A 55186-nucleotide genomic window follows, 5' to 3' on the forward strand; every position below is an offset into this window, starting at 1 on the left:
CTAGTGGTTCATCACAGTGATTTTGACGTTTTGATACCGAGCCATCCGAGGATAGGCAACTTTTCGGGTGGCAAGAGGATCTCGATGCTTCGAGCGACGCCGGGCTGGCGACGAATGAACCCGTTGCGTTCGAGGGTGAGGATCATCTGGTGGACTGACGGCGGGCTGACGCGGAAATGCCGCTGGATGTCGGCCTCGGCGGGCGGCTGTCCGAACATGTACGAGTAGGTATGGATGAAAGCGAGATAGTGTCCCTGCTTCTCGGTGAAGTGCGCGCCTGATTTTTGACTCATAGCTGGATTCGTCCCGGCCTCCGACAAGGAGGCGAAGCATGAATGTACGTTATCGGGTCGAATTGAGCCAAGCCGAGCGGGACGAACTGACGGCAATGCTCGGCGGCGGCACGCATTCCGCCCGCAAACTCAAACGGGCTCAGATTGTGCTGGCGGCCGATTCAGGCAGCTGCGACGCGGAGATTGCCCGAACCGTCCGGGTCAGCCTTTCCACCGTCGGCCGGACCAAACGCCGTTTCGTAGAAGGCAATCTGGAGCGGGCCTTGAGTGAGGAGCCGCGTCCGGGCGCGGAACGCAAGCTGACAGGCAAGGAAGAGGCCCTGCTGGTGGCGACGGCATGCGCCAAGCCGCCCGCCGGCCGCAAACGCTGGACGCTGACATTGCTGGCCGACGCGATGGTCAAGCTCACCGATCACGCCAGCCTGTCGGGCGAGACCGTGCGCCGCCGGCTGGCCGACAACGACCTCAAGCCGTGGCGCCGGGATATGTGGTGCATTCCTCATGTCGACGGCGAATACGTCGCCCGGATGGAGGATGTGCTCGATCTCTACGCCGAGGCGCCGGATCCCGAGCGGCCCCTGGTTTGCTTCGACGAGACCCCAGTCCAGCTGATCGGCGAGGTACGCCAGCCGATCCCTGCCCAACCGGGACAGCGCGAGCGCTACGATTACGAATATCGCCGCAACGGTACCGTCAATCTCTTCGTCACCTTCGATCCGCATCGCGGCTGGCGCAATGTCAAGGTTACAGACCACCGCGCCGCGGTCGACTACGCGCACTGCATGCGCGAACTCGTCGACGTCCACTATCCCAATGCCGCCTGCATCCGTGTGGTGCAGGACAATCTGTCGATTCATACGGCCGGCGCGCTATATCAGGCATTTGCGCCTGCCGAGGCCCGTCGCATCCTGCGCCGCCTCGAGTTCCACTACACCCCGAAACACGCCAGCTGGCTCAATATGGTCGAGTGCGAGATCAGCGTGCTGCAGCGCCAGTGTCTCGGCCGTCGCATCGACGATCCCAAAAGGCTTCGAAAAGAAATCGCAGCATGGCAACGGCAGCGAAACAAGGCGCGAGACCGCATCAAATGGATGTTCACAACCGACAAAGCCCGCGCCAAACTCGGTCGCGCCTATCCAGTTGCCGCCAAAGAGTCAAAACCACTGTGATGAACCACTAGTCGGCTTTGCGCTGGCCGGCGGCGGGACCAATTTCAGCGTGAACGGTCTCGGCTCCGGCCGCTCCGACCTGTTCCAGGCGGGCGCCTATCTGCGCCACAGCAATGGCCCGGCCTACATCTCTGCTGCACTCGCCTATGGCTGGCAGGACATCACCACCGATCGCACCGTGACCATCGCCGGCGCCGATCATCTGCGCGCCGAGTTCAACGCCAATGCATATTCCGGCCGCCTCGAAGGTGGCTATCGTTTCATTGCGCCGTGGATCGGCGGGATCGGCCTCACGCCCTATAGCGCGGCGCAGTTCACGACATTCGAGCTGCCGGCCTATGCCGAGCGGGCCGTCTCCGGTTCGGCTGCGTTCGCCTTGAGCTACGCCGCCAAGAGCGTGACGGACACGCGCAGCGAGCTCGGTCTGCGCACCGACAAGTCCTTCGCGATGCCGAATGGCGTGTTGACGCTGCGCGGGCGCTTCGCCTGGGCACATGATTTCAATCCGGATCGTGCGATCGCCGCGACCTTCCTGGCGCTGCCGGGCGCGAGCTTCGTCGTGAACGGTGCGGCGCAGGCCGCGGACTCCGCGCTCACCAGCGCGGCGGTCGAAATGAATTGGCTGAACGGCTGGTCGGCGGCGGCAACGATCGAAGGCGAGTTCTCGAACGTCACACGCTCCTACTCAGGCAAGGGTGTCGTTCGCTATGCATGGTGAACCGTGACTTTTCCCAGCACTTCGGCCTGACCCAGGGCAGGTGAGGCGGCTGGCCAATTGTGTCCCGCGTTGCCGGATCTCCTCTGGCGGCGGGACGCGCGGGACGCGTAGCCATCCTCGAAATGCATCAATGCAGGTTGAGACTCTCGGCACAACGTCCCGCTCACCGGCATGGTAGACGTCGGCGTGGGCCAGAGGTCCGAATGCGACACGGATCATGTGCGCCGCTCTACGATATCAATTGTGGAATTTTGCCGATGACACAGGCGTCGCTTCCAACGGCGGGGCTCGCTGCGGCTCAAGAAGATTCCGATCGTCGCCCGCGGCGGAAAAGCCTTTCGACATGGTTGCTCGAAGCCTTGCACTGCTCGCGGCGGCTACAGGCCAATCGCGTCCTTCGACAATACGCCCATCTCATCGCGAAGCCCGATCAGCGTGCAATTTCCGATACGCCCAGCCTTAAGGGACCTGACAATGTCGATCAGTGAGAAATCAGAGCGGAAGGGCTTCATTCAGGCTCCGGCACTGAGCGAGAATATGCTGTTGGCGATCATCGCGGTCGGCTTTTGCATTCTCCACATCCTGACCCTCGTGTTCCTGGTGCCTCCCTCGGCAATTAGGACCGCTGCCCCATCGCTGGAGCAGACGCTTGCCCTTTACGACTAGCTTAACGATCGTTTGATCAGGCTGGTTGATCGGAGAGCCGCATCGAAGCTGTTGTCGCGCAAAGACGCCGCTCATCGGCCGTAGCGCAGCGGCAAGGGTGTCGTTCGCTACGCCCGGTGAGCTGTCGACCCGTCATGCGGTTTTCGCCGGCCAGGGCACGACCTGGCCCGACATCACCAGCCGGTCGCGGCCGCCATCCTTGGCGGCGTAAAGCGCGCGGTCGGCGGCGGCCACCAGTGCGCTGCAATCCGCCGTCGTCTGGGACGGAACACTCGTCGCGCCGCCCACGCTCGCGGTAACGAGGCGTGACGGCAGGTTCTGCGCATGCAGCATCGCGAGGTCGCGCAGCGCGTTGCGGATCTCTTCTCCGACCTCGACACAGCCATCCGCGCCGGTGCTCGGCAACAGCACGGCGAATTCCTCGCCGCCATAGCGCGCCGCGAGGTCGGCCGGGCGCCTGGCATGGGTGGACAGGATCCGGCCCAGTGCGCGCAAGCACCCGTCGCCGGCCAGATGTCCGTAATGGTCGTTGAACGTCTTGAAATGATCGACGTCGATCAGCAGCAGCGAGAGTTGCGTGCCATCGCGCCGGGCGCGTGCCCATTCCTCCGCGAGGCGCTCGTCGAACGCGCGACGGTTGGCGAGCCCGGTGAGACCATCGGTCGCTGCGAGCGAGGCGAGCTTGTCCTGCAGATCCTTCTGCTCCGTCATGTCGCGCACGACCGCGACGACGCCGTCGATCTCGCCGCTGTCGGACGCCCGCGTCACGTGCAGGGCCGACTCGGCCCAGATCTCGCCCTTGTCGCGATGGCGCTGGCGGTACACGAACCTCGCTTCCTCGGCCTCGCCATTCTTCAGCGCAACGATGGCTTGCTCGACCCGCTCCATGTCCTCCGGATGAACGCCGGCCACGGCCGATGTGCCCAGGAGTTCGTCGGGAGACCAGCCGATGATGCGCGCGCATGACGGAGAGACGTAGATCAGCCGGTTATCGAGCCCGATCCGGGTCACCATGTCGCTGGATTGCTCGGCCAGCAGGCGGAAATGGGCTTCCTTGGCGACCAGGGCTTGTGCCATGCGTTGCCGCTGCGCGAGCTGGCGGACCAGGTAGAAGCCGATCACCGCGATCAGCAGGACGAGGCCGATGACGACGGTCATACGCACGACCGCCGCGCGGCGCCAGGGCGCGAGCACGTCATCCTGCGACTTGGTCGCCAGCACCATCAGGGGATAGCGGCTGCTGCGCTGGTAGTAGCTCAATCGCTGCACGTCATCGAGTGGCGACTTGAAATAGTAGACCGCCGCGGCCGGCCGGCTCTCCCATTCCCTGAACAGCGGCGCTTTTGACAGGTCGCGTCCGACGAAGGCGCCGCTCTCGTCGCGGCTGCGCGCCAGCATGATACCGTCATTGTTGAGCAGAGACGTCGAGCCGTTCGGCCCGAAGTCGAAGCGCTCGTAGAATTTGACGAAATAGGCGACGTCGATCGTCAGCAAGGCAACGCCGGCGAAGCTGCCGTCCGGATGATTGACCCGGCGTGACGCGGTGATGATCCACTGGCCGCCGGCGCGGCTCCGGACCGGCCGTCCGATCAGCGTGCCCCGATCTGGCGAGCTGCGATGATGCTGGAAATATTCACGGTCGCTGTTGTTGAATTTGGAGAAGTCGACATGCTCGGTCGTAGCAAGCCATCGTCCGGTCTCGTCATAGACGAAGATACCGCGGATGCGGTCCGATGATTTGCGGGTGGGCAGATAGGTCTGGAGCTTTCCGATCGTGTCCGAGCCCATTCCATCGAGCTCGAGCCGGTGGACCAGCCCGACCAGGATCGTATCGGCGAGTTCGAACGTGTCATCCGCATGCTGGACCAGCGATTGCGCGAGATTGGCGACGTCGATCTCAGCGTTCCGGAGCTCGCTGTTGCGCGCTTCCCATTCGCGCCAGCCGCTCAGAACCAGGATGGCGACGCAAATCAGCACGACGAAACCTGCCGCCCAGAGCGGAAGATGCGTCTTGCCGAGTTCGCGGCTCGTGACCATGGAGGTCTGCTCCAATTCGGCGCAAACCTCTCACTTTGGTCTTAACGGCCTCTTGCAACATCCGCGCTGATTGTGCGGAGCCCGTATTCGGCCGGAGGAAGTCCTTGTCAATTCGACGGGTTATCCTCGCACGACATTAACCACGCGCGGCCCGTGTGCAGGTCGCGCGCAGTGCTGCCGGCCTCTAGCCCTCCAGCGTGAAGCCGACGCGGAGCGTCACCTGGTAGTGGCGGACGGCGCCATTCTCGATGTGGCCACGCGTCTGCACGACCTCGAACCATTTCATATCGCGAATGGTCTTGGCGGCGCGGCTGACCGCGTTCTTGATCGCATCATCGATCGACGTCTCCGATGATCCGACGAGTTCCAGGATCTTGTAGACGTGGTCCTTCTCGGCTGTGGGCATGGGCGAACCTCCGCTTGTGTGAGCTCTGGCAGGCCGGGACGTGTCGCCGGCCGATTCTATCAGTGAGCCGTACGCACGCCAATCTGAACGGGCGGGGCGGTACTGGGTTCCGTTATTGGCCCGCATGCGCCGGCCGAGGTGGAGCGGGTCGCGTTCGCCTGCTAAGCGCTGTCTCCATGGATTCGCAGCGCGACGGGACCATCGGCTTTCTCTGCCTCGGCGTGACGGCGTTCGGCTGGGCCCTGAACTGGCCGCTGATGAAGCTCCTGCTGCAGCAATGGCCGCCCCTTTTCGCGCGCGGACTTGCCGGCATCTGTGCGGCATTCATTCTCGCCACACTGGCCCTGAGCCGGAAGCAGACCCTTGTCGTTCCCCGCGAGGTGATCCCGCGGCTATTGTTTGCGACCTTCACCAATGTCTTTGCCTGGATGGGCCTCGGCACGGTCGCGATGAAATACGTGACGGTAGGCGAGGGAGCACTGCTCGCCTACACCATGCCGATCTGGGCGATGCTGTTCGCCTGGCCGGTTCTGCGGACCCGGCCGAGCATCCGCGACGTTGCTGGCCTGGTCCTTGGCGTTGCCGGCGTCGCGCTGCTCCTCAGCGGTAATGGCCTTGCGTTTGGCGCCGACAAGCTGCTCGGCATCGCCCTGGCGCTGTCCTGCGCCATCCTTTTTGCGCTCGGCAACGTGCTCAACCGCAAGCCGCTGCCGATGCCGCCGCTGGTCGTGGTCGTCTGGCAGGTCGGGCTCGGCTGCGCCGCGATGCTGATCCTTGGTGTTCTCTTCGAGCGTCCGGACGTCACCGCGATCACCCCTCTCGGGCTCGGCTGTTTCGTCTACATGACGCTGGTGCCGATGGGCGTCTGCTATGTCACCTGGTTCGAGACCTTGCGTCGCCTGCCGCCGACCTCGGCCTCGACCGGCATGCTGATGGTTCCCGTGATCGGCGTGGTGTCCGCCGCAATCATTCTCGGCGAGCCGCTCGGCCTGCGCGAGGTCGCGGCGATGGCGCTCACGCTCGGCGGCGTGACGCTGGCGTTGCGGCGCGCGTAGGCAGGTTATTCCGCGAGGTGTGCAGCCTGGGGCAGCGCGGGCGCAGGCTGCGCGGTGCGCCATAGCACCTTCAGGAGCAGCGCAAGCAGTGCCATCATGGCAAGCCCGGCAATGGCAGGTGCGAAATGCTGGTCGCGATCGGCGGTCTGTCCGAACTGTGCCAGCAGCCGCGCCGACTGCAACAGCCCATAGGCGCCGGCAAACAGGATCAGTCCGTACATCACACTGCGCTCGCGCGGACTCGCCAATTTGCCAAGGTCGGGCAGCAGCAGAGCGAGGCCGATGCCGAGCATCGGCAGGTCGTAATCATAGGCGTAGGGGCTGATCATCACCGACACCATCGCGGCGATGCCGAGCGCGAACGCCGTCGAGATGCCGCGCGCCATGCCGAGGAAGACGCCGAGCAGCACGGCGAGTAGCGCGAGCCCCGCAACGGCCGCCTGTCCCCAGAAGGCGATGCTTGCCGGGAGGCCAGCCTTGTAGAGCGCCGCATAGGCCGAGATCATGCGGAACAGCGGATAGAAGCCTTGCTCGAGATAGCTCGCCGACTCCCTGATCGCGCCAAGCCAGGCGGTCCAGATCTGCCATCCGAAGAGGAGCGTGCAGAGCAGCGAGCTCGCCAGCACCACGGCGGCGGCGGTCGCGAGCGCGACCCAGCGACGCGTTGCCAGCAAATAGACGCCGGCGGCAATCGCAAGGTGCGGCTTGATCACCATGGCGCCGAGCGCGAGACCTGCGAGCACCTGCCGACGCTCCAGGTTGACGCAGACGAGGCCGATCAGCGCCCCCGTGAGAAAGCCGTTCTGTCCGCAGCCGATGGTGATCGCAAGCGCCGGAAACAGGATCACCAGCACCTGCGCGAAATTGTTGCGGGCGATCGTGCGCAACGTCACGAGATAGAATGCCATCGTTGCGGCGGTGAACAGGAGATAGCCGACGCCGACCGGCAGGAACGCGAACGGCGCCACCAGCAGGTCGTATTGCGGCGGATAGGTCCAGGGCATGAAGCTGAGCTTGCCGCCGGAAGCGGCGACCTGCATCTTCAGCAGCGCCTCGAAATGGTAGACCTGATCGAGATCGCCGAGCCAGACGCGCTGTGCGACGATGTAGAAGGCGTCGAAATCGGCGAGCTCGCGATCCGCCCAGCCGCCCCAGCGGGCGAACCAGAACGTCTTGAAGACGACGATCACCGCCAGCGCCGCCAGCGCGAAACGCACATAGGTCGCCCGCTTCGACGGCGAGAACTGAACCTGTTCCAGAGTTTCGGCGAGCATAGGAGGCGACCTCGAACCTGACCGATGGGCGGACGGCAGGCCGGACCGCCCATCCCGGCCGAGATTGCCGTCAGAGGCTTAAAGGACGGTAACGAAAGGATAAGGATTTTTGCGGACGGCGCCTCCTGTTCACGGCTTCGCCGGCTTGAAATCGGGTCCCTCGAAACGCAGGCCGGTTGCGCCGCGGACCACGCTGTGATGCGCAGCGTGGATCAGGCGCGCCTCGCCGTGCTGCGCCAGCCGTGTCCGTGCATCGAGCAGCGCGTGGAGGCGCGCGAGGGCGAGCGCCTTGTTTCGGTGCTGCGAGCGTCCGTCGCGTGCGGTGGCGGCAAGGCCGGTCGGCACGTGCACGGCGCGCACGGCACTTTCGGTCTTGTTTTGATGCTGGCCGCCGGGCCCTCCGGCGCGGAAGCTATCGAAGCGGATATCGGTGGCCGCGTGTGTCGCGGCGACCTCGCCCGCCGGAAGCTCGAATACGCCGATGAACCAGTTCTTCCTCGTGTGGCGTGGCCGCAAGGGACTCTTGCTGACCCACTGCACCGATCCCGATGTCCACCGCCGCGCGAGATCGCGCGCCGCATCGCCGTCGAGGACCGCGATGGCCGATCCCGGGCCGTGGCCGTCGCTGTCGTGCTCCTGCGCGATCGCACAGGAGCACGCGGCAGCATCCGCCTCGGCAGTCAGTCGTCGCAGCGCGTTGGCAAGCGCGATGCGGCATTCCGCCGGCCCCTGTCCAGATGTGAAGAGCAAACGGATCATCGACGCTCCTCCCGCCGCCCGCGCTCGTCGGCGACCCTCTTGACCGTCACGAGCGGGCGGAACGAGGCGACGACGCGCGCGAGGCCAAACGCTTCGAGGTCGGCGATCACGCCTGCGATCGGCTTGTAGGCCTCCGGCGCTTCCTCGACGAGCAGCGCACGATCCTCGCAGATCACCCTGCCGCCGAATGGATTGCGCATCAGCCTCTCGCGGTCGGACTTCGTCGCACCGACGCGCCCGGCCATCGAGGCGCGGTCGTATTTGCGCCCTGCACCGTGCGCGATGGATGCCAAGGCCTCCAGCGGCGCGTCCGACAGCGGCTCGACGAGATAGGACAGCGCACCGCGCGATCCGGGAACGACGACGAGCCCCTGGTCGGATGGCGCGGCGCCCTTCCGGTGCAGCACGCCGTCCGCGCGATGCTCGACGCAATTGTGCGAGCACTGACAGACGAAGTCGGCGTCGCAGCGCAGCGCCTGCGCGGCCCGCGCGGCGATCAGCAGCCGGTTGGCGGTGGCCCAGCGAACCGCGTGATCGTGGGCGTGCAAATAGGCGCGCCCAGGCTCGCTGTCGGGATCGATCGGGTGCAGGCCTTCTGTGATCTGGCTTTCGAGCAGGGCGTGGCCGAGGCCACGCGATCCCGAATGCGCCAGCACATGAGCGCGCGAGCGGTCGATACCGAATGAGGTATCGACGACGTCCTCGACCGCAAGCAATTCGCAGAAATGATTGCCGCCGCCGATCGTGCCGAGCGCAGAATCGAAGGCGGACGGTTCAAGTCCCGCCGCTTCGATCTCGCCCCTGATGTCGCCGTCAAAGGGACGCTCGATGTCACGCAGACGTTCGGCGGCCTTGTCGATGCGCAGCTTGCGCACGGGGACGTCGAGCGCAAACAGCGCCATGCCGCAGCCCGCGTCGGAGCCGACAAAGGCCGGATGGATCCGGTCGGCGAGGATGGCGCAGCCGACCGGGCCGTACTTGCCGGGATGAAGATCCGGCATGCCGGCCACAGTGCGGATGCCGGGCATCGCTGCGACCTGCTCGAGCTGGTGCACGGCGGCGCCCTCGATCCAGGTCTTGGATGAGTAGAAAGTGTGGACCGGCGCGCGGCCGTCCACGATGGGAGGATTGCCCATGTCAAAAATCCAGGAGAAAGGCAGGGAGAAATACGCGCTCAGGCGCGCGTAGGCTGTGGCCCGGTTCCTCGCCTCACGCGAGGTCTCTAGGCCTGGCGGCTCCAGGTGGAGCAGCGAGCGATGCTCGTCATCGTCTGTCTCCTGTTCAAGCGGAGCGGAATGCTCGACGCGGAGCGGCTATAGATCACATCCGGCGTGGATTGGCAATCCTGGGCTGTAGCCTTGATGCTGCTCGTGAAAGTCTCCGGGATGCACCATCGCTCTTGCCCGGCGGAATGCCGAGGAGCTAACCTCGCGTGCGTTTCCTGGCATGTTCGATGTGCGGTGATGATCGGCCGTTGGACGAAGGGCAGTTGGGTCGCGATCGGCCTGTTCGCTGTGCCCGCACCGGGCGTCGCGCGGGACGACCTCGACGTCGCGCCCGACAGCATTTCGCTGCAAGTGACGACCGATCCCTCCACGATCGAGTGCCGCAGGCTCGAGACGGTCAATCCGAGTTCGCTCGTCTTCCGGCCGCTGCGCCGGACCTTCAATGAGGACTTTGACGAGCATCCATTGTCCAGCGGACGCTGGGTGCCGCATTACGCTGGTGGCGCGGCCTGGCCGGAAGCGCGCTACTGGGGCGGCGACGGCTCCGATTTCAAGCGCAAGACCAGCGCCAATGGCGAGCAGCAGATCTATGTCGATCCACGTTACGCCGGCCGCGCGACCACGCCGCTCGGGCTCGATCCCTTCAAGGTGAAGGACGGCGTGCTCTCGATCGTCGCAAGCCGCACTCCGCCGGAGCTGAAATCCGTGCTGTTCAACAACGACTACATCTCGGGGATCCTGACCACACAGGGCACGTTCTCGCAGAAGCACGGCTATTTCGAGATCCGCGCCAAACTCCCGATCGGTCACGCGGTATGGCCGGCGTTCTGGATGCTGGCGGATGACGGCGGCTGGCCGCCCGAGGTCGATGTGCTCGAAGGCCGCGGCGAGCGGTCGGGCGACATGGTGATGACGACGCACTGGCGAATTCCGGCAACCGGCAAGATCCAGTCCTGCGGCTTCGACTTCGGCGTCGCGGATGCTTCCAACACATTCCACAATTACGGTGTGCTGTGGGAGGAGGATCGCCTGGTCTATTTCATCGACCGCAGGCCGGTCTCCGACATCAAGGTGCCGATCGGCTTCGACGATCCCATGTACATGATCGTCAATCTCGCGATCGGATCGAAGTTCTTTCTCGGTGTCGGTCCGGTCGATGCGGAATCGCCCTCGACCGTCGCATTCGAGATCGACCGGATTTCCGCCTATCAGATCGACATGGAGCAGGCGCGGAGATGACGATGTTCGCGAACCTCTCGCGCCGGTCTTTTGCAGGGCTTGCCGGCCTCGCCGCGCTCGGCATGACGACGCGCGCAAGCGCCGCCGAAAGCGATACCCACGCGCCGGCGCGCTTCCCGAAGGATTTCGTGTGGGGCACGGCCACCTCGTCCTACCAGATCGAAGGCGCGGTCAATGAGGACGGCCGTGGCAAGTCGATCTGGGATGTCTTCAGCCACACGCCAGGCAAGATCGAGGACGGCACCACCGGCGATCGCGCCAACGAGCATTATCATCGCTACAAGGAGGACGTCGGGCTGATCAAGGCGCTCGGCGTCAAGGCCTATCGTTTCTCGATCGCATGGCCGCGGGTGTTTCCGGACGGCACGGGGCAGCCCAACCCCCAGGGACTCGATTTCTACAATCGCCTCGTCGACGAGCTGCTTGCCAACGGCATCGAGCCCTACGCCACGCTCTATCACTGGGACCTGCCTCAGACGCTCCAGGATCGTGTCGGCGGCTGGCAGTCGAGCGACACTTCGAAGGCTTTTGCCGACTACGCCGCTTACGTCGCCGCACGCCTGACCGATCGCGTGAAGACCATCTTCACCGTGAACGAGGTCGGGCGCTTCGTGAATTTCGGCTATGGCTGGGCCATCGATGCGCCCGGCCTCAAGCTGCCGACGGCGCAGCTCAATCAGGCCCGCCATCACGTCGCGCTGGCGCACGGGCTCGCCGTGCAGGCGATCCGCGCCTCGGGGCGCGCCGGCACCAAGGTGGGCGCGGCGGAAAACATTGCGGCCTGCGTGCCGGCAATCGCGACGGCGGAGAACATCCGCGCCGCCGAGATCGCGACGCGCGAGCTCAACGCCGGCTTTCTCGGCGTGGTGCTGGAGGGCAAGTACACCGACGGTTTCCTCGCCTATGCCGGCGCCGACGCGCCGAAATTCACCACTGATGAGCTGAAGATCATCGGCACGCCGAACGATTTCGTCGGCCTCAACATCTATGCTCCGCAGTTCTACGTCACCGCCTCCGACCGCGCGCCGGGCTTTCACGTGCTGCCTTTTCCGACCTCGTTCCCGCGCATGAATTCGGAATGGCTGCGGATCGGCCCCGAGGTGATCTACTGGGCGCCGCGCATCGCTGCAAAAATCTGGAACATCGACACCATCTATATCAGCGAGAACGGCGCCTCATCCGAGGACAAGCTCGCCGCTGACGGCCAGGTCTACGACCTCGACCGCATCATGTTCCTGCGCAACTACCTGACCCAGATGCAGCGTGCGGTCGCCGAAGGCGTCCCGATCCGCGGCTATTTCCTGTGGAGCCTGATGGACAATTTCGAGTGGATTTTTGGCTACGGGAAGCGCTTCGGCCTCTACCGCGTCGACTTTGAGACCCAGGCGAGGGTACCGAAACTGAGCGCAGCGTTCTACCGCGACGTGGTGGCGCGCAATGCGATTGGGGTGTGAGGGCCAACGCCAGCCCTACGGATCCAGCTCCGTATCCCAGTAGAGATAGTCGAGCCAGCTGTCGTGCAGATAGTTCGGCGGGAAGAGGCGGCCGTTGCGGTGGAGCTGGTGCACGGTCGGCGCGAACGCGGTCTGGCGCGGAAACATCTTTGCCTGCGCCGGTGTCAGATTGCCTTTGCGCAGGTTACAGGGCGAGCAGGCCGCGACCACGTTCTCCCAGGTGGTCTGTCCGCCTTTGCTGCGCGGGATGATGTGATCGAAGGTGAGGTCTTCGGGCGAGCCGCAATATTGGCAGGCGAAACGATCGCGCAGGAAGACGTTGAATCGGGTGAAGGCGGGGTGGGTGGTCGGCTTGACGAAGGATTTGAGCGAGACGACGCTCGGCAGTTGCATTTCCAGCGTGGGACTTCTAACCGCCTGATCGTAGTGCGCGACGATGTTGACGCGGTCGAGGAACACCGCCTTGATCGCGTCCTGCCAGGACCAGAGCGACAGCGGGTAATAACTCAGCGGCCGGAAGTCCGCATTCAGCACCAACACCGGCCAACTGCCCTGCGAGACATGTGCGTTCAAGTAACGCTCCCGGCCTCCATATACGCTGCGAAGCAGCATGTATTGACATACTACATGCAGCGTGACGGGATTGTGAAGCCCGCTGAGAGACTTATTCAGGCGCAAGCAATGCGGCCGCGGGGTGGCAAACGCTCAAAAACGCCGCGATTTGGGAAGGGTTCATGCGTGGCTGGCTCGCCGTGCTGCTCGCGGCCGTGCTCGGTGTTGCGTCGATTCGGTGCGCAATAGCCGAGGATTATCCTGCGCGCCCCGTCACCATGATCGTGCCGTTCCCGGCGGGCGGTGCCACCGACACACTGGCGCGGTTCCTCGGTGAACGACTGCATGCCGTGCTGAAGCAGCCCATCGTCGTCGAGAATGTCGGCGGTGCGGCCGGCTCGCTTGGCGTCAGCCGTGCCGTCCGCGCCGCGGCCGACGGCTACACGCTGTCGATTGGAACCTCGACCACGCACATGCTGACTGGCGGGCTCTATGCGCTGCCGTTCGATCTGTTGCGCGCTCTCGAACCGGTCATCCTGATCGGCGGCGAGCCGCTGCTGATCGTCGGCCGCAAGGATCTGCCCGCTGACGATCTCAAACAATTGATCGCGTGGCTGAAGGCCAATCCGGACAAGGCCTCTGTCGGCATCGCCGGTGTCGGCGCCACCGGTCATCTCGCCGGCATCTCGTTCCAGAAGGAAACCGGCACGAAATTCCAGTTCGTGCCCTATCGCGGCAACGGGCCGGCGATGCAGGGCCTCGTCGCCGGCCAGATCGATGCGATGATCGAGCCGGCCTCGAACTTCAAATCGCTCGTCGGCGCCGGCAGCATCCAGTCGTTCCCGGTCACGAGCAAGTCGCGCTCGCCGTCCTGGCCGACCGTTCCGACCGCGGATGAGGCCGGCTTGCCTGGCTTCTCGGCGTCGCTGTGGTACGGCCTGTGGGTACCGAAGGGAACTTCGAAAGACGTCGTCGCGAAGCTCAACGCGGCCATGGTGCAGATCCTGGCGAGCTCGCCGGTGAAGCAGCGCTTTGCCGAGCTCGGCATCCAGGTCTCGCCCCTGATGCAGCAATCTCCCGAAGCGCTGCGTGCCTACCAGAAGGAAGAGGCGGAGCGCTGGTGGCCGATCATCAAGGCGTCGGGGATCAAGGTGGAGTGATTCCTGGCTGTCATTCCGGGGCGCGACGAAGTCGCGAACCCGGAATCCATCGCGCCGCGGATTTCGGGGGTGAATGGATTCCGGGTTCACGCTTCGCGTGCCCTGGAATGACGACTGGCTTACGTTGTGACCACCTCCCGCCCCAGCAGCCCTTCCTCGATCGCCTTGATCTGGAGCGCGAGGTATTTCGAGTTGATGCGGCACTGCGCGAGGCTGCCGGCGATGAACCAGAGCCCGGGCTGTTTCGTGCGCGCATACATGTTGCGCAGCTCGAAGCCGTCGCCAAAGCCCCAGACTGGGCCGACGCGGTCGGCCATGGCATCGCCGAACAGCTTTCGCACCAGATATTCCTGCGGCTTGTAGCCGGTCGAGAGCACGATGAGGTCGGCCGGAACGCTCGATCCATCCTTCATCCGCGCGCCTTCTGCCGTGAAGCCCTCGATGTCGGCGAACTGCGTCAGCTTGATCGCGCCCTCGACGATGAGGTTGGAGCAGCCGACGTTGAAATAATAGCCGCCGCCGCGGGTGAGGTATTTGAACTGCCAGCCGGTGCCGGCCTCGCCGAAATCGAGCTTGAAGCCGACGCGCCGCAGACCGTCCAGCAGCTCCTTGTCGAGCTCCTTGGACTGCTCCGTCAGCATCACATGGGTCTTCCTGGCGAGCGGCGTCGGCATCGAGGTCGCGATCAGATCGTTGTCCTCGAGCGTGCCCTCGTTATAGGTCGCATACGCAAGCTGCGCCGACGGCTCGATATTGGTCACCAGCGTCGGCGAGCGCTGCACCAGCGTGACCTCGGCGCCACTCGAGCAGAGGTCCTGCGCGATATCGTGGCCGCTGTTGCCGGTGCCGATGACGATGGCGCGCTTGCCTTTCCAGTTCTCGCCGTCGTCATAGCGGCTCGAATGCAGCAATGTGCCCTTGAAATTCTCAAGGCTCGGAATGTCCGGCATGTTCGCGATGCCGCTGACGCCGGTCGCCATCACCACGTGGCGAGGATGCATGGTGCGCGTCGTGCCGTCGCGGCGGAGCGTGACGGTCCAGTGGCCCTTTGCGTCGTCGTAGGCGCCGCCCGCGAACTCGGTGCCGTTCCAGTAGTTCAGCTCCATGGCGTCGACGTAAGCCTCGAACCAGTTGGCGAGCTTGTCCTTGGGGATATAGACCGGCCAGTTCGGCGGGAACGGCAGGTAGGGCAGGTGATTGACCTGCACCTGGTTGTGCAAGGTGAGCGCGTGATAGCGCTTGCGCCAGTTGTCGCCGATGCGTGGCCAGCGATCGACGATCAGCGTGTCGACCTTCAACTGCTTTAGCCGCGCCGCGATCGCGAGCCCGGCCTGGCCGCCGCCGACCACCAGCACGACCGGGTCGCGATCGGTGTAGTCGTTCGATGCCTTGCGCAAATCGAGCCAGTTCGGCCCGCGGAAATCGCGCGAATAGGCCTGGCCGCGCGGGCGCGTTGTGCCGAGCTGCTCTTCAAAGCCCTTCAGCTCGTCGAGGGCGGTGAGCAGCGTCCAGGCTTTCAGCCGGTCGCCATCAGCGGAATCAGGAACAAGCCGGACGATGCCGTTGCCGCGGCCGATCGCAGTTTCGAAATTGAAGATCGCTTCGATATTGTTGGTGCCGGCGCGCGTCACCCAGCGTGGCACCGCGCGATTGGGCGCGATCTTGAAATTGCCTGGCGCCACCTTGGGCACGAGCGCAGTCAGCTCGTGCGCGATCGCCTCGCGGCCGGCGATGGTCTGCAGGTTCCAGCTCAGCGCCAGCGCATCGCGCCAAAAACTGTCGACGAGGAAGAGGCGGTCCAGTGCGGCGCGATCGGGCTGGCCCAGCGCGCGCTCGAACTCGTCGAGCCAGGCCTGCGCGGAAATATCCTTCGTCCTGTCCAGCATGCGCGACCTCGTGGCCGTCTTCGCGGCGTTTCCTCGATGATCCGGACCCGGAGGGCCGCGCAGCGCCAAGTGTGCAGCGGTTTTCCGAAAGATCATGCTCCAATAAGAGATGCCGAGGCTATCTGGTTTCGGTGGCGTCCAAAAGCCGGTTACCCGAGCAGCGAGAGCATGTGGCCCTGCTCAGGCGGAATACGACCCTTCAGCGTGTCGAGATAAACCTGCCGCACCGCCTCCGGTCCGCGGCTCTCGACCACGGCGAGACACCTCTCCAGCAGCGGCGCAAAGCCCGACCATGCCGCGCCAAAACGCTGCTCGATGCCGCCCGGGCCCCATTCCTTGGCGCGCTTGCGGATCTGGTCGGGCGCGAAGAACCAGCGCGGCTTGGCGCCGGGCAGCACGCCCTCGTCGGCCTCGGTGGCGCGATGCGTCAATCCGACGCGCACCGAGCATTTCATCTCATCGCAGAAGTGATGGTGCAGCCCGGCGCGCAGCGCGCTGTTGCCGGCCATGTCGACGAAGGCGACCGGCGTACCCGACGGCAGTGACGTCACGCTGTCATAGGTGACGACTTCGTCATAACAGCCGAGCGAGCTGACGAATCCGATATTGCCGGCCGAGGTCAGCCCGATCGCCTTGCGGCCGCGCGTGTGGAGGAGATGCGCAAGCCCGAATGCGGTCTTGCTCGAGGCACTCGAGAGCAGCACGGTCCGCGCGCCAAAATCGTCGTTCTCGGCAAGGAAGTCGTCGACCAGGAATGACAGCATGAAGAGCGGCCGCAGCAGCGCCTGGTAGTCGCCCTGCCGCCCGGCGTAAGCGGGATCGCCGGTCACGCGCGCATAGGCGTTGTAGACCGGCGCCACGCCTTGCCGGTGCGCGGCGCCATCGCGTAAGCCCCGCTTGCTGACGTCGGTCGCCTCGATCACGAGATGCGTCGCCATCGGGAAATACCCGAACAGCCGCTCGCCCACGGCGACGTTCGGATGGTTTGAGGCGATCACCTCGCCAAAGCCCCACACCGGGACGTTGCCGAAGCCGTTCGGCGCGGGAAACAGCTGCCAGTATTTCATCTCGTCGCCGAGCACTGCATAGGTGATGTTGTTGGCGGTGAAGGCGAAGCGGTCGACCTTCACGAGCAGTGCGTCCTGCGGGAGCGACTCGCCTGCAGGAAGCTCGGTTGCGATCGTCTTGCACGTTTCGAGATCGTCCCGCGCAACGATGAAGTCGGTGGCTGTCATGGTGTTTATCCCGGCTTTGGTTCGCGCCGGATCTCATCGGTCACTCGCGCTAGGTTTGCAACAGCAACATAGTTTTAAACGTTGTTCGGCCGCTTCAGGCCGTCAGCACGCCCTCGCGCTTCTTCACCGCGCGATAATAGCTCCACCACAGATGCGCGGCGGCACCGCGCATGGGCCGCCAGGGTTCGGCGAGCGGAGCCATCTGCTTTTCCGTCGGCCGCGCCTTCAGCCCCAGCCCGATGCGAATGCCCTCCTGCACGGCGAGGTCGCCGGCCGGCCAGGCATCGCCATGGCCGAGGCAGAACAAGAGATAGACGTCCGCCGTCCACGGCCCGATGCCCGGCAGCGAGATCAGCGTGTGATGCGCGGCGTCGGCATCTTCTTCGGCGAGCACCTCGAGGTTCAGCCGCTGCGCGGTGATCTCGCGCGCCAGATGTTTCAACGTCTTGATCTTCGCAGCGGAGAGGCCAAGCCGCCCCAGCCGATCGGTGCGGGCGCGGCGCACGGCGTCATGGTCGAACGGATCGAAGGCGGCCGACAGCCGCCCCCAGATCGCCGAGGCGCTCGCGGTCGAGAGCTGTTGCCCGCAGACGATATGCGCAAGCCCCACAAAGCCCGGTTCGCGCCGCCGCAAGGCGGGCATGCCGGCGACCTCGAATACGGGTTTTAGGCGCGGGTCGCGTTTCACCAGCGTGCGTACGGCCTCTTCGAGGTCGGACTGGGTTTCGAGGTGGATGGTCATCGTGGTTCGGCAAACTCTCTGCGACGTCATGGCCGGGCTTGTCCCGGCCATCCACGTCTTTCCAACCGCACGTCATTGTTAGCATGAGTGACGGTCGTCGTATTCCTCCGCCACCTTGACATGGTCGCCATGTGGCACCGAAGAACGTGGATGGCCGGGAAGTAGGCGAGCGGAAGCGACGCCGTCCTTCGGACGGCTATGCCCGGCCATGACGAGATCTGTCGTATGTCGCCACCCGTTTTCCGATTCGCTCCGAGCCCGAACGGCTTCCTGCATCTTGGCCACGCCTATTCCGCGCTGCTCAACTTCGATCGAGCGCGCGAGACCGGCGGGCGGCTGTTGCTGCGGATCGAGGACATCGACGCGACGCGTTGCCGGCCCGAATACGAGACGGCGATCTACGACGACCTCGCCTGGCTTGGCATCGCCTGGGAGACGCCGGTACGGCGGCAGTCGGAGCATCTTGCCGATTACCGCGCCGCGCTGGAGAAGCTTGCCGCGCTCGGCCTGGTCTATCCCTCCTTCGAAAGCCGCGCCGAGATCGCAAGGCTCACAGCCGCGCGCGAGGCGGCCGGGTCCTGGCCGCGCGATCCCGACGGGGCGCCGCTTTATCCCGGCGCCGCGAAATCGCTACCTGCCGACGAGCGTGCTCGCCTCATCGCGGCCGGGGCGCCCTATGCCCTGCGGCTCGACATGGCTGCCTGCCGCCGCGTTGCCGGCCTGACCGGCGGCGAACTGACTTGGCGCGAACTGGGCGAGGGGCCGGACGGCGAGCGCAACCTCGTCGCGGCGCGGCCGGAAGCCTGGGGCGACGTGATCCTCGCCCGCAAGGAGACGCCAACGAGCTATCATCTGTCGGTGGTGGTCGATGATTCGCTCCAGGGCGCGAGCGAGGTGGTTCGGGGCCAGGACCTGTTTCACGCCACCTCGGTGCACCGGCTGCTGCAAACGCTACTCGACCTGCCGGAGCCCGCCTACCGCCACCACCGGCTGATTCGGGATGCTGAGGGGCGGAAGCTCTCGAAATCGACCGGCTCGACCGGTTTGCGGGAGTTGCGCTCCGCTGGTGCCTCGCCCGCGGACGTCCGCCGGCTGGTGGGATTAGGTTAAGTTTCTCTGGGGTTTAGCAAAAGGTCGCCGTGACTCGGAGTGTTCCTCCGTGCGATGCTCGCCTGACGGCCCGGGGGTTCGAAGGAATACTTCGAAGGGGATCTATGGCGGCGAAAACGCGCGCATCGCGCACTACGCGGACGTCCAGGCGGCCGCCTCGGAAGCGGTCCGGGGCGGTTGGCGCGACGCGTAAACGCGCTGCTGCCGCAACGCCGGACGTGGTCCAGGCGGCGCTGGCCGCCTTCGCCCACGAGGTCCGCACACCCCTGACCGGAATTCTGGCGATCAGCGACCTGCTTGCGACCTCCGATCTCGGCGAGCGGGAGCGGCGCTGGGCCGATACCATCAAGGCCGGCGCCGAGCACCTGGCGAGCCTCGCCACCCTGTTCGTGGACGCGGCCAAGACCGGGAAGGGGGCAAACGCGCTGCGCCAGGACCTGTTCGACCTGCGGGCGCTGGCCCGCAGCATGGGTGATTCGCTCGCCGGGCGTGCCGCGGCCAAAGGACTTCAGGCCCAGGTCGAGATCTCCGGCAAGCTTTCCGGGCCGGTGGTCGGCGATCCCGTCCGCCTGCGCGCCGCCCTTGAGAACCTGATCGACAACGCCGTGAAGTTCACCGACGAGGGCGGCGTCGCGCTCGCGGTCGTGCCCTGGCGTCCGCAGAAGGGCAGGGGCAAAACGAAGGACAAAGGCAGGGTCGGCGTCGCCTTTGCGGTGTCCGACAGCGGCATCGGCCTGACCATGGCCGAGATCAAGCGGCTGTTCCGCCCGTTCACCCAGGCCAATGTCACCATCGCCGCGCGTTTCGGCGGCGCCGGGCTCGGGCTGTCCTCGGTGAAGCAATTGGCGCGTGCGATGGGCGGTGACATCACGGTTGCGCCGCGGCGCAGCGGCGGCGCCACCTTCACGCTGACGGTGTCGCTGGATGCGTCGGGATCAGGCCCGTCCGGCGGGTGCGAAGATCCTGAGGCGGATGCGATGGCGGCTTTGCGCGTGCTCAGCGTCGAGGACAATCCGTTCGGCCGCGTCGTGCTCAACACCATCCTGACCGAGCTCGGCCATCATGCGGAGTTCATCGGGCGCGGCGAGGATGCGGTCGACCGGATTGCGCAGGGCGCCTTCGACGCGGTGCTGATGGACATGGTGCTGCCGGGCATCGATGGCATCGAGGCGATCAAGCGGATCCGCACCATGTCGCCGCCGCTCGCTCAAATCCCCATCATCGGAGTGTCGGGCCGCGGCGAGGACGAGGCGGCCTCGCGCGAGGCCGGCGCCGACGCCTTCCTGATCAAGCCTGTGTCCCCGCGGGCTTTAGCGACTGCGCTGCTTGAAGCGAGACGCCGTGAGGAAGCCGCGACTTGATGATCGCGGCGTTGAGCTCGCCGCCGTAGACGAAGATCGCGGCTATGAAATACAAAAACACCAGCGCGATGATCACCGAAGCGAGCCCCGCATACATGGTCACGTAGTTGTTGGCGAAGCGCGCCAGATATTGCCCGAACACGATGCCGGAGATCAGCGACGCCACCACGGTGAAGACGATGCCGGGCAGGATCTGCAGGAAGCCGCGCCGGCCTGCCGGCAGCCAGGCGTGCAGGATGAACAGCGCCACCACCAGCGCGCCGATGGTGATGCCATAGCGCAGCCAGGTGAGGATGCTCTCGTTGGACTCGACGAACAGCGGGATGTGTCGCCGCGCCGCCGCGATGAGGAGCGGGCCGAGCACGATCAGGAACGCCATGGCGAGCGCAGTGAAGGCCGCGACCAGCGTGTAGCCGATCGATTCCAGCCGCAGCCAGTACCAGCGCCGCATCTCCACCACCGCGTAGGCGCGGTTGAGCGCGACCCGCAGCGCCTCCACGCCGTTCGAGGCGAAATAGACCGACAGCACCGCGCCGATGGTCAGTACGTCGGTGCGGGTGGTGGTCAGGACATCGTGGACGTCGCTGGAGATGGAATCTGCGACCTGCTTGGGCCAGACCTGCAGCATCAGCCCGGCGGCCTGGTCGGCGAGTTCCTTGGAGCCGAAGAAGCCGGCGAGCGAGGTCAGCACGATCAGGAACGGGAACAGCGCCATCAGCGTCGACAGCGCGATATGGCTCGCAATCGCCCAGCCGTCATCGGCTAGGAACGTATAGAACGCATCCATCACGACGATATAGAGGTAGCGAACCGCCTTCACGCGCCACCTACTTGGCTGATGCTGCTCCCTCTCCCCGCGCGGGGGGAGAGGCGAAGAAGGCTGGCAGTTGGCGTAGATCGGAAATCATCCTGCTACCATCTGATATTATGGACCTAAAAGCCAGATCGCGAAGCGCCCGTCGTCATTCCGGGGCGCGCTTCGCGGCCCCTGCGCCGCGCCCCGGAATGACAGGGTGGGGGAGATAGCGAAGCAGCCGGCACGGTGTTATCTACTCTCAATGGCATCCCTTTTGAGTTCTTTCATTCTGCCGGTGGCAGCCGGCGCCGTGGCGGTGGTGCTGCTGCTCGGTCTCGTCAATATGATGCGCGGCGGCTCGCCCGACACCTCGCAGAAGCTGATGCGCTGGCGCGTGCTGCTTCAGTTCGTGGCGATCGTCGTCGCCATGCTCGCGGTCTGGGCGATGGGCCGCTAGCGTAGACAGCAACGAGGCAAACATGGTCGTGCTCAACCGCATCTACACCCGCACCGGTGACGACGGCACGACGGCGCTCGGCACTGGCGAGCGCCGGGCCAAATATGATCTGCGCATCGAGGCCTATGGCACGGTCGACGAGACCAATGCCGCGATCGGCGTGGTGCGGCTCCACACCAAGGACGCGACCGATCTCGATGCGATGCTCGGCCGCATCCAGAACGATCTGTTCGATCTCGGCGCCGACCTCGCGGTGCCCGAGCGCGAAGGCAAGGCGGAAAGGTTGCGGGTAGTGGCAAGCCAGGTGGAGCGGCTCGAGCACGACATCGACGCGCTCAACGAAAACCTCGCGCCGCTGACCTCCTTCGTGCTGCCGGGCGGCACGCCGGCGGCTGCGCATCTCCATGTTGCGCGCACGATATGCCGCAGGGCGGAACGGGTGATGGTGGAACTTGCGGCCAGACCAGGCGAGCCGGTCGGCGCGGCTGGCATCCAGTATATGAACCGCCTGTCGGATTTCCTGTTTGTGGCGAGCCGCTTCGCAAATCATAATGGCGCAGGCGACGTGCTGTGGGTTCCGGGCCAGAACCGCTGACCCATTGGGAGGGCAGTGTTCGGGCCGGCCAAAATTTGGCCCCTTCGCGCGTTGACCGGGCCGGATCAGGCCTTTAGGTTCCGCGCCAGTTGATAACCCCCCTCCCAAAATAAGTGAAAGAGGATCGATGAAGGTCTTAGTGCCGGTAAAGCGGGTGGTCGATTACAACGTCAAGGTCCGCGTCAAGGGCGATGGATCGGGCGTTGAACTCGCCAACGTCAAGATGTCGATGAACCCGTTCGACGAAATCGCGGTCGAGGAAGCGCTGCGCCTTAAGGAAGGCGGCAAGGCCACCGAGGTCGTGGTGGTCTCCATCGGACCGGCGCAGGCGTCGGAGACGATCCGCACCGGTCTCGCCATGGGCGCCGACCGCGGCATCCTGGTGAAGGCCGAGGGCGCCGTCGAGCCGCTCGCGGTCGCGAAGATCCTGAAGAAGGTTGCGGACGAAGAGCAGCCGGGCCTGATCATCCTGGGCAAGCAGGCGATCGATGACGACTCCAACCAGACCGGTCAGATGCTGGCCGCGCTGCTGGGCTGGTCGCAGGCGACGTTCGCGTCCAAGCTCGAGGTCGAAGGTTCGGACTTCAAGGTCACCCGCGAAGTCGACGGCGGCCTGCAGACCGTGAAGCTGAAGGGGCCGGCGATCGTCACCACCGACCTGCGCCTCAACGAGCCGCGCTATGCCTCGCTGCCCAACATCATGAAGGCGAAGAAGAAGCCGATCGCGGAGAAGACCGTCGCCGATTACGGCGTGGACGTCACCGCGCGTCTCGAAGTTCTCAAGACGACGGAGCCCGCGGGCCGCAAGGCAGGCGTCAAGGTCAAGGACGTCGCCGAGCTGGTGTCGAAACTCAAGAACGAAGCCGGGGTGCTCTGATGACGACGCTTCTGATTGCCGAACACGACAATGCGTCGCTCAAGGACGCGACCAACAAGGCCCTGACCGCGGCTGCCGCGCTCGGCGCGGACGTCGAGGTGCTGGTCGCCGGCCAGAACGCCAAGGCCGCGGCGGACGCCGCCGCTAAGCTCGCCGGCGTGAAGAAGGTGCTGCTCGCCGATGGCGAGCTCTACGCGCACGATCTCGCCGAGCCGCTGGCCGCGCTGATCGTCTCGCTGGCGCCGTCCTATGACGCGATCGTCGCGCCCGCGACCTCGCGCTTCAAGAACGTGATGCCGCGCGTCGCCGCCCTGCTCGACGTCATGCAGGTCTCGGAGATCACCAAGGTGGTCGCCCCCGACACATTCGAGCGCCCGATCTACGCCGGCAACGCCATCCAGACGGTGAAGTCGAAGGACGCCAAGAAGGTCATCACGGTCCGCACCTCCACCTTCTCCGCGGCGGGTGAAGGCGGCAGCGCGGCGGTCGAGAGCGTGGCTGCGTCGGCTGATCCGGGCCTGTCGTCCTTCCTCAGTGAGGAAGTCGCCAAGAGCGACCGTCCCGAGCTGACCTCGGCGAAGATCATCGTCTCCGGTGGCCGCGCCATGCAGAGCCGGGAAAACTTTGCAAAATACATCGAGCCGCTCGCCGACAAGCTCGGCGCCGGTGTCGGTGCCTCGCGCGCGGCGGTCGACGCCGGCTATGCGCCGAACGACTGGCAGGTCGGTCAGACCGGCAAGGTCGTGGCCCCCGAGCTCTATGTCGCGGTGGGTATTTCCGGCGCGATCCAGCATCTGGCCGGCATGAAGGACTCCAAGGTGATCGTCGCGATCAACAAGGACGAGGACGCGCCGATCTTCCAGGTCGCCGATTACGGCCTGGTGGCCGACCTCTACCAGGCGGTTCCGGAGCTCACGGCCGAACTCGCCAAGCTCGGAAAGTAAAAAACGCGATAAAACACCGGCCGGAGAGGTACACTCCGGCCGGTGTTTCATTTTTGAGGCGTTTTCTTTCGCGCGGGGCGCGCGGAGGGGCGCATCCAATCTAGGTTTCGAGCCCGGGTTCTGGTTAAATCGGACCTCCCGGCTCAGGGGATAGGCAGGCGCGCCTTAGCGCGCCGTTCCGGTGGATGACATTATGGCGGCAGTGATCAAGAAGGTCGGCGTGATCGGCGCGGGGCAGATGGGCAGTGGCATCGCGCATGTCGCGGCGCTGGCCGGTTTCGACGTGGTGCTCAACGACGTCTCGGCCGATCGGCTCAAGTCGGGCATGGCCACCATCAACGGCAATCTGGCGCGCCAGGTCTCCAAGAAGGTCGTCACCGAGGACGCCAAGACCAAGGCCATTGCGCGGATCGCGCTCGCCGAGAAGCTGGACGACCTCGCCGACTGCGATCTCGTGATCGAGACCGCGGTCGAGAAGGAAGAGGTCAAGCGCAAGATCTTTCACGAGCTCTGCGCGATCCTGAAACCGGAGGCGATCGTCGCCTCCGATACGTCCTCGATCTCGATTACGCGCCTTGCCGCCGCCACCGACCGGCCCGAGCGCTTCATCGGCATCCACTTCATGAATCCGGTGCCGCTGATGGAGCTGGTGGAGCTGATCCGCGGCATTGCAACCGACGATTCGACTTTCGAGGCGGCCAAGGAGTTCGTCGCCAAGCTCGGCAAGCAAGTGGCGGTTTCCGAGGATTTTCCGGCCTTCATCGTCAACCGCATTCTGCTGCCGATGATCAACGAGGCGATCTACACGCTCTACGAAGGCGTCGGCAACGTCGAGGCGATCGACGCGGCGATGAAGCTTGGCGCCCACCATCCGATGGGCCCGCTGGAGCTTGCCGACTTCATCGGCCTGGACACCTGCCTCTCCATCATGCAGGTGCTGCATGAGGGGCTGGCGGACTCCAAATACCGCCCGTGCCCGCTGCTGGTGAAATACGTCGAGGCCGGCTGGCTCGGCCGCAAGACCCAGCGCGGTTTCTACGACTACCGCGGCGCCAAGCCGGTTCCGACGCGCTGATCGATCTTTTGGCGCCGTAGGGTGGGCAAAAGCGTAGAGCGCTTTGCCCCAATATCTCCAATCATGTGATGGAATTGATGGGCACGCTCCGCGTTGCCCACCCTACTGCGGCTCTTCGTGTCGCATCCTGTCCAGGACACGAAACCGTCCGAAGTCTCCACCTCTCGTTAACTCCTCGCGCCTAGGCTGCAGCCGGTACGAGGGTTCGCGTAATGGACATGATGGCAATGGTCAGCACCATGCTGGCCGCTCAGCAGGGCGCTCTCCAGTCGCAGGTATCGGCGACTGTGATGAAGCAGAACATGGATGCGGAGAAGTCCGCGGTCCTGACGCTGCTCGGCGCCGGTCAGCCCTCGCTTGCCAATGTCGGCGCGGGCGTCGGCGGCAACCTCAACGTCACGGCTTAAGCGACGCGGCTGCAGGGGTCACTGCGGCCCGGATCAGCTTCAGTGCGTCGTCGCTCGCCCATTCGGCGGGCCCGGCGATCGTCGCGATCTCGCAACCTTGCGGGTCGACCAGCACCGAGGTCGGCATGCCCAGGGCTCGGCCTATCGTCTTAAGCTCCTGAAAAACTTTGGCTTTTGGATCGCTGAAATAGCCGAGCCGGGTCAAATTAGCCTCTTTCAGGAAATTCTTAGGCTTTTCGGGATCGCGGGTGTCGATATTGATCGCCACCACCTCGAAATTCGGACCTGCCAGCTTGCCCTGGAGCTCGTCGAGTGCCGGCATCTCCTTGCGGCAGGGCACGCACCAGGTGGCCCAGAGGTTGACCAGCAGTGTCTTGCCGCGGAAGTCGGACAGCCTTTTCGGCTTGCCGTCGGCGTCCTCGAAGGCGAGGTCTGGCAGCTTCAGCGGCGCGGTCGCCATGGTCAGCGCCGCCACCTCGCCATGGGCGAGCGGTGCGATCTTCTGCGCGGTGGTCACCGCCGCCCGGCAGGCCGGATCGCCGCTGGGCGCGCGGCTCAGGCCCAGCCCGTACAGCGCGGCAAAGCCCGCTAGGCCCCCGATCGCCACGGTGGCGATGACGAGGGGGATGCGGCGCGTGGCGGAGGGCTTCTGTTCGAGCATATCGTTTGTCATCCGGTCGCAGATATGGCTATCAGGGGCCTCTTAATACGGCTGGCCGCCGCCAGCAAACGCGCGGCACAGGCCGCACAGCGACAAGCAGGGCGTGAGCAAGGGATCATGAGCAACAAGATGTGGGGCGGCCGGTTCTCGGAACGTCCCGATGAGATCATGGAGGAGATCAACGTCTCCATCGACGTCGATCGTCACCTCTTTGCCCAGGACATTGCCGCGTCCAAGGCCCACGCCGCGATGCTTGCCGCGCAGGGCATCATCACGGCCTCTGATGCGAAAAATATCGGCAAGGGTCTAGACACGATTTTGTCAGAGATCGGCAAGGGCGGCTTCGAGTTCAAGCGCGCGCTCGAGGACATCCATATGAATGTCGAGAGCCGGCTGTCCGAGCTGATCGGCCCCGCCGCCGGCCGCCTGCACACCGCGCGCTCGCGCAACGACCAGGTCGCAACCGACTTCCGCCTGTTCGTCCGCGACGTGATCGACGAGACCGACGCCGCGCTCGCCGCGTTCCAGCAGGCGCTGGTGGATCGCGCGCTGGAGCATGCCGCGACCGTGATGCCCGGCTTTACGCATCTGCAGACCGCGCAGCCGGTGACCTTCGGCCACCACCTGCTCGCCTATGTCGAGATGACCGCGCGCGATCGCGGTCGCTTCCAGGACGCGCGCAAGCGGCTCAACGAGTCGCCGCTCGGCGCCGCTGCGCTCGCCGGCACCTCGTTTCCGATCGATCGCCACGCCACCGCGAAGGCGCTTCTCTTCGACCGCCCGATGGCGAACTCGCTCGATGCGGTCTCCGACCGCGACTTCGTGCTGGAGACCCTGTCGGCCGCCTCGATCTGCGCCGTGCACATGTCGCGGTTCGCCGAGGAGATCGTGATCTGGACTTCGCCGCTGGTCGGCCTTGTCAGGCTCAGCGACAAGTTCACCACGGGCTCCTCGATCATGCCGCAGAAGCGCAATCCGGATGCGGCCGAGCTCGTGCGCGCCAAGACCGGACGCGTCATCGGCGCGCTCAACGGGCTTCTGATCGTGATGAAGGGCCTGCCGCTCGCCTATCAAAAGGACATGCAGGAAGACAAGCAGGGCGCCATGGAGGGCTTTGCCGCACTGTCGCTCGCGATCCGCGCCATGACGGGCATGGTCCGCGACCTCGTGCCTGACGAGGCGAAGATGAAGGCCGCCGCTGGCGAGGGCTACGCGACCGCGACCGATCTTGCTGACTGGCTTGTGCGGACGCTGAAGATGCCCTTCCGCGAGGCCCACCATGTCACCGGCCGGATCGTGGCGCAGGCCGCCAAGGACGGCGTGGCGCTCCACGAGTTGCCGCTGAAGGAAATGCAGGCGATCGAGCCGAAGATCACCAGGGACGTGCTCGGCATGCTCTCGGTCGAATCGTCGGTGAAAAGCCGCACCAGCTTCGGTGGCACCGCGCCGAAGAATGTCGCCAGCCAGGCCAAGGCCTGGGCGAGGCGGCTGGAAAAAGAGCAAAAATCGGGCTGAGAGCAAAATTTCGCTTATGTTTCATGGTCATCCGGCTCTCGCCAGAGCGCGCCAATCTCTGTATGGTGCGCCCCGCCTAGTGGGGATCTCGTCGTGACGTCAAAGTTTCGCCCGGCCGGCTCGGGGTGGGCCATCATTGTCCTTAGCCTGACGGCGCTCGCGCTTGCCGGCTGCGGCCGCAAGGGTCCGCTCGACCTGCCGCCGACCGCCTCGAATGCGCCCACGGCGAGCGCTGCGCCGACGGACACCGAGATCGAAGCCCAGAGGACGCCGAGCGTGTTCAATCCCACCTACGGCGCGGACGCCGCGCCGGCGGCGGCCAAGGGCAAGAAACGACCGTTTGTTCTCGACCCGCTCCTGGACGAAAAGCCCAGCCGATGAGCTGGGGTAACTGAGCCAACGCCATGAACCATTTCGACTACCGCAACGGCGTGCTGCACGCCGAGGCGGTGAATCTGTCCGAGCTTGCCGCGACCGTCGGCACGCCCTTCTATTGCTATTCGACCGCGACGCTCGAGCGCCACTATCGCGTCTTCACCGAGGCCTTTGCCGGCGAGAAGGTGCTGGTCTGCTACGCCATGAAGGCCAACTCCAACCAGTCGGTGCTGCGCACCCTGGCAAAGCTCGGCGCCGGCGCTGACGTCGTCTCGGGCGGCGAGTTGAAGCGCGCGCTGGCCGCAGGCATTCCTGGCAGCAAGATCCTGTTCTCGGGGGTCGGCAAGACGGAAGAAGAGCTGCGCGCCGCGCTCGCCGCCGACATCCTCTGCATCAACGTCGAATCCGAGCCCGAGCTCGAGCTGCTGTCGCGCCTTGCGACCGAGACGGGCAGGACCGCGCGCATCTCCATTCGCGTCAATCCGGACGTCGATGCCGGCACGCACGCAAAGATCTCCACCGGCAAATCCGAGAACAAGTTCGGCATCCCGATCGCGCATGCCCGCGAAGTCTACGCGCGGGCGGCGAAGCTTCCGGGCATCGAGGTGACCGGCACCGACGTGCATATCGGCAGCCAGATCACCGATCTCTCCAACATGGAGACCGCGTTCCGCATCCTCGCCGAGTTCGTGCAGACGCTGCGCGCCGACGGCCACAACATCTCCCATGTCGATTTCGGCGGCGGCCTCGGCATTCCCTATTACATGGACCGCGAGGCACCGCCGGCGCCCGACGCCTATGCCGCCATGGTCAAGCGCGTCACCCACAATCTCGGCTGCACGCTGATGTTCGAGCCGGGCCGCATGATCGTCGGCAACGCCGGCATCCTGGTCACCAAGGTGATCTATGTGAAGCACGGCGACGGCAAGAACTTCGTCATCATCGATGCCGCGATGAACGACCTGATCCGCCCGACGCTGTATGAGGCGCATCACGACATCCTACCGGTGATGCAGCCCACCAAGGGCGCTCCGACGATCATGGCCGACGTCGTCGGCCCGGTCTGCGAGACCGGCGACTATCTCGCCCTCGACCGCACGCTGCCGACGCCGAAGCCAGGCGACCTCCTCGCCATCATGACCGCCGGCGCCTATGGCGCCGTGCAGGCCGGCACCTACAACACGCGGCCGCTGGTGCCGGAGGTGCTGGTGAAGGACGACCAGTACGCCGTGGTGCGCCCCCGCCTCGAGGTCGAGCAGCTGATCGCGATGGACAAGCCGGCGCCGTGGCTGTGATCACGAGGTGAGGGGCGGCACGGCCGCGCCCCTCTTGGCTGTCGTCCTGGCGCAAGGATCCATTACCCCAGGGAGGAGTTGCGGCGCGAAGCTGGTAACCACGAGTCTTCGCCAAACTCCTCCCTGTGATTATGGGTCCTGGATCAGTGCTCGCTATTGGACAACGCTACGCGTTGCCAAGCGCTCGCTTGTCCAGGACGACGCGGGGAGGGCGTTGCGCCCGAAAACTACTTCCCCGCCAATCCCCTCTTCGCGCCGCCAACCACAACCCCCGCCTTCTTCTCGATCGGCTTGATCGCCGCGGTGAAATCGGAATCGGGGCCCTCGGCGCTGATCACGGTTTCCCACAGGCGGCCGACTGCATCCGCGACCTCCATCGACAGGCCGAGCTGCTTCATCTCCTCAAGCGCGAGCCGCACGTCCTTCACCATCAATCCGGTGGCGAAACCGAAGTCGAAAGTTCGCGGCAGCACCGAGCGCGGAAATTTGTCCCGGCTCGCAGTGTTCATGCCGGAGCCGGCATTGATGACGTCGATCATCACGGCGGGATCGAGCCCGGCCTTCACGCCCATCACGACGGCTTCCGAGGTCGCCACGATCGCGGTCGCGGAGAGGAAATTGTTGGCGAGCTTCATGGTCTGCGCCGCGCCCGGCTTCTCGCCGATGAAGAACACCTTGCCGATCATGTCGAGCGCAGCCTTGATCGTCTCGAACTCCGCTTTCGGTCCCGACACCATCACCGCCAGCGTGCCCTTCTCCGCGCCGCCGACACCGCCGGAAACGGGGCTGTCGATCTGCACGATGTTGCGCGCCGCGAGCAGGGCGTGAATCTTCGCCGCCATCTGCGAGCCGACGGTCGACAGATCAACGAAGCGCTTGACGCGCTGGCCTTCGATCACGCCGTTCGACCCCGTGGCGACCGCGAGTGACGCCTGCAGCGAGGGCAGGCTCGCCATCACGGTCTCGACCTGGTCGGCGACATCCTTCGGCGACGTCGCCGCCGTTGCGCCGCGCGCCACGACCTTGTCGACGACCTCCTTGCGCGTGTCGAATACGACGAGCCGATGCCCCGCCTCGATCAGCCGCCGCGCCATTGGGAAACCCATGTTTCCGAGGCCGATGAATCCGATGTCCATGGTGTTTCCTTGTTGGTTGTTGTTCGTTGTTGAAGCGGGGCTGCGCGCCACACCCTCGGTGTCGTCCTGGCGAAAGCCAGGACGACGGTTGGAGGATTGTGCGTCCCCTCACTCTTGCCGCTTCACGCCTTCTCATCGATCTCCGCGAACACCTCGCGTGCGATCCGGAAGCTGTCGACCGCCGCCGGCATGCCGCCATAGATCGCGACTTGCATCAGAATCTCGCGGATCTCGTCGCGGCTGACGCCGTTGGTCAGCGCCCCCTTCAGATGCGCGCGGAATTCGTGCTGGCGGTTGAGGATCGCGATCATCGCGATGTTGAGCATGCTGCGGGTCTTGCGCGGCAGTTCCTCGCGGCCCCACACCGTGCCCCAGCAATATTCGTTGAGCATCTCCTGGAACGGACGGTTGAAGTCGTCGACGTTCTTGAGGGTGTTGTTGACATAAGCCTCGCCCAGCACCGCTTTGCGAACTTCCAGGCCCTTGTCGTGCATCTTCTTGTCCATGACGTTTCCTTCTCGTCTTCCTCGATGGCGCCGTGGAAATTACGGGGGTGCGCCGGGCCAGTCACGTCCTCGTGTTATGCGGCAAATGGGGTGGGTCCCGTACAGGAACGGATGCCTCAGTGCTGCCGTTGTGATACGCTTCTCTCACCGGGCAACCTGGAGAGTTGATTGAACGGCGTCACCCCCGACCCGTCAGACCCGATCCGCGATGGCGACGCTCTGTCGCGGCTGAAGCTGGCGCAGGCCCTGCAACGGGCCACATATGCGATCGCTTGGGAGCGCGCCTGGCCGCATCTGGCGCGCGTGCTGACCGTTGCCGGGCTGTTCTTGGTGGTGTCCTGGGCCGGACTCTGGCTGGCTCTGCCCTCGGTGGCCCGCGCGATCGGTCTCGCTGTCTTCGCAGGCCTTGCGGCCACGGCCCTGTTCCCGCTGATTCGCTTCCGCTGGCCGACCCGCGAGCAGGCCCTGAGCCGGCTCGACCGCGGTTCAGGCATCCGTCACCGTCCGGCCACCACGCTCACAGACACGCTGACTTCGCAGGATCCGGTCGCGCAGGCGCTGTGGCAGGCCCAGCGCGAGCGCACGCTGGCCTCGCTCAAGCGCATCCGCGCCGGTTTGCCGCATCCGCGCCTTGCCATCCATGATCCCTGGGCGCTGCGCGCGCTGGTGATGGTGATGCTGGTGGCGACCTTCTTCGCCGCGGGCGACGAGCGCGCCCTGCGGTTAGGCGCTGCCTTCGACTGGAACGGCGTGCTGGCGCCGACCAATGTCCGCGTCGACGCCTGGGTCACCCCGCCGGTCTATACGGCCAAGCCGCCGGTGATCCTGTCGGCTGCCAACAAGGAAGCCGCCGCACTCCCGGCGAGCGGCCCGCTTGCCGTTCCCGCCGGCTCGACACTGATCGTGCGCTCCTCCGGCGGCAGCCTGGATGTCGCCGTCTCCGGCGGCCTCAAGGAGGCCGCTCCCACGGAGGCTGCGCCCAAGGGTACAAACGAGAAGCACTTCACCATCACCGGTGACGGCACCGCACATGTCCGCGCGCCCTCGGGCCAGCCGCAATGGACCTTCACTGCGACGCCGGACCGCCCGCCGACGATCGCACTCGCCAAGGATCCGGAGCGCCAGGCGCGTGGCGCTCTGCAACTCGCCTACAAGATCGAAGACGATTACGGCGTCACCGGCGCCGAGGCGCAGTTCGCCCTGCGTCCCGCCGACGCCAAGGAGAGTGCCAGGGACGGCACCAAGGACGGCGATGCCAAGGCGGCACGGCCGCTGTTCCAGCCGCCGCAATTCGCCCTGGTGCTGCCGAACGCGCGCACACGTAATGGCGTCGGCCAGACCGTGAAGGACCTCAGCGAAGATCCTTACGCCGGCGCGGACGTCGCGCTCACGCTGACCGCCAAGGACGAGGCTGGCAACGAGGCGAAAAGCGAACCCTTCAACATGCGCCTGCCGGAGCGGCTGTTCACCAAGCCGCTCGCGCGCGCGCTGATCGAGCAGCGCCGCATCCTCGCGCTCGACGCCGACAAGAATGCCGATGTCTACGCCGCGCTCGACGCGCTGATGATTGCGCCTGAATTGTTCACGCCAGAGGCGGGGCAGTATCTCGGCCTCCACAGCGTCGCGCGGCAGCTCGAGGCGGCGCGCACCGACGATGCTCTGCGCGAGGTCGTGGCGAGCCTGTGGGCGCTCGCGGTGACGATCGAGGACGGCAACATCAGCGATGTCGACAAGGCGCTGCGCGCGGCACAGGACGCGCTGAAGCAGGCCCTGGAGCGCGGCGCGAGCGACGAGGAGATCAAGAAGCTCACGCAGGACCTGCGCCAGGCGCTGGACAATTTCATGCGCCAGCTCGCCGAGCAGTTCCGCAACAATCCGCAGCAGCTTGCCCGGCCTCTTGATCCCAACACCAAAATCCTGCGCCAGCAGGACCTCAACAACATGATCGACCGCATGGAGCGCCTGTCGCGCTCCGGCGACAAGGACGCGGCCAAGCAACTGCTCGACCAGCTCCAGCAGATGCTGGAGGGTCTGCAGATGGCGCAGCCGGGGCAGTCCGGCGAGAGCGACATGGAGCAGGCGCTCAACGAGCTCGGCGACATGATCCGCAAGCAGCAGCAACTGCGCGACAAGACCTTCAAGCAGGGACAGGACTCCCGGCGCGACCGCATGCGCGGCAAGCAGCAGGGCGACCAGTCGATGTCCGACCTCCAGCAGGACCAGCAGGCGCTGCGCGACCGTCTGAAGAAGCTTCAGGACGAGCTCGCCAAGCGCGGTCTGTCGCAGAACGGCCAGAAGGGACAGCGCGGCCAGCAGGGCGAACAGGGACAAAAGGGCCAGGGTCAGCAGGGACAAGACGGCGACCAGGACGGTGATCAGGGCGACGACGACAACGGCCTGGATTCCGCCGATAGCGCCATGGGCGATGCCGGCTCGAAGCTCGGCGAAGGCAATGCCGACGGTGCCGTGGATTCCCAGGGCAAGGCGCTGGACGCGCTGCGCAAGGGTGCGCAGAAGATGGCCGAGGCGATGCAGCAGGGCGATGGCGATGGCCAGGGCGACGGTCCCGGCAATCGAGTCGGCCGGCAGCAGAGCGGCGGCAATCAGACCGATCCGCTCGGCCGGCCCCTGCACGGCCGCGAATTCGGCGACGACTATACGGTGAAGATTCCCGGCGAGATCGACGTCCAGCGGGTCCGCCGCATCCTCGAAGAGCTCCGCCGCCGCCTCGGCGACCAATCGCGCCCGCAGATCGAGCTCGATTATCTCGAGCGGCTGCTGAAGGATTTTTGAGGCGCGATTTGTGGCCCCAGCATCGCTTCGCTTAAGGGCGGCGTGCGATTGGGCGTTTTGCGTCCCACACACTCGATGTCATCGCCCGATTTAATCGGGCGATCCGGTACTCCGCGTCGTCGGTAGGTCATTGAGAAGCCGCGGCGTACTGGCTTCCCGGCTTTCGCTGGGAATGACAGCGACAGTGCTTTGCCGCGCCGCTACCCCTTCTTCGCCGCCAGCGCGTCGGCGACGGCCGTGCGGATGTCGGCGACCGAGAACGGTTTTGTCACGACGTCATGCACCAGCGCATTGAGGTTCGAGGCGCGTTCGCGCTGGTCGGCAAATCCGGTCATCAGCAGAATGGTCAGATCGGGGAAATCGCGTGCGACTGAGAGCGCGAGCGCGATGCCGTCCATCACCGGCATCTGGATGTCGGTGAGCAGCAGGTCGAAGGCGCCGTCCTCGCGGATCAGGATCTCCAGCGCTTCGGCGCCGTCCTGCGCGGTGACGGTCTGGTGGCCGTCCATCGCGATGGCGCGCGCGACCAGCGTGCGCATGGACTCCTCGTCGTCGGCGATCAGAACTTTTGGCATGGGACCCTAACCTCCCGTGCGGGACCCCGCGGCGCCGATCATACGCTGCCGCCGGTCACGTCGCGCCGGTTGAAGAAGCGAACATCGATATTGCGGCCCTCGGGCGGCGGCGAGGCCAGGCGCGACTTGAAGAAGGCGCGCTCGCCCGGCCGCAGCACCGTCTGCTCCAGCACCGTATTCCAGGCATAGATCTCGGCACCTTGCGCGTCACGCACGGCGAAGCGCAGCCGCGGGATCTCGAGCGGCTTCTTGTTGCCCTCGCCGACGATCACGCCCTCGATTACCAGCACCTGCTTGCCGTCCACGGTCTCGCTGGAGAGCTTGACGTCCTTGAAGGCCAGCCCGCGCAGGTTCACGTCGAAGCCGACAGTCCTGTAGAAAGCGGCCGTCTGCGGCAGCAGGCGCACCATGTCGGCGCGCCAGACCACGAGGGCCACGACCAGCGCGCCCATGGCGGCGCAGGCGGTCGGCAGGCCGAAATAGGATTTTCGCGGAACTGGGCTTGCGGCCGCGCGGCTTACTCGCGCCATGCGCCGGCGGAACAGGCCGCGGAACCAGGACTGGTGCTGGGCGCCGTCCTCTTCGGCGGAGAGGGCCGCCTCAGACCAGTCGTCCTCGGTCTGTCCAGCGTTCCCATCCGGCCAATCGCTGGCGATCGAGGGGCTGTCAATCACGGGCGTATCGGCCGCGCCATCGTCCCTGGCGTAGGAGTTCCACTGTTCGGCGAGGTCGGACTGATCGTCGGCCTGGTTTGCCGCGGCCATGGCCGGGACCGGAGCCTCCTCGATGGCGTCCTCGGGATGCGCCACCCAGGTCTCCTTGCAGCGGGAGCAGCGTACCGTCCGCCCATTGGCCCCCAGGCTCGCAAGCTTGATGGCATAGGATGTCGTACAATGGGGACAGACGATGTGCATGGACCAGCCTCGGCGATGACCCGATCGTGCGAAACCGGGCACCTTGAATGCTACAAGGCGACCGTTAACGAACCGGAAACCATAACGGCCGCAAAACCTTTCCCAGGCGTGCGGCGAAACCTCGCGGTGCGTGCCACGTCCCCTCTCGAACGGAGCTGAGCTTGGTTCGGTTCGAAAATGTCGGACTGCGTTACGGTCTGGGGCCGGAGATCCTGCGCGACCTGAGCTTCCAGATTCCGGCGCATTCCTTTCAGTTTCTCACCGGCCCGTCCGGCGCCGGCAAGACCTCGCTGCTGCGTCTGTTGTTCTTGTCGCATCGGCCGACGCGCGGCCTGATCAACCTGTTCGGCCATGACATCTCGCAACTCGGCAAGGACGAGATCGCGGACTTGCGCAAGCGCATCGGCATCGTGCTTCAGGATTTCCGCCTGCTCGACCATATGACGACCTATGAGAACGTGGCGCTGCCGTTCCGCGTGATGGGCCGCAGTGAATCGAGCTACCGCAAGGAGGTCATCGATCTCCTGCGCTGGGTGGGACTCGGCGACCGTATGGACGCGCTGCCGCCGATCCTGTCCGGCGGTGAGAAGCAGCGCGCGGCGATCGCGCGCGCGGTGATCTCGCGGCCGCAGCTCCTGCTCGCGGACGAGCCGACCGGCAGCGTCGATCCGACGCTCGGGCGCCGTCTGCTGCGCCTTTTCATCGAGCTCAACAAGTCCGGCACCGCCGTCATCATCGCCACCCACGACATCGGCCTGATGGACCAGTACGAGGCGCGGCGGCTGGTGCTGCACCAGGGACGGTTGCACGTCTATGAGTAGGACCGATGACCGCGGCGTGCTGGTCGACCTCGGGCAGGAGCGTCCGCCGCTGCCGGCCAAGGCGCGCAACATGTCGCCGATCGTGCCGCGCGCCTCGATCCACGGCCGCGCGCTGGTCGCCGTCGTCGCCATCATGACCTTCCTCGCCTCGATGACGACAGGCACGGTGCTGCTGGTCAGCGCCTCGGCGGCGGAATGGCAGTCGGATGTGGCGAGCGAAATCACCATCCAGGTCCGCCCGCAGGCTGGGCGCGACATCGAGCGCGATACCGTCGCGGTTACCGAGGCGATGCGCGCGCAAGCCGGCATCGTCGAGGTCNGTTCAGCAAGGAGGAGTCCGGCAAGCTGCTCGAGCCCTGGCTCGGCACCGGCCTGTCGATGGACGATCTGCCGGTGCCGCGCATGATCATCGCCCGCGTGCAGCCGGGCACGTCGCTCGACCTCGCCGCCTTGCGCGCTCGCGTGACGCAGGTGGCCCCAAGCGCGAGTGTCGACGATCACCGTGCCTGGATCGAGCGGATGCGCTCGATGACCAATGCGACCGTGCTCGCGGGCCTCGGCATCCTCGCGCTCGTGATCGTCGCGACCATCATCTCGGTGTCGTTCGCGACCCGGGGCGCGATGGCGGCGAACCGCCCGATCGTCGAGGTCCTGCACTTTGTCGGTGCCGGCGACCGCTATATCGCCAACCGCTTCCTGCGCCATTTCCTCCGCTTAGGCCTCGAGGGCGGAGTGATCGGCGGCGGCGTCGCCATGCTGGTGTTCGGCTTCTCCGAGTCGATCGCCGGCTGGTTCTCCGGTACCCCGGTCGGCGACCAGTTCGCGGCGCTGCTCGGCACCTTCTCGCTGCGGCCGTCCGGCTATGTCGTGCTCGCGGTGCAGGCACTTGCAATCGGCGCGATCACCGCGGTCGCCTCGCGCCAGACGCTGTTCGCGACGCTGAACGATGTCGATTGAGATCGCCGTTTTCCCTTCTCCCCTTATTGTGGGAGAAGGTGGCGCGAAGCGCCGGATGAGGGGTTCGCCCCGCAACTTCACTGCGCGAGATTCCTGCGCCGAGAGAGACCCCTCACCCGTCTCGCCGCTGCGCGGCGAGCCACCCTCTCCCACAAGAAGGGGAGGGGGGATCGCGTTCGCAGCCTGGTATTCTTTGCGTTCGTAGGCCAAATAAACCGGACTCCACTTCGTCTCAAAACGTCTTAAAATCAGCCGGGGAAGGGATCACCGACATCGCATGACCTCGCCGACCGACGATCGATCGCCGAACCTGCCGCGCGGCTGGCTGCGCGCGACCGTCGTGTCGACGGTTGCGATCGCCTTCGTGGCGGCGGCTGCGGGCTTCGTCGCGTTCCTGTCGCAATTGCGCGGTGCCGAGCTCGCGCCGGATCGCAAGGCTGACGGCATCGTGGTTCTGACCGGCGGCTCCTCGCGGGTCTCGGACGCGATGGAGCTTTTGGCCGCCGGCTACGGCAGGCGGCTCCTGATTTCGGGCGTGCACCCGACCTCCACGGCGAGCGACATCTCCCGGACTCTGCCGGAGAGCCAGACCTTCATGCATTGCTGCGTCGATCTCGACCGCACCGCGGTCTCGACCCGCGGCAACGCGGCGGAGACGCGGCGCTGGGCGCAGGAGCGCGGCTTCAAGTCGCTGATCGTGGTCACCTCGAACTACCACATGCCGCGGGCGCTGGTGGAGTTTTCGCACGCGATGCCGGAGACGGCGCTGATCCCGTTCGCGGTGGTCGGCGACAAATGGCGCGAGGAGCCGTGGTGGACCTCGGCCTCGACCCTGCGGCTGCTGCTGTCGGAATACGTCAAATATATCGCGGCCGAGGTCAGGGTCCAGCTCGAGGACTTCGGGGTTGACCTTGCACCCGAAGTGTCGGAGCAGCCTGCGGGCCAGCCCTCGAGGCGGCCCGCCACCGCACAGGCCAATTGATCGGATTGTTGATGTTCCTGATTTTCCTGCGCTCGCTCCTGTTCAACGTGCTGTTTTACGCCGTGCTGGTGTGCCTCGCGATCGTGGCGCTGCCGACCTTCGCATTGCCGCCCCGAGCCATGCTGACGGTCGCGAAATGGTGGGCGAATGCGACGCTGTTCCTGATGCGGGTGGTCTGCAACATCAAGGTCGAATTCCGCGGGCAGGAGAAGATCCCGAAGGGGCCGCTGGTGATCGTGGCGAAGCATCAGTCGTTCTGGGAAACGTTCGCGCTCCTCCAGTTCTTCGATCGGCCGATCTTCATCCTCAAGCGGCAGCTGACGAACATTCCGGTGTTCGGCCAGTTCCTGATCAAGACGGGCATGATTGCGATCGACCGCAGCGCCGGCGTCAAGGCGCTCCTGGACATGACACGGCGGGCGCGCGAAGCCGTGCGCAGTGGTTGCCAGCTCGTGATCTTCCCCGAGGGCACGCGCCGCGCGCCCGGCGCACCGCCCGACTACAAGACCGGCTTCGCCCAGATCTATTCGGCCTGCGGCGTGCAGTGCCTGCCGATCGCGCTCAACTCCGGCCTGTTCTGGCCGCGCCGTACCTTCATGCGTTATCCCGGCACGCTGGTGGTCGAATTCCTCGACCCGCTGCCCCCGGGCCTGCCGAAGGACGAGTTTCTCTCCCGCGTGCAAACGACCATCGAAGACGCGACCGGGCGCATCGTCGACGCTGGCCGCAAGGAGCAGGAGCAGCTGATCGGATCCGCGCCGAGCTACGCGGCGACGAGCGGCTAGCGATTTTCGTGGTCTTCGGCCGGAGGCGGCGCGTGCAGGGCATGCGCATCACCATGCAGCATCGTCGCAAGCCGATGCAGCTGCGTGTCGCGAAAGCCTTCGGCCTCGATCGCCTTCACCGTCGCGGTCACGTAGTCGCGGTTGGCGCCGGACTGGCCGTGGCCCTGGAGCACGTGGCGATGCTGTTCGGTAAGCGACAGCCGGCCGGCATATTGCGCATGACCGCGGTCGACGACATAGGTGAGCGCGGATACGCGCTGCCGCGCATCGTTTTCCAGCCACACCGAGCGCATCACCTCGCGATAGACCGAGGTCACCTGCTCGCGTGCCCGCAAATAGGCGACCACGTCGATACGGTTCTTTTCGGCGACGCGGAAGGCGATGCCGCGGCAGGCGCCGCCGCGGTCGAGCCCGAGCACGAGGCCCGGCTTCTCCGGCGTACCGCGATGGACGAAGGAATAGACGCAGAGCGCGCGGTGCTCTCCGACCAGCCGCGCCGGGACACGTTCCTCGAATTCGAAGCCCGGCCGCCACATCAGCGAGCCGTAGCCGAACACCCAGAGGTCGCCCATGGCGGTGGTGGCGGAGGGGAGGGTGATTTCCGACATTTCGGGCACGGCTATCAGAACCGGGTCTCCAAGCGAAGCGAATTCTCCGCCTTCCGCCGCGGTCGAACCCCGCTTACATTTGCCAAAATCTGTGGTCAAAGGGTCGCCGTATGTCCGATATGACCGTTGCCGCAGGCCGGCGCTCCCGTTGGGGCCTTTTCATTGCCCCCGTCCTCCTCCTGATCCTCGCCGCTGCCTGGAGCGGCTTCTGGTTCTATGCCGCCTCGCAGGCCGAGGTGGCAGCCGACGCCTGGCGCGCTCAGGAGGCCAAGTCCGGCCGTATCTATGATTGCGCCAAGCGCTCGATCGCGGGCTTCCCGTTCCGCTTCGAGGTCCAGTGCAATGGCGCCAGCGTCGCCCTGGTGTCGCAGAGCGCGAGCAAGACGCCGTTCACGGCGAAGCTCGACAACATCCTGGTGGTCGCCCAGGTCTATGATCCCAAGCTCGTCATCGCCGAATTCAAGGCGCCTGCGACGCTGACCGACGGGGTCACGCAGACCTCGTTCGTGGTGAACTGGAGCAAGGGCCGCAGCAGCGTGGTCGGCTTGCCGGCCGTGCCGGAGCGCGCCTCCATCGTGTTCGACGATCCCGCCATCAACCGTCTCGACGGCACCGTGCAGGTGCCGATGGCGCGCGCAAAGCAGGTCGAGCTGCATGGGCGCCTTGCGGACGGATCGTCGCGCGATCATCCGGTCATCGAGACCGTGCTCCAGATCGCGCAGGGCAGCATCCAGGGCGTTCATCCGCTGCTCGCCGAGCCGTTCGAGGCCGACGTGCGGGCGAAGGTCACCGGGCTTTCCGATCTCGCGCCGAAGCCGTGGCCGCAGCGCTTCCGCGAGCTCCAGGCCGCCGGTGGCCATGTCGAGATCGTGCAGTCGCGGATCCAGCAGGGCGACATGATCGCGGTCGCGGCTGGCACGCTCGGCCTCTCCGCCAATGGTCGTCTCGATGGCGAATTGCAGATGACGGTGACCGGCCTCGAGCGGGTGATCCCGGCGCTCGGCCTCGAGAAGATGCTGGAGGAGGGCGTGCCGCAAGCGACGCTCGATCGCGTCGCGCCGGGCGTGAAGACGCAGGACCTGAATAGTCTGCTCGGCGCGCTCGACCGCGCCATTCCCGGCCTCGGCAAGGTCGTCAAGCAGAACGCCAATGTCGGGCTTGCCGCCGGCATCAATTCGCTCGGCACCGAGAGCACGCTGGAAGGCAAGAAGGCCCGCAGCTTCCCGTTGCGCTTCGCCGATGGTGCGGTGCTGCTCGGCCCGATCAAGGTCGGGCAGATCCCGCCGCTTTACTGAGCGGCAGTCACGACAGCTTCGCGCCATCGTGATGGCGATGCGGCCTCGCACTGGGAATGCGAGGCCGCGAAATCCGGTCTCTCTTCACGTCGGCCGCACACTCTAGCGGCCGGTTCAGGAGAGACCACCATGACGAAGACCAAGCTGTTCATTGCCGCCATTGCCATCCAGGCCGCATTTGCGACGCCCGCGCTCGCGCAGTGGCAGTCGCAGGAGCCGGCCGCATTCGCAGCCCAGTATCCGAATGGCGATCACGCTGCCGCACTCAGCGGCGCGCGGGATGCCATGGCGTTTGTGCCGTTGATGCCGAAGTCGCCGCGGCACACGATGCCGCACGCAGCCAAGGGCAAATAGGGTTGCTTCCGTCCGCGAGCGCTGCGCGTTTTGAGGTGGGCCCGGCCGGATCTGATCGGCTGGGCCCATGCTCGTCATTTCTTGTCGAGCGCCGCGTGCGGCCGGCCGAAATCCGCTGCTGCCGAATCCTGGCCGATCTCGACGATGCCGCGGCGGATCGCGCGGGTGCGGGTGAAATGGTCGAACAACGCCTCGCCGTCGCCGCGCCGGATCGCGCGGGTGAGCTTTGCGAGGTCCTCGTTGAAGGTGCCGAGCATTTCCAGCACGGCTTCCTTGTTGGCGAGGAAGACGTCGCGCCACATTGTCGGATCGGAGGCCGCGATACGGGTAAAATCGCGGAAGCCGCCGGCGGAGAACTTGATCACTTCGGACTCCGTCACCTGCGCCAGCTCGTCGGCGGTGCCGACGATGGTGTAGGCGATCAGATGCGGCAGATGGCTGGTGATTGCGAGCACGAGATCATGATGATCCGGCGTCATCACCTCAACCTTGGCGCCGAGCGCGGCCCAGAAGCCGCGCAGCCGGTCGACGGCGGCGGTGTCGGTGCCTTCGGGCGGGGTGAGGATGCACCAGCGATTGATGAACAGCTCGGCGAAACCGGAATCCGGACCCGAATGCTCGGTGCCGGCAACCGGATGCGCGGGAATGAAATGAATGCCCCGCGGCAGATGTGGGGACATGTCCCTGACGATGGCGCCCTTGACCGAGCCGACGTCGGAGATGATCGCGCCCGGTTTCAGATGCGCGGCGATCTCCTGCGCCACCGGCCCGCAGGCGCCGACGGGAATGCAGAGGATGACGAGATCGGCATCCTTCACGGCTTCCGCGTTGGTCGCCACGACCTCATCGACGATGCCGAGTTCGACGACCCGCGCGCGCGTCTTCTCCGAGCGCGCGGTGGTGACGATCTCACCGGCCAGGCCCTGGAGCTTCGCAGCGCGCGCGATCGAGCCTCCGATCAGGCCGAAGCCGATCAGCGCGACGCGCTGGAAGTGCGGATGCGCGCTCATTTGCCGGCCACGAAGTCGCGCAAGGCCTCGACCACGAGGCGGTTGGCCTCCTCGGTGCCGATGGTCATGCGCAGTGAATGCGGCAGGCCATAGTTCTTCAGCGCTCGCAGCACCAGGCCCCGCTTGGTCAGGAAGGCGTCGGCGTCGTCCGAGGTCTTGCCCTTGTCGGTCGGGAAATGGATCAGAACGAAATTGGCGACGCTCGGCGTCACCTTGAGCCCGAGCTTGCCGATCTCATCGGTCAGCCAGTTGCGCCAGGTCTCGGTGAACTGCTTCGACATCGCCTGATGCGCGGTGTCCTCGATCGCGGCGACCGCGGCGTACATCGCCGGCGTCGAGACGTTGAAAGGACCGCGGATGCGGTTGACTGCATCGATGATGTGCTCGGGGCCGAACATCCAGCCGATGCGCAACGCCGCGAGACCGTGGATCTTGGAGAAGGTGTGCGTCACCACGGTGTTCTCGGTCGTGGCGACGAGCTCGATCCCCATCTCATAGTCGTTACGAGAAACGTAATCGCAATAGGCGGCGTCGAGCACGAGCAGGATGTGCTGCGGCAGGCCCGCGCGCAGGCGCTTGACCTCGTCGAACGGCAGATAGGTGCCGGTCGGGTTGTTGGGATTGGCGAGCCAGACGAGCTTCGTGCGCGGCGTCACGGCTTTCAGGATTGCGTCGACGTCGGCGATGAGATCCTTCTCGGGCGCCACGATATTCTTGGCTCCGTTCGCCATGGTCGCGATCGGGTAGACCAGGAAGCCGTGAGTGGTCGAGATCGCCTCATCGCCGTGACTGAGATAGGTGTGGGCGAGCAGGTTGAGGATCTCGTCCGAGCCGGCGCCGCAGATGATGCGGTTGGGATCGAGGCCGAAGGAGCGGCCGATCGCCTCGCGCAGCACGCGCGAGGTGCCCTCGGGATAGTCCTCCAGATGCGTCGCCACGTGCTTGAAGGCCTCGATCGCCTTGGGCGAGGGCCCGAACGGCGTCTCGTTGGCCGACAGCTTGAAGACCTTGCGGCCCGGCTCCGGCACCGGCGTCTTGCCGGGCGTGTAGGGCGCAATATCGAGAATGCCGGGGTTCGGCACGGGGCGGGACATCTTGGACTCCGGATGGGCGGGACGGACCGTGGCCTACGATTTCGTCCCGGTCGGGGGCACCGTATAGCGCGTTGCGTGGCTGCCGACGAGGGCCGTGGAGCGGACGGAGGCCCCCGCATCGATCAGGGCTGCCTTGATCTTATCGAGGCTGGTTGCCGCAGTGATAGAGATCAGCAGCGCCGCGCCGTCGAAGGCGGTGTCGGGCACCGCCACGATCTCGGCGAGCGGCGACACAGCGCGCGCGATCTCGGCATTCCAGCCCGACACACGCACGCTGAACGTCTCGACCTCCGTCACCATGGCGCTGTCGGCGACGCGCGAGACCACGAACACCGGGAGCGCCGCCGGATGGTCGGCACGCTCGACGAAGGGCAGCCGTGCAATGATCTTCGGCGCGCCCGTCTCCTCCAGCGAGAGCCACCACGGGGTGCGGCTGGAGGTCGCCGAGACCAGCGCCAGATCGCCCTTGGATTTCGCGACCGCCTCGACCGCTGCCTGTGCGCTGAAATGCGCGACGTAAGGCACGGTGAAGCCGAAATGGAAGCGCGCGGAATCGCGCATCGCGGGCTCGCTCACCGAGACGTCGGCGTGCACCGCGAACGGCGCCTGGACATAGGTGAAGGTCGAGATGATGACGCGCCAGATGCTCTCGACCGTATCGAGCGGCAGGATACCGCGATGGCGCTCGACCAGGCTGCGCATCATGCTGGCCTCGCGCGCGGGCCGGAACGCCGAGCCGACCTCCTGGGTCTGCTTGACCTGGATCAGGCGGTCGATGATGTCGCCACGCTGCATCAACAGCCGATGCATGCCCTCGTCGATCGCATCGATCTCCTTGCGCAATTCCTGCAACGATGGTGGCGCGGGCGGACGTTGGGACATATCTGTCAGTGCTGTTGAGAGGCGTTCTAGAGCGGATCGGCAAGGCCGGATCGACAAGGCCGGATCCGCTGCGGTCAAGGTCCTGATTAGGCAGGATGAGCGCCGAAAGCAAAGAGAAATGACGGCCTATCCGGCTGACGGCGTAGAGACGAATCTGGTTAATCCGGACCGCGACTTGACGAAAACTGCCCAAGCCAGTAGTTTTTACCTGTTCCGTGGTCATTTGAGCCGGCCGGCTTGCAGCCACGTTAAAAAACTCGCTAAACAGGCCGGGGACGCATCCGATCCCGGCCGAACCTATCGTTCAGGCCGGGTTTTTTATGGCCTGATGTCAGCGGCGGCCCGCAGGGGCTGATCGCAAATGAGGTCGAGATGGTTGGCGTCAAGTCGATTCCCAGTCCCGCGATCAGTGCCGACGACCGGTCGCATGAGGTGGATCATCCGAGTTCGGAGGTCGCGCATTTTGGCGCCAATCAGCCGCTGCCGCTCGATTGCGGCATCGATCTCTCGCCGTTCCAGATCGCCTACCAGACCTATGGTGAGCTCAACGCAGAGCGCTCCAACGCCGTTCTGATCTGCCATGCGCTGACCGGCGACCAGCATGTCGCCAATGTGCATCCCGTCACCGGCAAGCCGGGCTGGTGGGACACCCTGGTGGGCCCCGGTCGCCCGCTTGATCCGAGCCGATATTTCATCATCTGCGCCAATGTGATTGGCGGCTGCATGGGCTCGACCGGGCCGGCCTCAATCAATCCCGCGACCGGTAAGGTGTGGGGGCTGGATTTCCCGGTCATCACGATCCCCGACATGGTGCGCGCGCAGGCCATGCTGATCGACCGGCTCGGCATCGACACGCTGTTCGCAGTGGTCGGCGGCTCGATGGGCGGCATGCAGGTGTTGCAGTGGACCGCGGCCTATCCTGGCCGCGTGTTCTCCGCGCTGGCGATCGCCTGCTCGACACGGCACTCGGCGCAGAACATCGCCTTCCACGAGCTCGGCCGGCAGGCCGTGATGGCCGATCCCGACTGGCACAACGGCCGCTACACCGATCACCGCATCCATCCGCATCGCGGTCTCGCGGTGGCGCGGATGGCCGCGCATATCACCTACCTGTCCGACGCGGCGCTGCATCGAAAGTTCGGCCGGCGCATGCAGGATCGCGAGCTGCCGACCTTCTCGTTCGACGCCGATTTCCAGGTCGAGAGCTATCTGCGCTACCAGGGCTCGTCCTTCGTCGAGCGCTTTGATGCCAATAGCTATCTCTATCTGACGCGCGCGATGGATTATTTCGACATCGCTGCTGATCATGACGGCGTGCTCGCGAAGGCGTTCGCGGGCATCCAGACCCGCTTCTGCGTTGTCTCCTTCACCAGCGATTGGCTGTTCCCGACATCGGAATCGCGCGCGCTCGTGCATGCGTTGAACGCGTCGAGCGCGCGGGTGTCATTCGCCGAGATCGAGACCGATCGCGGCCATGATGCCTTCCTGCTCGACGTGCCCGAATTCTTCGATATCTCGCGCGCCTTCCTGCAATCCGCAGGCAAAGCGCGCGGGCTCACCAGCAAGGGCGATTGAGACATGTCCGTGCAAGAAGTGCTGCCTCTCAACGGCGTTGTCACTGAGCATTCCGGCTACTATCGCGCCGACCATCTCCTGGTCGCCGAGATGGTCAAGCCCGGCTCGAAAGTGCTCGACGTCGGTTGCGGCGACGGCGACCTGCTGCAGCTTCTGGAGACCCGCGGCATCGACGGACGCGGCATCGAGCTGTCGCGCGAGGGCGTCAATCGCTGCGTCGCCAAGGGGCTTGCGGTGGTGCAGGGCGATGCCGATACCGACCTCGTCAACTATCCCGATGACGCCTTCGACTACGTGATCCTGTCGCAGACGCTGCAGGCGACGCGGCAGCCGAGGGTCGTGCTGGAAAACCTGCTCCGCATCGGCCATCGCGCGATCGTGTCGTTCCCGAATTTCGGCTACTGGAAGATGCGCTTGCAGCTCCTGATCGGCGGACACATGCCGCGCACGGAGAATCTGCCGGCGACCTGGTACGACACCACCAACATCCACTTCTGCACCATCAAGGATTTCGTCGAGCTCTGCGATGCGATCGGTGTCAAGATGGAGCGCGCCGAGGCGCTCGACCTCTATGGCCGCCCGCTCCGGCTGCGGCTGCCCTGGTGGGTGTGGAATCTGTTCGGCGAGCAGGGTGTGTTTCTGCTAAGCAGAGGCGGCAGGAAGTCGTAGTCACCGTCATTCCGGGGCGATGCGAAGCATCGAACCCGGAATCCATCGGGCCTCAGCGTTCGTGGCACAATCGATTCCGGGCCTGCGCCTGCCGGCGCATCCCCATTGCGCAATTGCGCAATGTGGAATGACGAGCTAGTTTGCAGCCACCGACCTCGGATCGCGCACCGGCCATCGCCCGGCTTCCACCAGCGTGACGAACCGCTCCACGCTCTCGTTGAACAGCGCGGGCTCCTCGAGGTTCAGCACGTGGCCCGACTTCGGAAACATCGCGAGCCCGGCCGCCGGCAGATGCTTCTTCAGGAACAGGCTCGGCCCGACACACGGATCGTCCTCGTCGCCGCAGATGATCAGCGCTGGTGTCGCGACGTTTCTGATCGCATCCGTCATGGTGTAGATCGAGGGGCGGCCGCCCTGGAAGCCACGCATTGTGCTCGCCGATCCCTTGGCGTCATGCCGCGCCAGCGCGGCGTAGAAATCCGCGTGGCCGCGCGGGTCCTTGACCAGGAATGGAATCCGGCTCGGTGCCTCGCGCGTGACCTTGGCGACCTCGGAGGTGCCGAGTGTCTCGAACTGTTCGGCATTGGCGCGGCACTGCTTGCGCCAGGCGTCGAGGTTCTCGAGCTCCGAGCCGGAGCCGACGCCGGCAAGCGTCATCGACAGCGCGCGCTCTGGCGCATTGAGGCCGATCTGCAGCGATGAATAGGCGCCCATCGAGAGGCCGACCAGATGTGCGCAATCGATCTTGAGATGATCGAGCACGGCCAGCGCATCGGTGTAGAAGTGCTTGTAGGTGTAGACCTCGCCAGAGGGCACATCCGACGGCGTGTAGCCGCGCGCGGAATAGGTGATGCAGCGGTGGCCGCGCGAGAAGTAGCGCATCTGCGGCTCCCAATTGGTGTAGTCGGCCGCGAACTCGTGCAGAAAAATGATGGGCGTTCCCTGGCCCCCTTCCTCGAAATAGATGCGGACGTCGTCCCTGGTCGTGGCGTGGGGCATTAACCTTTTCCCTCTTCATAGAGCCGTGTGCACAGGATCGCAGTTAATTCTGTTGGCAGCAATGCGGCAGCCTCAGAGCAGCGGCGACACAAAGTCATCGCAACAATTCCCGGACGCGGCATTTCGCGCTGCGGCGCTGTGTCTTTTTCTCGCCACATCTAAAGGTTTAACGGCCCGTGGATGTCGGCCACCGCACGGGCCGACGGGAATTGGGGGTGTCAACGTAGGATGAAGAATGCTCGAGTTGTTTGCGTACCGCCTGTCGCGTCTCGTTGTCGCGCTGGCTCTCTTCTTCGCGGCCGCGGCCGTGTTCGTTTCTCCGGCGTCAGCACGGTCTCATCGTCATCACGCTGCGCGGCACGTGCACCACGCTGCACATTACGCCACCAGTCATCATCACTACCGGCATTTCGCGCGCGGCTCGCGCGTCGGGCGCAGCGCTGCGCAACCGCAGGCGAGCGGCTTCGGCAACTCCCAGGCCAGCTATGATCCGAATGCGAACAGCGGCGGGGCAACGAGCGGCGGCTTCGGTGGTGGATCGGGGCTGGTCTCCGAGGCGCGCCGCTATCTCGGCGGCAATCCGACGAACCGCGGCAGCCTGTGGTGCGCGCGCTTCATGAACATGGTGCTGGAGCACACCGGCCATAAGGGCACCGGCTCCGACATGGCGAGCTCGTTCGCGCGTTACGGAACGCGTGTGTCCGGTCCGCAGGTCGGTGCGATCGCGGTCATGTCGCGCGGCCGGCGGGGCGGTCATGTCGGCATCATCACCGGCATCGACGCGCACGGCAATCCGATCATGATCTCCGGCAACAACGGCAACCGCGTCCGCGAGGCGCCGATCTCGCGCGGCCGGATCTACGCGTACGTGATGCCGAACTGAGTTCAGGAATCCGTAGGGTGGGCAAAGCGCAGCGTGCCCACCACTTCTGTCTGCTCGAAGGAATGGTGGGCACGGCGCAAGAGCGCCTTTGCCCACCCTGCGAAAGCTCACACCAGCTTCGGTTCTTCCACCGCGATCTCGTCGCCGACGCCGATCTCGCCGTCGGCGATCACCTCGGCATAGATGCCGCAGTCCATGTGGCCGAGATTACGCGAGAGCGTGGGCGGGATTTCGAGGTCGCGCTTGCCGGTTTCAGGATCGACATTAGTGGCCGGGCAGCGAACGATGCGTTTGATCACCTTCAGCCGGGCCTGGCCGATCGCGAGCGTCTGGCCGACGAGGTCGAGCTCGGACCATGCCGGCCAGCCCTGGACATAGAGATTGGCGCGGAAGCGCAGCGGATGCACGGCGGCGCCGCCGAGCATGGTCTCGATGGCGCGGACGCTGCCGAGATTGATGATGGACACGACCTTGCGGGCGACGTCGGAAAAGCTGTGATCGCGGCCGGAAAGCAGCTTTGGCGGGCCCTTCAGCTCCGGCTGAAAGTTCGCGCTGAAGTAGCCCTCGATGGCGGCGCGCCCGGCGGCAGTCTCGAGATCGCCGCTGGCGACGATTTGGCCGTTCTCGCGGATGGTCAGGCGGTTGGTCGCGTCCTCGAACCGGCTGTCGAGGGTTGCCAGCCGCTCATTGCGCGCCAGCATCAGAAACTGGATTTTCGGCTTCCACTGGGGCGACTCGGGATCGAAGCCGCTCGGGCCGTTCTCGATGGCGTAGCGGCGGTCGGCGGGCAGGGTCTGGCCGACCCGCAAGGGCGCGCGGGGCAGAGGCTCTGGCGTCAGGCCTTTGACCGGGTAGCGGTAAAGGCCGGTGATCTCGGCGGTCGGGCTCGGTGTCATGGTGCTACTTAAGGGATTCGACCGGCCGGAGCCAAGCAGGCCAGTCTGCGCACGAATTTGTGAAGTCGCCTCTTTCGATCCGAGGGCACGCTTCCCACATCTGGGTCAGGCCGGCGCCAGCGCCGGCTGATAACGACCGTTGCCGGTTGAGGAACGTCAACGCGGCCAGCGGAAACCCAGTGAAGATGCCGTTTGGAGTGCCTTAGAGGGCTCCAGGGGCAGGCCGAGGGAAAGAAAAGACATGAACATCGACAAATATACCGAACGCTCCAGGGGCTTCATCCAGTCTGCGCAATCGCTCGCGATGCGCGAGGGGCACCAGCAGTTTTCGACCCTGCACCTCCTGAAAGTCCTTTTGGACGACAATGAGGGGCTCGCTGCCGGTCTGATCGACCGTGCCGGCGGCAATTCCCGTGCAATTTTGAAGGCGACCGAGGACGCCCTGAACAAGGTGCCGAAGGTCAGTGGTGGCGGCGCCGGGCAGATCTATCTGGCGCCTGAGCTCGCCCGTACCTTTGACGCGGCAGAAAAGGCCGGCGAGAAGGCCGGCGACAGCTTTGTCACTGTCGAGCGCCTCCTGCTCGGGCTTGCGCTGGAGAAGACCAGCGAGGCCGGCGCGATCCTGGCCAAGGGCGGGGTCACCCCGCAAAATCTCAATGCGGCGATCGAGGCGCTGCGCAAGGGCCGGACCGCCGACAGCGCGACCGCCGAGAACGCCTATGACGCCCTGAAGAAATATGCCCGCGATCTGACCCAGGCTGCGCGCGACGGCAAGCTCGACCCGGTCATCGGCCGCGACGAGGAGATCCGCCGCACCATCCAGGTGCTGTCGCGCCGGACCAAGAACAATCCCGTCCTGATCGGCGAGCCCGGCGTCGGCAAGACCGCCATCGCCGAAGGCCTTGCGCTGCGCATCGTCAATGGCGACGTTCCGGAGAGCCTCAAGGACAAGAAGCTGCTCTCGCTCGACCTCGGCGCGCTGATCGCCGGCGCGAAGTATCGCGGCGAGTTCGAGGAGCGGCTGAAGGCCGTGCTCCAGGAAGTGACCGCGAGCGACGGCAACTTCATCCTGTTCATCGACGAGATGCACACGCTGATCGGCGCCGGCAAGGCCGACGGCGCGATGGACGCGTCCAACCTGCTCAAGCCGGCTTTGGCGCGCGGCGAGCTGCACTGCATCGGCGCGACCACGCTCGACGAGTACCAGAAGCATGTCGAGAAGGACGCGGCGCTGGCACGGCGCTTCCAGCCGATCTTCGTCAGCGAGCCATCGGTCGAGGACACCATCTCGATCCTGCGCGGGCTGAAGGACAAGTACGAGCAGCACCACGGAGTTCGGATCACCGATTCCGCGCTTGTTGCCTCCGCGACGCTGTCCAACCGTTACATCACCGACCGTTTCCTGCCCGACAAGGCGATCGACCTCATGGACGAGGCCGCCGCGCGGCTGAAGATGCAGGTCGATTCCAAGCCGGAAGAGCTGGATTCGCTCGACCGCGAGATCATCCGGCTCAAGATCGAGCAGGAGGCCCTGAAGAAAGAGAGCGATCTCGGCTCCAAGGCCCGTCTCGAGGGGCTGGAGAAGGAGCTCGTCGAGCTCGAGGAGAAGTCGGCGGCGCTGACGTCACGCTGGAGCGCGGAGAAGAACAAGCTCTCGAACGCCCAGAAGCTGAAAGCCGAGCTCGACGGCTTGCGCGTCGAGCTTGCCAATGCACAGCGGCGCGGCGAATTCCAGCGCGCCGGCGAGCTGGCCTATGGCCGGATCCCGGAGCTCGAGAAGAAGCTCGCGGACATCGAGGCGCGTGAAGGCTCCGGCGAGATGATGGAGGAGGCGGTCACCGCCAACCACATCGCGCAGGTGGTCTCGCGCTGGACCGGCGTGCCCGTCGACAAGATGCTGGAAGGCGAGAAGGAGAAGCTCCTGAAGATGGAGGAGCAACTCGGCACGCGCGTCGTCGGCCAAGCTGAGGCCGTGCGTGCGGTCGCAACCGCCGTACGCCGCTCGCGCGCAGGCCTGCAGGACCCGCACCGGCCGACCGGCTCGTTCATGTTCCTGGGCCCCACCGGTGTCGGCAAGACCGAGCTGACGAAAGCCCTGGCGGAGTATCTCTTCAACGACGAGACCGCGATGGTCCGCCTCGACATGTCCGAATACATGGAGAAGCACTCGGTCTCGCGGCTGATCGGCGCGCCTCCGGGCTATGTCGGCTATGACGAGGGCGGTGCGCTGACCGAAGCGGTGCGGCGCCGGCCCTACCAGGTGGTACTGTTCGACGAGATCGAGAAGGCCCATCCTGACGTCTTCAACGTCCTGTTGCAGGTGCTCGACGACGGCCGCCTGACCGATGGTCAGGGCCGTACCGTCGATTTCCGCAACACGCTGATCATCATGACCTCGAACCTCGGCTCGGAGTTTTTGGTGAATCAACCGGAGGGCGAAGACACGTCGGCCGTGCGCGAGCAGGTGATGGCGACGGTGCGGGCACATTTCAGGCCGGAATTTTTGAACCGCGTCGACGAGATCATCCTGTTCCATCGCTTGCAGAAGAGCGAGATGGGCCGGATCGTCGAGATCCAGTTCGCGCGCCTGCAGAAGCTGCTGACCGATCGCAAGATCGTTCTGACGCTGGACGCGGCCGCACGCGACTGGCTTGCCGCCAAGGGCTGGGATCCCGCCTACGGCGCAAGGCCGCTCAAGCGCGTGATCCAGCGCTACCTTCAGGATCCGCTTGCCGAGATGATCCTGGCCGGCGAGGTGAGGGACGGAGATAGCGTTACGATCTCGTCCGCGGGCAACGTGCTGACCTTCAACGGCAAGGCACCTCAGACCGCGGAGATTACCCAGTTCGAAACGCCGGTGTCGAAGCGCAAGCTGAATTGATCGCTGGCACTCGCCGCCAAACAAGATCGCCCCGGAGAGGTCTCTCCGGGGCGAACTGTTTCTGGGGCCGCTTGCTAGCTGGCCGTAGAGCCGGAGCCGGGGCCGGCCGGACCTTCCTCGTCGCGGTCCTGCTCGAGCTCCGAAAGAATATCCACGAGCTCGCGCACGCGTCCGTGCGCCAGCGGCCGCAGGTCGTTGATCATCGGCTCGTCATTGGCGAGCCAGGCTTGCGCTTCGGCGAGCTCTTCCACAGTCGCGCCGGTTCCGATGATTTGGGCGATGGTGACGTCGTCGGCTCGATCCACGGTCTTGACGACATCGTCGCGTGAGAGGCGCCGCATGGTTCCCTCCTCATGCTCGTGGCGTGCACGTCCTGGGGCGACGGTAAAACCCGTCGCGCGTGTCAATCGGGATGCCCGTAGAACAGTTCCATGAGACAGGACGTAGGAAGAAGCCCGGCCGGGTAGAAGTCCCGCGGGAAAAAGTGACCGGCAGAGCTACCGGTTGTTCACCTGCGACGGTGCGACTGGGGCCATGGTACCATTCGATTTAATGAAACTCCTGCCGCGGGCAGGGGGTTGCCCCAGCACACAGGTTCGCCGCCGAGCGCTCCGATCCCCCAAAAGCCGCCTCGCACGCCATCCGCGTCTCGCCCTGGGCCTGCTTGAGCGCCTGATCGATCGCCGTCAGCACCTCCAAAATCGTCGTCGGCGAAGCCTGCTCCACAAGCCAGCGCAGGAAACCGCCATGAAACAAGATCTTGTCGTCTCCAATCATCCTGTCTTCGACGAGCTTCATCCCAAGATCTATGGGGCCGCCGTCGGCCTTGTCGCCTGGTTCACGCTGATGGCCTGGGTGCTGTTTGATCGCAGCAGTGATGTCAGCCTCTCCCTCGGCTTCGTCACGCTGCTGTTCGTGGTCGCGATCCTGCTGCCATGGACGCTTTCGCTGGTCTGGAGGAGATATCGGATGCCGTAGAGCCGCATCTGAGGCCGACCTCGCTGCGCGACTGGGAGGCCGGCGAGTTCGCGGTCTGGGGCGCGAGGCTTCACGGCTCGCATGCCGCGATCGACGTGCTGCTGCCGCTGATGGCCGTTTCGTTCGGCCTGACGGCGATCGGAATCGTGTTCGTGATCGTGCGGGCGCAGGTTCTGCCCTAGCCGCGCCCAACGAGGGTGAGGGATTGCCGGCCTAGCGGTTGCTGACCTGCAGCGGCCCGCCGGTCGCATCCGACATCCGGGCGATGGCGCCGTTGCGACCGCTCATCATGCCATCGAGGCGGTCGCGTTCCTTCTCGAAGCCCGCCAGCATCGGGCCTTCCAGCGAGCGGCCGCGCGGCAGCTTCACGCGCATCGGGTCGACGAAGCGACCGTTGACGAGGATTTCGTAGTGGACGTGGGGTCCCGTCGACTGGCCGGTCGAGCCGACGAAGCCGATCACCTGGCCTTGGCGCACCTTCTTGCCCGCCTCCATGCCCTTGGCGAAGGCCGACATGTGGCCGTACGCGGTCTCGTAGCCGTTGTTGTGCTTGATGCGGATATACTTGCCGTAGCCGCCCTCGAGCTGGGCCTTCTCGATCACGCCGTTGCCGGCAGCGAAGATCGGCGTGCCGTAGGCGGTGGCCCAGTCGACGCCGGTGTGCATCTTGACGTAGCCCAGGATCGGATGGCGACGGCCGCCGAAGCCGGAGCGCATGATCGCGCTGTTGACGGGCTTTCTGACCAGGAACTTCTTCGCGCTCTTGCCGGTCTCGTCATAGTAGTCGACGACGCCGTCGTCGGGACTCTGGAAGCGGTAGTATTTCTTGGTCTCGCCGCCGACCGTCAGCGAGGCGAACAGCACCTCGTTCTTCTCGGTCGCGGTCACGCCCTCGTCTTCACCGGCGTAGAAGACGTCGAAGGAATCGCCAGGCTGCACCTTGCGCTGGAAGTCGACGTCGTAGGAGTAGATCTTGATCATGTCGTCGATGACCGGCATCGGCACTTTGTTGCGCATCGCGGTCTCGTAGATGCTCTGGTAGAGCCTGACGCCGGAGCCGTCGTCATCATCGTCGTCGTCGCTGTTGGCGTTCGCGGTCGCATCCGCGACGGTGTTCATGCTCGAGACGTCGACCGCAACGTATTTGCCGAGATCCGACAGCGCGGCGATGGCCTCGACCGTGGTGTCGTTGGCAACGACGACGCGGAACGGCTGCAGCCGCGCGCCGGGCGTTGCCGGCGCTATCAGGATGCGCAGCTTCTCGCCTTCCTTCAGGCCGCCGTCGCGGCCGCGCGGCCCGAGCGTCGCGGTGATCGCCTTGATTTCTTCCGGCGTGGCGCCGAGATCGCGCAGCACGGAGCCGACGCTGTCGCCCTTCTTGACCATGTGGACGCGCTCACCGTTCGGATTGCCGCCCGTGATCTGCTCCTTGGTCTTCGGCAGCAGCGTGACGTTTTCCGGCACCACGCGAGTCTCGAAGCCGGCATAGGGGTCCGCCGAGGGCGACTCGGTGGCGTAGGCCATCTTGATGTCGGACTGGCCGGCCGCACCGGAGACGTCGGCGGTGGCATTGGCGAGCGCTGCGTAGCGCACGCCGCCATTGCCGCGCCAGTTGGCGGCATCGCGCACCCGCATCAGGATGTCGTCGAGCGCCACCACTGCGGAAATCTTGGCCTTCGGCAGCACCGGCGACAGGTCCTTGGTGACGAAGGAGACTTCGGCGTCGGGCTCGACGGCTTCGGGATTGTTCGGATCGTCGGAGGCCGTCTTCGGATCGGCGCCGACGTCGCTGAGAAGACGCTGCGCGTTGAATGGGGGAATCTTCGCCGACAGATCGCTCGTCGTCATCGACAGATTGCCCGCGATCCGGACGAAGGGGCGCACGCGCATCACGTCGCGGTTGCCGACGCGGGCAACGGTGGAGACGCGTACGATGTTGCGTGAGGCCGTGGATTCGTTGGGCGGCGGCAGGCGGTCGCTCTTGTGCAGCGTGGCGGCGCGGTCAGCTGCGCCGAACGCGCCCCGCAGCGCGCCCTCGACCCGCTCCGGCACCTTCGCAAAGGTCATCTCGCCGTCGAGAGATGCGAAAACGGCGCCGCCGATCAGGGCCGCGCCGCAGAGTCCGGTCAGAATTGTACCGCTGAACCATTGCACGGAGACGCGACGACGATCGATGACGGCGGCTTCGGAACCATCGACGGAAAGTGGCGGCTCGTGGCCGAGATCGATGATCCCGGTCTCACGCCCATAACCC

The 55186-nt window shown here is 65.4% G+C and carries 54 protein-coding genes, 3 pseudogenes and 1 riboswitch (1 of these 58 cut by a window edge); of the genes and pseudogenes, 32 read left to right on the forward strand and 25 right to left on the reverse strand.

Going from position 1 to position 55186, the window contains the following annotated elements; genetic code table 11:
- Positions 1–11: 11 nt before the first annotated feature.
- Positions 12–293: a LexA family protein gene (locus tag AXW67_RS35780; protein ID WP_063675745.1), complete on the reverse strand. Its 282-nt coding sequence runs from the start codon at positions 291–293 to the stop codon at positions 12–14.
- A 38-nt stretch (positions 294–331) separates the two neighbouring features.
- Here AXW67_RS35780 and AXW67_RS35785 point away from each other — a divergent pair, with 38 nt between their 5' ends.
- The 3 genes and pseudogenes from AXW67_RS35785 to AXW67_RS35795 all read left to right on the forward strand — a co-directional run bounded on the left by AXW67_RS35785 (position 332) and on the right by AXW67_RS35795 (position 2846).
- Complete coding sequence (locus AXW67_RS35785; RefSeq protein ID WP_063675747.1) at positions 332–1462, forward strand: IS630 family transposase; 1131 nt, start codon at positions 332–334, stop codon at positions 1460–1462.
- Between the two features lie 7 nt (positions 1463–1469).
- A pseudogene (locus tag AXW67_RS35790) lies at positions 1470–2180 on the forward strand (autotransporter outer membrane beta-barrel domain-containing protein); the annotation flags it as partial.
- Between the two features lie 474 nt (positions 2181–2654).
- Positions 2655–2846, forward strand: a complete 192-nt coding sequence (locus tag AXW67_RS35795; protein ID WP_063681697.1) for a hypothetical protein — start codon at positions 2655–2657, stop codon at positions 2844–2846.
- 132 nt (positions 2847–2978) lie between these two features.
- On the opposite strand, the gene AXW67_RS35800 is transcribed toward AXW67_RS35795, so the two are convergent.
- Complete coding sequence (locus tag AXW67_RS35800) at positions 2979–4883, reverse strand: sensor domain-containing diguanylate cyclase (protein ID WP_063681698.1); 1905 nt, start codon at positions 4881–4883, stop codon at positions 2979–2981.
- Between the two features lie 184 nt (positions 4884–5067).
- Positions 5068–5289 carry a dodecin gene (locus tag AXW67_RS35805; protein WP_027552361.1) on the reverse strand — a complete coding sequence of 74 codons (222 nt, stop codon included), beginning with the start codon at positions 5287–5289 and terminating at the stop codon, positions 5068–5070.
- A 176-nt stretch (positions 5290–5465) separates the two neighbouring features.
- Here AXW67_RS35805 and AXW67_RS35810 point away from each other — a divergent pair, with 176 nt between their 5' ends.
- On the forward strand, positions 5466–6344 hold the full coding sequence (locus tag AXW67_RS35810) for a DMT family transporter (protein WP_063681699.1): 879 nt from the start codon (positions 5466–5468) through the stop codon (positions 6342–6344).
- Between the two features lie 5 nt (positions 6345–6349).
- Here AXW67_RS35810 and AXW67_RS35815 read toward each other — a convergent pair whose 3' ends face one another.
- The 3 genes from AXW67_RS35815 to AXW67_RS35825 form a co-directional block, all read right to left on the reverse strand.
- Positions 6350–7618, reverse strand: coding sequence for a glycosyltransferase family 87 protein (locus AXW67_RS35815; RefSeq protein ID WP_063681700.1), 1269 nt, complete (start codon positions 7616–7618; stop codon positions 6350–6352).
- A gap of 129 nt (positions 7619–7747) precedes the next feature.
- Positions 7748–8377 carry a peptide chain release factor H gene (prfH, locus tag AXW67_RS35820; protein WP_063681701.1) on the reverse strand — a complete coding sequence of 210 codons (630 nt, stop codon included), beginning with the start codon at positions 8375–8377 and terminating at the stop codon, positions 7748–7750.
- A complete protein-coding gene (locus tag AXW67_RS35825) occupies positions 8374–9513 on the reverse strand; it encodes an RNA ligase RtcB family protein (RefSeq protein WP_063681702.1) in 1140 nt (379 codons plus the stop codon). Before AXW67_RS35825 ends, prfH begins: the two co-directional genes overlap by 4 nt.
- Positions 9514–9840: 327 nt before the next feature.
- On the opposite strand from AXW67_RS35825, the gene AXW67_RS35830 reads away from it, so the two are divergent.
- Positions 9841–10842 (forward strand): glycoside hydrolase family 16 protein, encoded by a 1002-nt coding sequence (locus AXW67_RS35830; protein ID WP_063681703.1) that lies wholly within the window; start codon positions 9841–9843, stop codon positions 10840–10842.
- 2 nt (positions 10843–10844) lie between these two features.
- On the forward strand, positions 10845–12296 hold the full coding sequence (locus tag AXW67_RS35835; RefSeq protein ID WP_063681704.1) for a GH1 family beta-glucosidase: 1452 nt from the start codon (positions 10845–10847) through the stop codon (positions 12294–12296).
- 15 nt (positions 12297–12311) lie between these two features.
- Here the strand turns inward: AXW67_RS35835 and AXW67_RS35840 are convergent, their stop codons facing one another.
- Positions 12312–12869 carry an HNH endonuclease gene (locus tag AXW67_RS35840; protein WP_025033554.1) on the reverse strand — a complete coding sequence of 186 codons (558 nt, stop codon included), beginning with the start codon at positions 12867–12869 and terminating at the stop codon, positions 12312–12314.
- A gap of 161 nt (positions 12870–13030) precedes the next feature.
- Here AXW67_RS35840 and AXW67_RS35845 point away from each other — a divergent pair, with 161 nt between their 5' ends.
- The gene (locus tag AXW67_RS35845) at positions 13031–14008 is read left to right on the forward strand and encodes a Bug family tripartite tricarboxylate transporter substrate binding protein (RefSeq protein ID WP_063681705.1); all 978 of its coding nucleotides are present in this window, start codon (positions 13031–13033) and stop codon (positions 14006–14008) included.
- A gap of 119 nt (positions 14009–14127) precedes the next feature.
- On the opposite strand, the gene AXW67_RS35850 is transcribed toward AXW67_RS35845, so the two are convergent.
- The 3 genes from AXW67_RS35850 to AXW67_RS35860 all read right to left on the reverse strand — a co-directional run bounded on the left by AXW67_RS35850 (position 14128) and on the right by AXW67_RS35860 (position 17871).
- Positions 14128–15894, reverse strand: a complete 1767-nt coding sequence (locus AXW67_RS35850; protein ID WP_063681706.1) for a flavin-containing monooxygenase — start codon at positions 15892–15894, stop codon at positions 14128–14130.
- Positions 15895–16043: 149 nt separating this feature from the next.
- On the reverse strand, positions 16044–17129 hold the full coding sequence (locus tag AXW67_RS35855) for a DUF2855 family protein (protein WP_063681707.1): 1086 nt from the start codon (positions 17127–17129) through the stop codon (positions 16044–16046).
- A 94-nt stretch (positions 17130–17223) separates the two neighbouring features.
- A complete protein-coding gene (locus AXW67_RS35860; protein ID WP_063681708.1) occupies positions 17224–17871 on the reverse strand; it encodes a DNA-3-methyladenine glycosylase family protein in 648 nt (215 codons plus the stop codon).
- Between the two features lie 225 nt (positions 17872–18096).
- Between AXW67_RS35860 and gluQRS the strand changes: the two genes are divergently transcribed.
- The gene (gluQRS, locus tag AXW67_RS35865) at positions 18097–18981 is read left to right on the forward strand and encodes a tRNA glutamyl-Q(34) synthetase GluQRS (protein ID WP_063681709.1); all 885 of its coding nucleotides are present in this window, start codon (positions 18097–18099) and stop codon (positions 18979–18981) included.
- Between the two features lie 104 nt (positions 18982–19085).
- Positions 19086–20342 carry an ATP-binding protein gene (locus tag AXW67_RS35870; RefSeq protein ID WP_063681710.1) on the forward strand — a complete coding sequence of 419 codons (1257 nt, stop codon included), beginning with the start codon at positions 19086–19088 and terminating at the stop codon, positions 20340–20342.
- On the opposite strand, the gene AXW67_RS35875 is transcribed toward AXW67_RS35870, so the two are convergent.
- Positions 20269–21162, reverse strand: coding sequence for a YihY/virulence factor BrkB family protein (locus tag AXW67_RS35875; protein ID WP_027552371.1), 894 nt, complete (start codon positions 21160–21162; stop codon positions 20269–20271). The genes AXW67_RS35870 and AXW67_RS35875 overlap by 74 nt on opposite strands.
- 238 nt (positions 21163–21400) lie before the next feature.
- Here AXW67_RS35875 and AXW67_RS35880 point away from each other — a divergent pair, with 238 nt between their 5' ends.
- The 6 genes from AXW67_RS35880 (at position 21401) to AXW67_RS35905 (ending at position 25493) form a co-directional block, all read left to right on the forward strand.
- Positions 21401–21595 (forward strand): twin transmembrane helix small protein, encoded by a 195-nt coding sequence (locus AXW67_RS35880; protein ID WP_027552372.1) that lies wholly within the window; start codon positions 21401–21403, stop codon positions 21593–21595.
- Positions 21596–21617: 22 nt separating this feature from the next.
- Positions 21618–22190 (forward strand): cob(I)yrinic acid a,c-diamide adenosyltransferase, encoded by a 573-nt coding sequence (locus AXW67_RS35885; protein ID WP_063681711.1) that lies wholly within the window; start codon positions 21618–21620, stop codon positions 22188–22190.
- A gap of 127 nt (positions 22191–22317) precedes the next feature.
- On the forward strand, positions 22318–23067 hold the full coding sequence (locus AXW67_RS35890; RefSeq protein WP_063681712.1) for an electron transfer flavoprotein subunit beta/FixA family protein: 750 nt from the start codon (positions 22318–22320) through the stop codon (positions 23065–23067).
- Complete coding sequence (locus tag AXW67_RS35895) at positions 23067–24011, forward strand: electron transfer flavoprotein subunit alpha/FixB family protein (protein ID WP_063681713.1); 945 nt, start codon at positions 23067–23069, stop codon at positions 24009–24011. The genes AXW67_RS35890 and AXW67_RS35895 overlap by 1 nt, the downstream gene beginning before the upstream one ends.
- A gap of 193 nt (positions 24012–24204) precedes the next feature.
- Positions 24205–25086 (forward strand): 3-hydroxybutyryl-CoA dehydrogenase, encoded by an 882-nt coding sequence (locus AXW67_RS35900; RefSeq protein WP_027552376.1) that lies wholly within the window; start codon positions 24205–24207, stop codon positions 25084–25086.
- 212 nt (positions 25087–25298) lie between these two features.
- The gene (locus AXW67_RS35905; protein WP_027552377.1) at positions 25299–25493 is read left to right on the forward strand and encodes a putative motility protein; all 195 of its coding nucleotides are present in this window, start codon (positions 25299–25301) and stop codon (positions 25491–25493) included.
- Here the strand turns inward: AXW67_RS35905 and tlpA are convergent.
- On the reverse strand, positions 25483–26154 hold the full coding sequence (gene tlpA / locus AXW67_RS35910; protein WP_063681714.1) for a thiol:disulfide interchange protein TlpA: 672 nt from the start codon (positions 26152–26154) through the stop codon (positions 25483–25485). The genes AXW67_RS35905 and tlpA overlap by 11 nt on opposite strands.
- Positions 26155–26271: 117 nt before the next feature.
- Between tlpA and argH the strand changes: the two genes are divergently transcribed.
- The 3 genes from argH to lysA all read left to right on the forward strand — a co-directional run bounded on the left by argH (position 26272) and on the right by lysA (position 29339).
- A complete protein-coding gene (gene argH, locus AXW67_RS35915) occupies positions 26272–27669 on the forward strand; it encodes an argininosuccinate lyase (protein ID WP_027552379.1) in 1398 nt (465 codons plus the stop codon).
- A 93-nt stretch (positions 27670–27762) separates the two neighbouring features.
- Positions 27763–28050, forward strand: a complete 288-nt coding sequence (lptM, locus tag AXW67_RS35920) for an LPS translocon maturation chaperone LptM (RefSeq protein ID WP_027552380.1) — start codon at positions 27763–27765, stop codon at positions 28048–28050.
- Between the two features lie 23 nt (positions 28051–28073).
- Positions 28074–29339, forward strand: coding sequence for a diaminopimelate decarboxylase (gene lysA, locus AXW67_RS35925; RefSeq protein WP_063681715.1), 1266 nt, complete (start codon positions 28074–28076; stop codon positions 29337–29339).
- 227 nt (positions 29340–29566) lie between these two features.
- On the opposite strand, the gene AXW67_RS35930 is transcribed toward lysA, so the two are convergent.
- Both AXW67_RS35930 and AXW67_RS35935 read right to left on the reverse strand, forming a co-directional pair.
- Positions 29567–30475 (reverse strand): NAD(P)-dependent oxidoreductase, encoded by a 909-nt coding sequence (locus AXW67_RS35930; protein ID WP_063681716.1) that lies wholly within the window; start codon positions 30473–30475, stop codon positions 29567–29569.
- Positions 30476–30597: 122 nt separating this feature from the next.
- On the reverse strand, positions 30598–30981 hold the full coding sequence (locus AXW67_RS35935) for a carboxymuconolactone decarboxylase family protein (protein WP_027552383.1): 384 nt from the start codon (positions 30979–30981) through the stop codon (positions 30598–30600).
- Between the two features lie 168 nt (positions 30982–31149).
- Between AXW67_RS35935 and AXW67_RS35940 the strand changes: the two genes are divergently transcribed.
- Positions 31150–33774: a TIGR02302 family protein gene (locus tag AXW67_RS35940; RefSeq protein WP_063681717.1), complete on the forward strand. Its 2625-nt coding sequence runs from the start codon at positions 31150–31152 to the stop codon at positions 33772–33774.
- 200 nt (positions 33775–33974) lie between these two features.
- Here the strand turns inward: AXW67_RS35940 and AXW67_RS35945 are convergent, their stop codons facing one another.
- Together AXW67_RS35945 and AXW67_RS35950 are read right to left on the reverse strand one after the other, a co-directional pair.
- The gene (locus AXW67_RS35945; protein ID WP_063681718.1) at positions 33975–34349 is read right to left on the reverse strand and encodes a response regulator; all 375 of its coding nucleotides are present in this window, start codon (positions 34347–34349) and stop codon (positions 33975–33977) included.
- A gap of 38 nt (positions 34350–34387) precedes the next feature.
- A complete protein-coding gene (locus AXW67_RS35950) occupies positions 34388–35263 on the reverse strand; it encodes an MJ0042-type zinc finger domain-containing protein (protein ID WP_063681719.1) in 876 nt (291 codons plus the stop codon).
- Between the two features lie 161 nt (positions 35264–35424).
- Between AXW67_RS35950 and ftsE the strand changes: the two genes are divergently transcribed.
- The 5 genes and pseudogenes from ftsE (at position 35425) to AXW67_RS35970 (ending at position 38808) form a co-directional block, all read left to right on the forward strand.
- Positions 35425–36084, forward strand: coding sequence for a cell division ATP-binding protein FtsE (ftsE, locus tag AXW67_RS35955; protein ID WP_027552387.1), 660 nt, complete (start codon positions 35425–35427; stop codon positions 36082–36084).
- Positions 36077–36403, forward strand: a pseudogene (locus AXW67_RS44550) (ABC transporter permease); the annotation flags it as partial. The gene ftsE and the pseudogene AXW67_RS44550, both read left to right, overlap by 8 nt.
- Position 36404: 1 nt before the next feature.
- Positions 36405–37041, forward strand: a pseudogene (locus AXW67_RS35960) (cell division protein FtsX); the annotation flags it as partial.
- Between the two features lie 277 nt (positions 37042–37318).
- Positions 37319–38023, forward strand: coding sequence for a YdcF family protein (locus tag AXW67_RS35965; protein ID WP_063681720.1), 705 nt, complete (start codon positions 37319–37321; stop codon positions 38021–38023).
- An 11-nt stretch (positions 38024–38034) separates the two neighbouring features.
- Positions 38035–38808 carry a lysophospholipid acyltransferase family protein gene (locus AXW67_RS35970; RefSeq protein WP_063681721.1) on the forward strand — a complete coding sequence of 258 codons (774 nt, stop codon included), beginning with the start codon at positions 38035–38037 and terminating at the stop codon, positions 38806–38808.
- On the opposite strand, the gene AXW67_RS35975 is transcribed toward AXW67_RS35970, so the two are convergent.
- On the reverse strand, positions 38805–39416 hold the full coding sequence (locus tag AXW67_RS35975) for a gamma-glutamylcyclotransferase (protein ID WP_027552391.1): 612 nt from the start codon (positions 39414–39416) through the stop codon (positions 38805–38807). The genes AXW67_RS35970 and AXW67_RS35975 overlap by 4 nt on opposite strands.
- Before the next feature lie 110 nt (positions 39417–39526).
- Here AXW67_RS35975 and AXW67_RS35980 point away from each other — a divergent pair, with 110 nt between their 5' ends.
- Positions 39527–40711: a DUF2125 domain-containing protein gene (locus tag AXW67_RS35980; RefSeq protein ID WP_063681722.1), complete on the forward strand. Its 1185-nt coding sequence runs from the start codon at positions 39527–39529 to the stop codon at positions 40709–40711.
- Between the two features lie 129 nt (positions 40712–40840).
- Positions 40841–41065, forward strand: coding sequence for a hypothetical protein (locus AXW67_RS35985; protein WP_027552393.1), 225 nt, complete (start codon positions 40841–40843; stop codon positions 41063–41065).
- Between the two features lie 74 nt (positions 41066–41139).
- Here the strand turns inward: AXW67_RS35985 and AXW67_RS35990 are convergent, their stop codons facing one another.
- From AXW67_RS35990 to AXW67_RS36000, 3 genes are read right to left on the reverse strand one after another with little or no spacing between them, the layout of a single operon-like run.
- Positions 41140–42075, reverse strand: coding sequence for a prephenate/arogenate dehydrogenase family protein (locus AXW67_RS35990; RefSeq protein ID WP_063681723.1), 936 nt, complete (start codon positions 42073–42075; stop codon positions 41140–41142).
- Complete coding sequence (gene hisC / locus AXW67_RS35995) at positions 42072–43169, reverse strand: histidinol-phosphate transaminase (protein ID WP_063681724.1); 1098 nt, start codon at positions 43167–43169, stop codon at positions 42072–42074. Before hisC ends, AXW67_RS35990 begins: the two co-directional genes overlap by 4 nt.
- 33 nt (positions 43170–43202) lie before the next feature.
- Positions 43203–44051: a chorismate mutase gene (locus AXW67_RS36000; protein WP_063681725.1), complete on the reverse strand. Its 849-nt coding sequence runs from the start codon at positions 44049–44051 to the stop codon at positions 43203–43205.
- Between the two features lie 205 nt (positions 44052–44256).
- Positions 44257–44336, forward strand: a riboswitch (SAM riboswitch).
- A gap of 87 nt (positions 44337–44423) precedes the next feature.
- Between AXW67_RS36000 and metX the strand changes: the two genes are divergently transcribed.
- The gene (gene metX / locus AXW67_RS36005; protein ID WP_063681726.1) at positions 44424–45626 is read left to right on the forward strand and encodes a homoserine O-acetyltransferase MetX; all 1203 of its coding nucleotides are present in this window, start codon (positions 44424–44426) and stop codon (positions 45624–45626) included.
- Positions 45627–45629: 3 nt separating this feature from the next.
- A complete protein-coding gene (metW, locus tag AXW67_RS36010) occupies positions 45630–46295 on the forward strand; it encodes a methionine biosynthesis protein MetW (protein ID WP_027552398.1) in 666 nt (221 codons plus the stop codon).
- Between the two features lie 135 nt (positions 46296–46430).
- On the opposite strand, the gene AXW67_RS36015 is transcribed toward metW, so the two are convergent.
- Complete coding sequence (locus AXW67_RS36015; protein WP_063681727.1) at positions 46431–47294, reverse strand: alpha/beta fold hydrolase; 864 nt, start codon at positions 47292–47294, stop codon at positions 46431–46433.
- A gap of 235 nt (positions 47295–47529) precedes the next feature.
- Here AXW67_RS36015 and AXW67_RS36020 point away from each other — a divergent pair, with 235 nt between their 5' ends.
- On the forward strand, positions 47530–48177 hold the full coding sequence (locus tag AXW67_RS36020; protein ID WP_063681728.1) for a TIGR02594 family protein: 648 nt from the start codon (positions 47530–47532) through the stop codon (positions 48175–48177).
- A 107-nt stretch (positions 48178–48284) separates the two neighbouring features.
- Here AXW67_RS36020 and AXW67_RS36025 read toward each other — a convergent pair whose 3' ends face one another.
- On the reverse strand, positions 48285–49073 hold the full coding sequence (locus AXW67_RS36025) for an MOSC domain-containing protein (protein ID WP_063681729.1): 789 nt from the start codon (positions 49071–49073) through the stop codon (positions 48285–48287).
- 241 nt (positions 49074–49314) lie between these two features.
- Here AXW67_RS36025 and clpB point away from each other — a divergent pair, with 241 nt between their 5' ends.
- Complete coding sequence (clpB, locus tag AXW67_RS36030) at positions 49315–51954, forward strand: ATP-dependent chaperone ClpB (protein WP_027552402.1); 2640 nt, start codon at positions 49315–49317, stop codon at positions 51952–51954.
- 74 nt (positions 51955–52028) lie between these two features.
- Here the strand turns inward: clpB and AXW67_RS36035 are convergent, their stop codons facing one another.
- Both AXW67_RS36035 and AXW67_RS36040 read right to left on the reverse strand, forming a co-directional pair.
- Positions 52029–52295 (reverse strand): hypothetical protein, encoded by a 267-nt coding sequence (locus AXW67_RS36035; RefSeq protein WP_027552403.1) that lies wholly within the window; start codon positions 52293–52295, stop codon positions 52029–52031.
- 208 nt (positions 52296–52503) lie between these two features.
- The gene (locus AXW67_RS36040) at positions 52504–52710 is read right to left on the reverse strand and encodes a hypothetical protein (protein ID WP_063681730.1); all 207 of its coding nucleotides are present in this window, start codon (positions 52708–52710) and stop codon (positions 52504–52506) included.
- Between AXW67_RS36040 and AXW67_RS36045 the strand changes: the two genes are divergently transcribed.
- Complete coding sequence (locus AXW67_RS36045; protein ID WP_063681731.1) at positions 52702–52932, forward strand: hypothetical protein; 231 nt, start codon at positions 52702–52704, stop codon at positions 52930–52932. The two genes, AXW67_RS36040 and AXW67_RS36045, sit on opposite strands and share 9 nt — an antisense overlap.
- Positions 52890–53114: a hypothetical protein gene (locus tag AXW67_RS36050; protein WP_063681732.1), complete on the forward strand. Its 225-nt coding sequence runs from the start codon at positions 52890–52892 to the stop codon at positions 53112–53114. The genes AXW67_RS36045 and AXW67_RS36050 overlap by 43 nt, the downstream gene beginning before the upstream one ends.
- 31 nt (positions 53115–53145) lie before the next feature.
- Here the strand turns inward: AXW67_RS36050 and AXW67_RS36055 are convergent, their stop codons facing one another.
- Positions 53146–55186, reverse strand: the 3' portion of a protein-coding gene (locus AXW67_RS36055) for a M23 family metallopeptidase (protein ID WP_063681733.1). Its footprint extends 23 nt past the window's final position; the window shows 2041 of its 2064 coding nt (coding positions 24–2064); the start codon falls outside the window, past its right edge; it ends in the stop codon at positions 53146–53148.

Source organism: Bradyrhizobium neotropicale (genome assembly GCF_001641695.1).
Lineage (GTDB): Bacteria > Pseudomonadota > Alphaproteobacteria > Rhizobiales > Xanthobacteraceae > Bradyrhizobium > Bradyrhizobium neotropicale.

Bases quoted from the DNA above. Each gene is read 5' to 3' on its own strand.
- AXW67_RS35780 (WP_063675745.1), bottom strand. From the start codon at position 293: ATGAGTCAAAAATCAGGCGCGCACTTCACCGAGAAGCAGGGACACTAT.
- AXW67_RS35785 (WP_063675747.1), top strand. From the start codon at position 332: ATGAATGTACGTTATCGGGTCGAATTGAGCCAAGCCGAGCGGGACGAA.
- AXW67_RS35795 (WP_063681697.1), top strand. From the start codon at position 2,655: ATGTCGATCAGTGAGAAATCAGAGCGGAAGGGCTTCATTCAGGCTCCG.
- AXW67_RS35800 (WP_063681698.1), bottom strand. From the start codon at position 4,883: ATGGTCACGAGCCGCGAACTCGGCAAGACGCATCTTCCGCTCTGGGCG.
- AXW67_RS35805 (WP_027552361.1), bottom strand. From the start codon at position 5,289: ATGCCCACAGCCGAGAAGGACCACGTCTACAAGATCCTGGAACTCGTC.
- AXW67_RS35810 (WP_063681699.1), top strand. From the start codon at position 5,466: ATGGATTCGCAGCGCGACGGGACCATCGGCTTTCTCTGCCTCGGCGTG.
- AXW67_RS35815 (WP_063681700.1), bottom strand. From the start codon at position 7,618: ATGCTCGCCGAAACTCTGGAACAGGTTCAGTTCTCGCCGTCGAAGCGG.
- prfH (WP_063681701.1), bottom strand. From the start codon at position 8,377: ATGATCCGTTTGCTCTTCACATCTGGACAGGGGCCGGCGGAATGCCGC.
- AXW67_RS35825 (WP_063681702.1), bottom strand. From the start codon at position 9,513: ATGGGCAATCCTCCCATCGTGGACGGCCGCGCGCCGGTCCACACTTTC.
- AXW67_RS35830 (WP_063681703.1), top strand. From the start codon at position 9,841: ATGATCGGCCGTTGGACGAAGGGCAGTTGGGTCGCGATCGGCCTGTTC.
- AXW67_RS35835 (WP_063681704.1), top strand. From the start codon at position 10,845: ATGTTCGCGAACCTCTCGCGCCGGTCTTTTGCAGGGCTTGCCGGCCTC.
- AXW67_RS35845 (WP_063681705.1), top strand. From the start codon at position 13,031: ATGCGTGGCTGGCTCGCCGTGCTGCTCGCGGCCGTGCTCGGTGTTGCG.
- AXW67_RS35850 (WP_063681706.1), bottom strand. From the start codon at position 15,894: ATGCTGGACAGGACGAAGGATATTTCCGCGCAGGCCTGGCTCGACGAG.
- AXW67_RS35855 (WP_063681707.1), bottom strand. From the start codon at position 17,129: ATGACAGCCACCGACTTCATCGTTGCGCGGGACGATCTCGAAACGTGC.
- AXW67_RS35860 (WP_063681708.1), bottom strand. From the start codon at position 17,871: ATGACCATCCACCTCGAAACCCAGTCCGACCTCGAAGAGGCCGTACGC.
- gluQRS (WP_063681709.1), top strand. From the start codon at position 18,097: ATGTCGCCACCCGTTTTCCGATTCGCTCCGAGCCCGAACGGCTTCCTG.
- AXW67_RS35870 (WP_063681710.1), top strand. From the start codon at position 19,086: ATGGCGGCGAAAACGCGCGCATCGCGCACTACGCGGACGTCCAGGCGG.
- AXW67_RS35880 (WP_027552372.1), top strand. From the start codon at position 21,401: ATGGCATCCCTTTTGAGTTCTTTCATTCTGCCGGTGGCAGCCGGCGCC.
- AXW67_RS35885 (WP_063681711.1), top strand. From the start codon at position 21,618: ATGGTCGTGCTCAACCGCATCTACACCCGCACCGGTGACGACGGCACG.
- AXW67_RS35890 (WP_063681712.1), top strand. From the start codon at position 22,318: ATGAAGGTCTTAGTGCCGGTAAAGCGGGTGGTCGATTACAACGTCAAG.
- AXW67_RS35895 (WP_063681713.1), top strand. From the start codon at position 23,067: ATGACGACGCTTCTGATTGCCGAACACGACAATGCGTCGCTCAAGGAC.
- AXW67_RS35900 (WP_027552376.1), top strand. From the start codon at position 24,205: ATGGCGGCAGTGATCAAGAAGGTCGGCGTGATCGGCGCGGGGCAGATG.
- AXW67_RS35905 (WP_027552377.1), top strand. From the start codon at position 25,299: ATGGACATGATGGCAATGGTCAGCACCATGCTGGCCGCTCAGCAGGGC.
- tlpA (WP_063681714.1), bottom strand. From the start codon at position 26,154: ATGCTCGAACAGAAGCCCTCCGCCACGCGCCGCATCCCCCTCGTCATC.
- argH (WP_027552379.1), top strand. From the start codon at position 26,272: ATGAGCAACAAGATGTGGGGCGGCCGGTTCTCGGAACGTCCCGATGAG.
- lysA (WP_063681715.1), top strand. From the start codon at position 28,074: ATGAACCATTTCGACTACCGCAACGGCGTGCTGCACGCCGAGGCGGTG.
- AXW67_RS35930 (WP_063681716.1), bottom strand. From the start codon at position 30,475: ATGGACATCGGATTCATCGGCCTCGGAAACATGGGTTTCCCAATGGCG.
- AXW67_RS35935 (WP_027552383.1), bottom strand. From the start codon at position 30,981: ATGGACAAGAAGATGCACGACAAGGGCCTGGAAGTTCGCAAAGCGGTG.
- AXW67_RS35945 (WP_063681718.1), bottom strand. From the start codon at position 34,349: ATGCCAAAAGTTCTGATCGCCGACGACGAGGAGTCCATGCGCACGCTG.
- AXW67_RS35950 (WP_063681719.1), bottom strand. From the start codon at position 35,263: ATGCACATCGTCTGTCCCCATTGTACGACATCCTATGCCATCAAGCTT.
- AXW67_RS35965 (WP_063681720.1), top strand. From the start codon at position 37,319: ATGACCTCGCCGACCGACGATCGATCGCCGAACCTGCCGCGCGGCTGG.
- AXW67_RS35970 (WP_063681721.1), top strand. From the start codon at position 38,035: ATGTTCCTGATTTTCCTGCGCTCGCTCCTGTTCAACGTGCTGTTTTAC.
- AXW67_RS35975 (WP_027552391.1), bottom strand. From the start codon at position 39,416: ATGTCGGAAATCACCCTCCCCTCCGCCACCACCGCCATGGGCGACCTC.
- AXW67_RS35980 (WP_063681722.1), top strand. From the start codon at position 39,527: ATGTCCGATATGACCGTTGCCGCAGGCCGGCGCTCCCGTTGGGGCCTT.
- AXW67_RS35985 (WP_027552393.1), top strand. From the start codon at position 40,841: ATGACGAAGACCAAGCTGTTCATTGCCGCCATTGCCATCCAGGCCGCA.
- AXW67_RS35990 (WP_063681723.1), bottom strand. From the start codon at position 42,075: ATGAGCGCGCATCCGCACTTCCAGCGCGTCGCGCTGATCGGCTTCGGC.
- hisC (WP_063681724.1), bottom strand. From the start codon at position 43,169: ATGTCCCGCCCCGTGCCGAACCCCGGCATTCTCGATATTGCGCCCTAC.
- AXW67_RS36000 (WP_063681725.1), bottom strand. From the start codon at position 44,051: ATGTCCCAACGTCCGCCCGCGCCACCATCGTTGCAGGAATTGCGCAAG.
- metX (WP_063681726.1), top strand. From the start codon at position 44,424: ATGGTTGGCGTCAAGTCGATTCCCAGTCCCGCGATCAGTGCCGACGAC.
- metW (WP_027552398.1), top strand. From the start codon at position 45,630: ATGTCCGTGCAAGAAGTGCTGCCTCTCAACGGCGTTGTCACTGAGCAT.
- AXW67_RS36015 (WP_063681727.1), bottom strand. From the start codon at position 47,294: ATGCCCCACGCCACGACCAGGGACGACGTCCGCATCTATTTCGAGGAA.
- AXW67_RS36020 (WP_063681728.1), top strand. From the start codon at position 47,530: ATGCTCGAGTTGTTTGCGTACCGCCTGTCGCGTCTCGTTGTCGCGCTG.
- AXW67_RS36025 (WP_063681729.1), bottom strand. From the start codon at position 49,073: ATGACACCGAGCCCGACCGCCGAGATCACCGGCCTTTACCGCTACCCG.
- clpB (WP_027552402.1), top strand. From the start codon at position 49,315: ATGAACATCGACAAATATACCGAACGCTCCAGGGGCTTCATCCAGTCT.
- AXW67_RS36035 (WP_027552403.1), bottom strand. From the start codon at position 52,295: ATGCGGCGCCTCTCACGCGACGATGTCGTCAAGACCGTGGATCGAGCC.
- AXW67_RS36045 (WP_063681731.1), top strand. From the start codon at position 52,702: ATGAAACAAGATCTTGTCGTCTCCAATCATCCTGTCTTCGACGAGCTT.
- AXW67_RS36050 (WP_063681732.1), top strand. From the start codon at position 52,890: ATGGACGCTTTCGCTGGTCTGGAGGAGATATCGGATGCCGTAGAGCCG.